The 48,939-nt window shown below is 61.2% G+C and carries 36 protein-coding genes and 2 pseudogenes; 26 read left to right on the top strand and 12 right to left on the bottom strand.

The window, feature by feature from the left end; all coding sequences use genetic code 11:
* Both tapW and BN1120_RS03050 read right to left on the bottom strand, forming a co-directional pair.
* Positions 1-618: pseudogene (gene tapW / locus BN1120_RS03055) on the bottom strand (type IVa pilus ATPase TapW); the annotation flags it as partial.
* A 56-nt stretch (positions 619-674) separates the two neighbouring features.
* A complete protein-coding gene (locus BN1120_RS03050) occupies positions 675-1,031 on the bottom strand; it encodes a DMT family protein (protein WP_010675200.1) in 357 nt (118 codons plus the stop codon).
* Positions 1,032-1,143: 112 nt separating this feature from the next.
* On the opposite strand from BN1120_RS03050, the gene BN1120_RS03045 reads away from it, so the two are divergent.
* From BN1120_RS03045 to BN1120_RS03035, 3 genes are all read left to right on the top strand, one after another.
* Positions 1,144-1,875, top strand: a complete 732-nt coding sequence (locus tag BN1120_RS03045) for a substrate-binding periplasmic protein (protein ID WP_042014691.1) — start codon at positions 1,144-1,146, stop codon at positions 1,873-1,875.
* A 75-nt stretch (positions 1,876-1,950) separates the two neighbouring features.
* Positions 1,951-2,958, top strand: coding sequence for a vitamin B12 ABC transporter permease BtuC (btuC, locus tag BN1120_RS03040; protein ID WP_039041213.1), 1,008 nt, complete (start codon positions 1,951-1,953; stop codon positions 2,956-2,958).
* Positions 2,945-3,718 carry an ATP-binding cassette domain-containing protein gene (locus BN1120_RS03035; RefSeq protein ID WP_042014689.1) on the top strand — a complete coding sequence of 258 codons (774 nt, stop codon included), beginning with the start codon at positions 2,945-2,947 and terminating at the stop codon, positions 3,716-3,718. Before btuC ends, BN1120_RS03035 begins: the two co-directional genes overlap by 14 nt.
* Positions 3,719-3,925: 207 nt before the next feature.
* On the opposite strand, the gene BN1120_RS03030 is transcribed toward BN1120_RS03035, so the two are convergent.
* Positions 3,926-4,990 (bottom strand): 3-deoxy-7-phosphoheptulonate synthase, encoded by a 1,065-nt coding sequence (locus tag BN1120_RS03030; RefSeq protein ID WP_042014687.1) that lies wholly within the window; start codon positions 4,988-4,990, stop codon positions 3,926-3,928.
* Between the two features lie 141 nt (positions 4,991-5,131).
* On the opposite strand from BN1120_RS03030, the gene BN1120_RS03025 reads away from it, so the two are divergent.
* Positions 5,132-5,512: a diacylglycerol kinase gene (locus tag BN1120_RS03025; protein WP_039040385.1), complete on the top strand. Its 381-nt coding sequence runs from the start codon at positions 5,132-5,134 to the stop codon at positions 5,510-5,512.
* A gap of 78 nt (positions 5,513-5,590) precedes the next feature.
* On the opposite strand, the gene serA is transcribed toward BN1120_RS03025, so the two are convergent.
* The 4 genes from serA to BN1120_RS03005 all read right to left on the bottom strand — a co-directional run bounded on the left by serA (position 5,591) and on the right by BN1120_RS03005 (position 9,933).
* Positions 5,591-6,823 (bottom strand): phosphoglycerate dehydrogenase, encoded by a 1,233-nt coding sequence (serA, locus tag BN1120_RS03020; RefSeq protein ID WP_039040384.1) that lies wholly within the window; start codon positions 6,821-6,823, stop codon positions 5,591-5,593.
* Positions 6,824-7,088: 265 nt separating this feature from the next.
* A complete protein-coding gene (gene rpiA, locus BN1120_RS03015) occupies positions 7,089-7,742 on the bottom strand; it encodes a ribose-5-phosphate isomerase RpiA (protein WP_039040383.1) in 654 nt (217 codons plus the stop codon).
* Between the two features lie 143 nt (positions 7,743-7,885).
* Positions 7,886-8,482, bottom strand: coding sequence for a 5-formyltetrahydrofolate cyclo-ligase (locus BN1120_RS03010; RefSeq protein ID WP_042014685.1), 597 nt, complete (start codon positions 8,480-8,482; stop codon positions 7,886-7,888).
* A 104-nt stretch (positions 8,483-8,586) separates the two neighbouring features.
* Positions 8,587-9,933: a Na+/H+ antiporter NhaC family protein gene (locus tag BN1120_RS03005; RefSeq protein ID WP_042014683.1), complete on the bottom strand. Its 1,347-nt coding sequence runs from the start codon at positions 9,931-9,933 to the stop codon at positions 8,587-8,589.
* A 316-nt stretch (positions 9,934-10,249) separates the two neighbouring features.
* Between BN1120_RS03005 and dapB the strand changes: the two genes are divergently transcribed.
* From dapB to BN1120_RS02975, 6 genes are all read left to right on the top strand, one after another.
* Entirely contained in the window at positions 10,250-11,062 is an 813-nt protein-coding gene (dapB, locus tag BN1120_RS03000) for a 4-hydroxy-tetrahydrodipicolinate reductase (RefSeq protein WP_041213393.1), read from the top strand.
* A gap of 659 nt (positions 11,063-11,721) precedes the next feature.
* Positions 11,722-12,858, top strand: a complete 1,137-nt coding sequence (carA, locus tag BN1120_RS02995) for a glutamine-hydrolyzing carbamoyl-phosphate synthase small subunit (protein ID WP_010675189.1) — start codon at positions 11,722-11,724, stop codon at positions 12,856-12,858.
* 16 nt (positions 12,859-12,874) lie between these two features.
* Positions 12,875-16,099 carry a carbamoyl-phosphate synthase large subunit gene (carB, locus tag BN1120_RS02990; protein WP_010675188.1) on the top strand — a complete coding sequence of 1,075 codons (3,225 nt, stop codon included), beginning with the start codon at positions 12,875-12,877 and terminating at the stop codon, positions 16,097-16,099.
* Between the two features lie 503 nt (positions 16,100-16,602).
* Positions 16,603-18,261, top strand: a complete 1,659-nt coding sequence (gene leuA, locus BN1120_RS02985; protein ID WP_042014680.1) for a 2-isopropylmalate synthase — start codon at positions 16,603-16,605, stop codon at positions 18,259-18,261.
* Positions 18,262-18,505: 244 nt separating this feature from the next.
* Positions 18,506-19,411 (top strand): GGDEF domain-containing protein, encoded by a 906-nt coding sequence (locus BN1120_RS02980; RefSeq protein WP_052455399.1) that lies wholly within the window; start codon positions 18,506-18,508, stop codon positions 19,409-19,411.
* Positions 19,412-19,556: 145 nt separating this feature from the next.
* Complete coding sequence (locus tag BN1120_RS02975) at positions 19,557-20,720, top strand: DUF1615 domain-containing protein (RefSeq protein WP_042014679.1); 1,164 nt, start codon at positions 19,557-19,559, stop codon at positions 20,718-20,720.
* A gap of 40 nt (positions 20,721-20,760) precedes the next feature.
* Here the strand turns inward: BN1120_RS02975 and BN1120_RS02970 are convergent, their stop codons facing one another.
* Positions 20,761-21,759, bottom strand: a complete 999-nt coding sequence (locus tag BN1120_RS02970; protein WP_042014678.1) for a DUF1176 domain-containing protein — start codon at positions 21,757-21,759, stop codon at positions 20,761-20,763.
* 111 nt (positions 21,760-21,870) lie between these two features.
* Positions 21,871-22,839, bottom strand: coding sequence for an autotransporter domain-containing protein (locus BN1120_RS02965; protein ID WP_042014677.1), 969 nt, complete (start codon positions 22,837-22,839; stop codon positions 21,871-21,873).
* A 332-nt stretch (positions 22,840-23,171) separates the two neighbouring features.
* On the opposite strand from BN1120_RS02965, the gene BN1120_RS02960 reads away from it, so the two are divergent.
* The 5 genes from BN1120_RS02960 to BN1120_RS02940 all read left to right on the top strand — a co-directional run bounded on the left by BN1120_RS02960 (position 23,172) and on the right by BN1120_RS02940 (position 27,884).
* Positions 23,172-23,822, top strand: coding sequence for a DedA family protein (locus BN1120_RS02960; RefSeq protein ID WP_042014676.1), 651 nt, complete (start codon positions 23,172-23,174; stop codon positions 23,820-23,822).
* A gap of 245 nt (positions 23,823-24,067) precedes the next feature.
* On the top strand, positions 24,068-25,363 hold the full coding sequence (locus BN1120_RS02955) for a DEAD/DEAH box helicase (protein WP_010675179.1): 1,296 nt from the start codon (positions 24,068-24,070) through the stop codon (positions 25,361-25,363).
* Between the two features lie 114 nt (positions 25,364-25,477).
* Positions 25,478-26,113, top strand: a complete 636-nt coding sequence (locus BN1120_RS02950; protein WP_042014673.1) for a DUF2913 family protein — start codon at positions 25,478-25,480, stop codon at positions 26,111-26,113.
* A gap of 254 nt (positions 26,114-26,367) precedes the next feature.
* Complete coding sequence (locus tag BN1120_RS02945) at positions 26,368-27,408, top strand: M35 family metalloendopeptidase (RefSeq protein WP_029314738.1); 1,041 nt, start codon at positions 26,368-26,370, stop codon at positions 27,406-27,408.
* A 44-nt stretch (positions 27,409-27,452) separates the two neighbouring features.
* Positions 27,453-27,884, top strand: a complete 432-nt coding sequence (locus tag BN1120_RS02940) for a hypothetical protein (RefSeq protein WP_042014671.1) — start codon at positions 27,453-27,455, stop codon at positions 27,882-27,884.
* On the opposite strand, the pseudogene BN1120_RS02935 reads toward BN1120_RS02940, so the two are convergent.
* Positions 27,881-28,009, bottom strand: a pseudogene (locus BN1120_RS02935) (questin oxidase family protein); the annotation flags it as partial. The gene BN1120_RS02940 and the pseudogene BN1120_RS02935 sit on opposite strands and share 4 nt — an antisense overlap.
* Before the next feature lie 127 nt (positions 28,010-28,136).
* On the opposite strand from BN1120_RS02935, the gene BN1120_RS02930 reads away from it, so the two are divergent.
* The 4 genes from BN1120_RS02930 (at position 28,137) to BN1120_RS02915 (ending at position 31,648) form a co-directional block, all read left to right on the top strand.
* A complete protein-coding gene (locus BN1120_RS02930; RefSeq protein WP_042014667.1) occupies positions 28,137-28,715 on the top strand; it encodes an O-methyltransferase in 579 nt (192 codons plus the stop codon).
* 687 nt (positions 28,716-29,402) lie between these two features.
* Positions 29,403-30,176, top strand: coding sequence for an amino acid ABC transporter substrate-binding protein (locus BN1120_RS02925; protein ID WP_041214961.1), 774 nt, complete (start codon positions 29,403-29,405; stop codon positions 30,174-30,176).
* A 57-nt stretch (positions 30,177-30,233) separates the two neighbouring features.
* Complete coding sequence (locus BN1120_RS02920; RefSeq protein WP_174217478.1) at positions 30,234-30,890, top strand: amino acid ABC transporter permease; 657 nt, start codon at positions 30,234-30,236, stop codon at positions 30,888-30,890.
* Positions 30,887-31,648, top strand: a complete 762-nt coding sequence (locus tag BN1120_RS02915) for an amino acid ABC transporter ATP-binding protein (protein WP_042014664.1) — start codon at positions 30,887-30,889, stop codon at positions 31,646-31,648. Before BN1120_RS02920 ends, BN1120_RS02915 begins: the two co-directional genes overlap by 4 nt.
* Positions 31,649-31,735: 87 nt before the next feature.
* Here BN1120_RS02915 and BN1120_RS02910 read toward each other — a convergent pair whose 3' ends face one another.
* Together BN1120_RS02910 and gltB are read right to left on the bottom strand one after the other, a co-directional pair.
* On the bottom strand, positions 31,736-33,151 hold the full coding sequence (locus BN1120_RS02910) for an FAD-dependent oxidoreductase (protein ID WP_042014661.1): 1,416 nt from the start codon (positions 33,149-33,151) through the stop codon (positions 31,736-31,738).
* Positions 33,152-33,163: 12 nt separating this feature from the next.
* Complete coding sequence (gene gltB, locus BN1120_RS02905) at positions 33,164-37,621, bottom strand: glutamate synthase large subunit (RefSeq protein WP_042014659.1); 4,458 nt, start codon at positions 37,619-37,621, stop codon at positions 33,164-33,166.
* A gap of 613 nt (positions 37,622-38,234) precedes the next feature.
* Here gltB and mnmL point away from each other — a divergent pair.
* The 7 genes from mnmL to BN1120_RS02870 form a co-directional block, all read left to right on the top strand.
* The gene (gene mnmL / locus BN1120_RS02900) at positions 38,235-39,179 is read left to right on the top strand and encodes a tRNA modification radical SAM protein MnmL/YtqA (RefSeq protein ID WP_042014656.1); all 945 of its coding nucleotides are present in this window, start codon (positions 38,235-38,237) and stop codon (positions 39,177-39,179) included.
* Positions 39,180-39,549: 370 nt separating this feature from the next.
* A complete protein-coding gene (locus tag BN1120_RS02895) occupies positions 39,550-41,694 on the top strand; it encodes a type I secretion system permease/ATPase (protein WP_039040368.1) in 2,145 nt (714 codons plus the stop codon).
* Entirely contained in the window at positions 41,687-43,102 is a 1,416-nt protein-coding gene (locus BN1120_RS02890; protein ID WP_010675165.1) for an HlyD family type I secretion periplasmic adaptor subunit, read from the top strand. Before BN1120_RS02895 ends, BN1120_RS02890 begins: the two co-directional genes overlap by 8 nt.
* A gap of 35 nt (positions 43,103-43,137) precedes the next feature.
* A complete protein-coding gene (locus BN1120_RS02885) occupies positions 43,138-44,469 on the top strand; it encodes a TolC family outer membrane protein (RefSeq protein WP_010675164.1) in 1,332 nt (443 codons plus the stop codon).
* Positions 44,470-44,568: 99 nt separating this feature from the next.
* Positions 44,569-45,327, top strand: coding sequence for a transglutaminase-like cysteine peptidase (locus BN1120_RS02880; protein ID WP_223952717.1), 759 nt, complete (start codon positions 44,569-44,571; stop codon positions 45,325-45,327).
* A gap of 3 nt (positions 45,328-45,330) precedes the next feature.
* Positions 45,331-47,256, top strand: coding sequence for an EAL domain-containing protein (locus BN1120_RS02875; RefSeq protein WP_042014654.1), 1,926 nt, complete (start codon positions 45,331-45,333; stop codon positions 47,254-47,256).
* Between the two features lie 267 nt (positions 47,257-47,523).
* A partial coding sequence (locus BN1120_RS02870) for a retention module-containing protein (protein ID WP_236727604.1) occupies positions 47,524-48,939 on the top strand: 1,416 nt, incomplete at its 3' end.

Raw genomic sequence — 48,939 nt, 5'->3', positions numbered from 1 at the left:
GCGGATTTCACCGATGAGGATGACGTCCGGCGCCTGGCGCAGGGTGTTCTTCAAGGCCGCGTGGAAGCTGCGGGTATCCACCCCCACCTCCCGCTGGTTGATGATGCTCTTCTGGTGGCGATGGACGAACTCCACCGGATCCTCGATGGTGATGATGTGGCCGCCGCTGTTGCGGTTGCGATGATCGATGAGGGCCGCGAGCGACGTGGACTTGCCGGACCCCGTGCCGCCGACGAAGAGCACCAGACCCCGCTTCTCCATGATGGTGTCGAGGAGCACCGGAGGGAGTTTGAGATCCTCGAAGCGGGGGATCTCGGTCTTGATGTTGCGCGCCACCAGGGAGACTTCATTGCGCTGCTTGAAGATGTTGACCCGAAAACGGCCTATCTGGGGCAGGGAGATGGCGAGGTTCATCTCCAGCTCTTTCTCGAACTGCTGTTTCTGCTCGAGATCCATGATGTCGTAGGCGATGCGGGCCACCTCGCCCGGCCCCAGGGGCTCCTGGGTGAGGGGGCGCAGGGCGCCGTTGAACTTGGCGCAGGGGGGGGCGCCGGTGGAGAGATAGAGATCGGAACCGTCCTGTTTGGCCAGGATCTGCAGCATGTCTCTCAATTCCATGAGGGGCCTCGTCGCTCAAAGGGCTGGGGGATGATGAATGGCTTGAGTGTACAGCCTCAGGCGCCGGTCAGTTTTTCGCGGAACACAAAAAAGACCGCGCCCAGGATGCACAGACCCGCCCAGAGGTAGTCCCACTTCAGGTCTTCTTTCAGATAGAAGATGGAGAAGGGAACGAACACGGTGAGGGTGATCACCTCCTGCAGGATCTTGAGTTGCCCGACGGAGAGCACGGTGTGGCCGATGCGGTTGGCGGGCACCTGCAACAGGTATTCGAACAGGGCTATCCCCCAGCTCACCAGGGCGGCGATGATCCAGGGTTTGTGATTCATGCTCTTGAGATGGGCGTACCAGGCAAACGTCATGAAGACGTTGCTGCAGATGAGCAGGCCGATACTGGTCATGATGGGGTTCATTAGGTTCTCCTTTTAAATCAATGCATTTTATCTCGACTCCATGGGTTTTCATAAGTGGTGCTTGAGGGTATTTTTAGCTCACAAGGATGTAACAAAAGAAGGCGAAAGCTGGATGGGCAAGACAAGCTGGGGTGCGCTTTGTCTGTTGTTTGCCTGCTGGGCGCAAGGTGCGCCGACCCTGACGGTGGCCACCGATGTCTGGCCGCCGTTTCGCATGCTGGCAGAGAACGACGACTTCCAGGGGCTGGATATCGACATTCTGCGCCAGTTGCAGGCACGCAGCGGCATTGTGCTCACCCTCAAACGGGTGCCCTGGGGACGGGCACTCAAACAGATGCAGACCGGTCAGGTGGATCTGATGATAGGGCTGGCTCACACCGAGGAGCGGGCCGCCTTCATCAACTACCTGCAGCCGTCCTATTACCAGTGCCGGCCTGCCTTCTATGGCAAGCCCGCCGCCGTGGCCGGCCTCAGGCGCTACGAGGATCTGAGGGGCCGCGAGATTGGCTATGTGCTCAACTCCGCCTACTTCCCCCCCTTCGATGGCGACACCCAGCTCGACAAGCACGGGGTCCCCACCGAAGACCAGTTGCAGCGCATGGTGGAGCGGGGCCACCTGCCCCTGATGATAGGGACCGACTGCCAGGTGGATTACGCCCTGAGCCAGCGCAACGACGCCGGCCTCGTCAAGGCGCCCTTCCAGCCCCCCAACCCGGTGGTGCTCTACCTCGGGATGAGCAAGCACTCACCCCACCACGAGCTGGGCCCCAAGCTGGCGCAGGCGTTGCAAGCCATGGTGGAGAGCGGCGAGATAGCGGCGCTGGCCAAGCCCTACCAGCCTTGACCTTGGGTGGTAACGCGCTGTTATCATGCAGCTTTCCTGCCTGCCCCCCGGCGGGCCTCGCTTCTTGGGGATCCCGTGTATCTCGCTCTCATCCGTCGCCAGCAGCGCTGGCAGCGCCGCTGGCTGCTCCTGCTGTCGCTGCTGACCCTGGCCCTGTTCCTGCTCTCCCTCGCCCTCGGGGAGTTCGTGCTGCTGCCCTGGCAGCCGCTGGGGGATCTGGAGCTGCGCATCCTGCTGGAGTTGCGCCTGCCCCGCGCCCTGCTGGCCCTGCTGGCGGGGGCCTCCCTTGCCTGCGGCGGTGCCGTGCTCCAGGTGATGCTGCACAACCCGGTGGCGGAACCCGGCCTGCTCGGCGTCTCGAGCGGCGCTGGGCTGGCCGCCATGGTGGCGATGGCGGTGGCCAAGGGGCTCGGGCTCTATCTGCCGGGCTGGGGGCTGTCGCTGGCGGCCTTTGGCGGCGCCCTGGTGGTGACCATGCTGCTCATCCGTCTCGCACGTCGGGCACGGCTCGGCCATGGGCGGCTGCTGCTGTTCGGGGTCGCCATCGGCATCCTCACCAATGCGGCCATGACCTGGCTGATGTATTTCGCCGACGACGGCGCCTTGCGGGAATTCATGTTCTGGATGATGGGCAGCCTCGCCTACGGCAGCCAGCAGCTCGCCTGGTGGTGGCTGGTGCTGCCCCTCACCCTCGGCTGGCTCTGCTGGCAGGGGCGGGCACTGCAACAACTGCTGCTGGGAGAGACCCAGGCCCGCCTCATGGGGCTGAACGTGGACAGCATGCGGGTACGCCTGGTGCTGGCGGTCTGCCTGCTCACCGGGGTGGCGGTCTCCCTGTGCGGCGTCATCGGCTTCGTCGGCCTGGTGGTGCCTCACCTGCTGCGCCTGTGCGGTGGCAGCGATCAGCGCTTCCTGCTGCCCGCCTCGGCGCTGGGGGGCGGCGCCCTGCTGCTCGGGGCCGATCTGGTGGCCCGCTCGGCGCTGCACGCCGGTGAACTGCCCATCGGGGTCATCACTGCCTCGGTGGGCGCCCCGCTCTTTATCTATCTGCTGCTGAGGCAAGATGCCGATGTGTCCCGCTGATCCCGCCCCTTGGCGGCTGGAGGCCCGCGCCCTGGCCATCCCCCATCGCCTCGCCCCCCTGGATCTGGCCTGGTCCGGTGGTCAGCTGGTGGCCCTGCTCGGCCCCAACGGCAGCGGCAAGTCCTCCCTGCTCGGGGCCCTGGCGGGCCTGCTGCCCGCCGATGGCGCCGTCTTGCTGGGAGGAGAGGTCATCACGACCCTGAGCTGGCCCGAGCTTGCAACGCGGCGCGCCATGCTGCCCCAGCGCCAGCCCCAGCTGTTCCACATCCCGGTGTTCCAGGTGCTGAGCCTGGGGCTGGAGGAGGGGGGGCCCGATGCCCAGGCGCAGGCGGTGGCGGATGTGTGCGACGCCCTGGAACTGGCGCCTCTGCTGGCTCGGGACTTCAGCCGATTGTCCGGGGGGGAGCAGCAGCGGGTGCTGATCGCCCGCACCCTGCTGCAACTGTGGCCAAGCCTCAACCCGACCGGGCGGGTGCTGCTGCTGGACGAACCCCTGGCGGGGCTGGATCTGCATCACCAGATGGCGTTGCTGCGGCTGCTCAAGCAACTGGCCGCGCAGGGATTGCTGGTGGTGGTGGCGATCCACGACATCAATCTGGCCATCGACTGGGCGGATCGCGTGCTCTGCCTGCAACAGGGCCGCGTGGTGGGGGAAGGGGACGTCGGGATCATCGACGAGGCGCTGCTGGAGCGGGTGTTCCAGATCCGCACCGATCGTATCGAGGCAGCCGGCCGCACCTGGTTTATGCCGAGCTTGTGAGGCGGGCTTCCCCCTCATCCCCAGCTCTTCTCCCATTCTTTTGAAACAAGCGGGAGAAGGGAGCCGCTCCGTCTACCACGGATACAGCATTGAAAACCTGCTTAGGCTGAGTGAAGCCAAGGGGGCGAGTGAATCACTGTGGAAATGAAAAGAGCCAGGCATCCGTGATGCCTGGCTCTTTTGGTAGAGAGAGCGTTGAGCGGTTGCTCAGGCTTTCTGCTTGTTCAGCCGCACCTGGGCGGCTTCTGCCAGCATGGCCAGCAGGGTTTCGGTGTCACTCCACGACAGACAGGCATCGGTGATGCTCTGGCCGAAGGTGGCGGCACAGCCGTTCTCCACGTCCTGACGCCCTTCCACCAGGAAGCTCTCGGCCATGATGCCGGCGATGCCGGTGCGGCCGCGGCGCAGCTGATCGCAGATATCCTGGGCCACCAGCAGTTGGCGGCGGTGATCCTTCATGCTGTTGCCGTGGCTGAAGTCCACCACCAGGCGCTCCGGCAGGCCCACCTGGGCCAGAGCCTCGCACGCCTCGTCGATGCTGGCGGTGTCGTAGTTGGGACGGTGGCCGCCGCGCAGGATCACGTGGCCGTAGGGGTTGCCGGCGGTGCGGTAGATGGTCATCTTGCCGTCCTTGTCCGGGGAGTAGAAGATGTGGCTGTGACGGGCGGCGCGCACCGCATCAATGGCGATGCGGGTGTTGCCGTCGGTGCCGTTCTTGAACCCCACCGGGCAGGAGAGGGCGGAGGCCATCTCCCGGTGAACCTGGGACTCGGTGGTGCGCGCCCCGATGGCGCCCCAGGTGATGAGATCGCTGATGTACTGGCCGGTCACCATGTCGAGGAACTCGGTGGCGGTGGGCATGCCGGTCTCGTTGATGTCCACCAGCAGCTTGCGGGCCAGTTTGAGCCCTTCATTGACGTCGAAACTGCCGTCCAGGCGCGGATCATTGATGAGCCCCTTCCAGCCGACGATGGTGCGCGGCTTCTCGAAGTAGGTGCGCATCACGATGCACAGGCTCTCTTTGTACTCTTCACGCAGGGTGTTCAGACGCAGAGCGTATTCGTGGGCGGCGGCGGGATCGTGGATGGAGCAGGGGCCGACGATGACCAGCAGGCGCTGATCCTCACCGGACAGAATGGCTTCCACTTGGCGGCGGGCATCCAGCAGGTTCTGGGCGATGGTGTCGGTTAACGGGAAGGCGTGCGCCAGCTCGCTGGGGGTGATCAGGGCCTCCAGGCGACGGGTGCGCAATTCATCGGTGTGAATGGACATACGACTCAATTCTCGAGTGGATAAGGTGGGCGGGATGCCAAAATGCAAGGGAATAAAATAAAGCAAAAGTCACCCGATGGAAACCTTGGGCGGCTCTGATAGGATGTGAACCCAAAAGCCATTTCAAATGAGGTAGTTATCGTGGCAAAGCCAGGCGCGACCGGGATCACCCGCATCATCAACGCAACCGGTTACAGCATGAAAGGTCTCAAATCGGCCTGGATCAACGAGGCCGCCTTCCGCCAGGAGCTGCTGCTCATCCTGCTGCTGATGCCGCTGGCATTCTGGATAGGTGACTCCCTCAACGAGATCCTGCTGCTCGTCTGTATCAGCTGGCTGGTGGTGATCGTCGAGGTACTCAACTCCGCCGTGGAGGCGGTGGTGGATCGCATCGGCTCCGAGCATCACGAACTCTCGGGCCGCGCCAAGGATCTGGGCTCCGCCGCCGTCTTCATCGCCCTGGCCCTCAATGCCCTGGTGTGGGGCGCCCTGGTGGGCCGCAACCTGCTGGGCTGGTGGTAGGTTGCGAGAGCAAGCTTTCTTCTGACATAAAAAAGCCCGTCATCACGACGGGCTTTTTACTGCGCAGATAAGGGCTTATCAGTGCAGGATCCGGGCACGGATGGTGCCATTGATCTCTTTGAGACGGGCCAGGGCCTTCTCGCTGTGCTCGGTTTCGACGTCGATGACCACGTAACCGATCTCGCTGCTGGTCTGCAGGTACTGACCGGCGATGTTGATCCCCTCGTCGGCGAAGATCTGGTTGATCTGGTTCATCACGCCGGGCTGGTTGCGGTGAATGTGCAGCAGGCGGCTGGAGCCCTTGTGGCCGGGCAGGGAGACTTCCGGGAAGTTGACCGCGGAGAGGGTGGAGCCGTTGTCGGAGTATTTGACCAGCTTGTTGGCCACTTCCAGACCGATGTTCTCCTGGGCTTCCTGGGTGGAGCCGCCGATGTGGGGGGTCAGGATCACGTTGTCCAGGCCGCGCAGGGGGGTGAGGAACTCCTCGTCGTTGGACTTGGGCTCCACCGGGAAGACGTCGATGGCGGCGCCGGAGAGGTGGCCGCTCTTGATGACGTCGGCCAGGGCGTCGATGTCCACCACGGTGCCGCGGGAGGCGTTGATGAAGATGGCGCCCGGTTTCATCATGCGCAGTTGCTCTGCACCGATGAGATCCTTGGTGGAGGCGGTTTCCGGTACGTGCAGGCTGATGACGTCAGACATGTTGAGCAGCTCCACCAGGTTCGGCACCTGGATGGCGTTGCCAAGGGAGAGCTTGTTCTCGATGTCGTAGTAGTAGACCTTCATGCCGATCATCTCGGCGATGATGCCAAGCTGGGTACCGATGTGGCCGTAGCCGATGATGCCGAGCTTCTTGCCGCGGGCTTCGACACTGCGGTTGGCCAGCTTCTCCCAGACGCCGCGATGGCACTTGGCGTTCTTCTCGGGAATGCCGCGCAGCAGCAGCAGGATCTCCCCCAGTACCAGTTCGGCCACGGAGCGGGTGTTGGAGAAGGGGGCGTTGAAGACGGGGATGCCGCGCACGTGGGCGGCGTCGAGGGAGACCTGGTTGGTGCCGATGCAGAAGCAGCCGATGGCCACCAGCTTGGTTGCAGCATCCAGCACCTTCTCGGTAATCTGAGTGCGTGAACGCAGGCCCACGAAATGCACGTCACGAATGCGCTCGATCAACTCCTCTTCCGACAGGGACGTCTTCAGATATTCCACATTGGTGTAGCCGGCTGCCCGAAAGGTCTCCACCGTGTTGGGATGGACTCCCTCCAGCAGCAGTACCTTGATCTTATCCTTGTCCAGCGAAAACTTGGCTGTCATGACGTTCCCTCTATTGTTTTGAAAAATGCGTTCAGGCTTGCAGTGTGAAGAAAACCGTAAAGTAGCAAAAACGTTTGGGAGAGGGAATATTTGTGACGAAAGTCAAATTCTTTGAAGTTATCAACGATTGTTGCAGATGTGCTGCTACAAGCCATTGAGGGATAACCAGAAACGGCGCCATGAGGCGCCGTTGTCCATTTGGGGCAGTCAGATTGACTGACCGGGGCGGGGGCTTGCCCGGAGGGAGAGGTCCGGGGAGCAGGCCTTAGTTGGTGATCACACCCTCGGGGGTGCCGATCAGCACAACGTCGGCGCCACGGTGGGCGAACAGGCCGTTGGTGACCACGCCCACGATGCTGTTGAGGCGGGTTTCCAGAGCCTTGGCATCGGTGATGGCCATGCCCTTGACGTCCAGGATGATGTTGCCGTTGTCGGTCACCACCCCTTCACGCCACACCGGGTTGCCGCCAAGGGCGCGGATCTCGCGGGCCACGTATTCGCGGGCCATGGGGATCACTTCCACCGGCAGGGGGAAGGTGCCCAGCACGTCGACGGTCTTGGTGTTGTCGATGATGCAGATGAACTGGTCGGCCACGGCGGCGACGATCTTCTCGCGGGTCAGGGCGGCGCCGCCCCCCTTGATCATGTCGCGGCTGGCGTTGATCTCGTCGGCACCATCCACGTAGACGGAGAGGGCATCGATGTCGTTGAGGTCAAACACCGGGATGCCGAGACCCTTGAGGCGCTCGGTGGAGGCGATGGAGCTCGACACCGCGCCCTTGATCTGGTCTTTCATGGTCGCCAGTGCGTCGATGAAGTGATTGACGGTAGAGCCGGTGCCCACCCCGACGATGGTGCCGGGTACCACGTATTTGAGCGCAGCCCAACCGGCCGCCTTCTTCATTTCATCTTGAGTCATGATGGATCCTTATGGAAAAAGCGGGCGCATTATATCCAAGCATCCCCCCCAGAGCGACCATGGTGCTCACGTTCCGGCGCAAAAATCCCCAAGATGTAAATCGTTTGCCTGTTTATTGAACCGAAGGGGGCGCCCCCGCCTCATCAGGCAAAGTGCCAGCTGCGGCTGGGGGTGATGATCTGGGGGAGCGGCACGTCCCACTGTTCCCGGGGGACGGCATCCACCTGCTGGCAATCGTGGGCGAGCCCCAGGGGTCTTGGGCCGAGCTGGTGCTCGTGCCAGCAGGCGAGGGTGCGATCGTAGTAGCCGCCCCCCATGCCGAGGCGGTTGCCAGCCTCATCGAAGGCCACCAGCGGGGTGCAGATGATGTCCAGCATGCTGTGGGGCAGTACCTGCTGCACGTCGAGCTCGGGCTCTGCGATGCCGTAGCGGTTGCGGGTCATGGGGGTGGTGGCGGTGTAGCGCAAGAAGAGCAGGTGGCCCGGGGTGAAGGGGTGCAGCACCGGCAGGTAGACCTCCTTTTGCCGGGCCCACAGCCAGTGGATGGCGGGCAGGGGATCGAGCTCCCCGTCGTTGGCCAGATAGAGGGCGATGCGCCTGGCCGCGAGGATGCCGAGGTGTTCCTGGAAGCGCTCGACCAGCTGCTGGGCCGCGGCCTGCTGCTCGGCCTGGCTCAGGCTTTTTCTGCGCTGGCGAATGAGCTGGCGCAGGTTCTGTCGTTCGGGTTGGGTATCCGGCATGGGGACTCCTGGGCAAAGGTGGGCTGGCGCTACCTTAGCAAGGGGCCGACGGGATGAAAAGCCGATGGCGGGGCCGCCAGCCGGGCGGCCCCTGAGGTCAGGCGTCAGGAACGGTGGGGGGCGGGAGCCACTGCACCCATCTGGTGCTTGAGGAAAACGGCCACGATGGCGGCCAGGGCCAGCGCCATGGGGTAGAAGCTCATGCTCACGACCAGGATCGGCGAGAGGGCGAAGATGGAACCCAGCAGCAGCGCCTGGGCGCCCCAGGGGATGAGCCCCTGTACCACGCAGGAGAAGATGTCCAGCATGGAGGCGGCGCGGCGCGGGGTGACCCCGTGATGGTCCGCCAGATCCCTGGCCACCTTGCTCGCGACTATGATGGCCACGGTGTTGTTGGCGGTGCACAGGTTGGTGAGGCTCACCACGCCGGCGATGCCGAGCTCGGCCGCCTTCTCGTTCTGCTCGCCATCGTGGTGGCGGGTGAAGCGGGCAATCAGGGCGGCGATGCGCTCATTTATCCAGGCGAGCCCCCCCTGGCGTTCCATCAGGGCACCCAGACCGCCGATGAGCATGGAGAGCAGGAAGATCTCCTGCATGCTGGTAAAGCCCTGATAGATGTCCTTGCTGAACTGGCCGAGGGAGTAGCTGCCAAGCAGCCCCACGCCACCGGCCGCCAGGATGCCGAGCCCCAGTACCATGAAGACGTTCATGCCAGAGAGGGCCAGCACCAGGATCAGCAGATAGGGGGCGACCTTGAGCAAGTCCGCCTCGGCGGTGGGGGCCGGCGCTTCACCGGTGGAGCCCAGCACCAGATAGAGCAGGATCACCAGCACGGCGGCGGGGGCGGCAATCTTGATGTTCTCGCGAAACTTGTCCTTCATCTCGCAGCCCTGGCTGCGGGTGGCAGCGATGGTGGTGTCTGAGATGATGGAGAGGTTGTCGCCGAACATGGCGCCGGAGAGGATGGTCCCCGCCATCAGCATCGGATCGATGCCGGCGGCCTGGGCGACGCCCAGCGCCACCGGTGCCACGGCGCCGATGGTGCCCATGGAGGTACCCATGGCGGTGGCAATGAAGGCAGAGATGAGGAAGAGCCCCGGCAGCAGGCACCAGCCCGGAATGAGGGAGAGGCCGAGGGCGACCGTGGCATCCACCCCGCCGGTGGCCTTGGCCACGGTGGCGAAGGCGCCCGCCAGCAAATAGATGAGGCACATGGCCATGATGTTGCTCTCGCCCACCCCCTTGAAGAAGGTCTCGAGGTTCTTGTTGAACCCCTCGCGTCCCATCAGCAGGGCCAGCATGACGGCAGGCAGGGCGGCAACGGGGGCGGGGAGCTGGTAGAAGGCAAACTCGACCCCCTGCAGGGTCAGCCAGGTACCGGTTCCGATGAAGAGGGCAAGAAAGACCAGAAGGGGCAGCAGGGCTCTGGCACGGGGTTGGGTCTGGATCATGTGTTCCTCGAAACTTGAACAATGACCTCCTGTCGTTGCCTGTGGCGCCTCCGGGGCGGGCACAGGGCGGGCATCCTGCCACCATGGGGGGCCAACAGTAGTGAGTCGGCCCGCCCGGGTCAAGATAGCCGTCCAGATGGATAGGGCTTTTTGCTTCGTGATTCTGACTTGTCTGGTTATTCCGTTATTTATTCTGTTTTTATTGAATTTATCGTTTAAATGTCGGGGTGGTTTGGCGGGCCAGATCGGGCTTTTCAAAGGGGACGCGGGCTGGTAAAACGGTCTCTTTCCATAATAAAGAGATGAGAGGGTGGAGATGGACAATCCGATCCGTGTGGCCGTGATGGGCTGTAATGGTCGTATGGGCAAGGTGCTGCTGGAGGCTATCGCCAACGCCGAGGGCGTGGTGGTGGGAGCGGCGCTGGAACGACCGGGCTCTGCCGTGATCGGTCTGGATGCGGGTGAACTCAACGGCCTGGGGCGCCTTGGCGTCATCATCAGCGACAGTCTGGAGAAGGTGAAGGACGAGTTCGATCTCATCATCGACTTCACCCGCCCCGAGGTGACTCTGGCGAACCTCGCCTTTGCACTGGCGCATGGCAAGCAGATGGTTATCGGCACCACCGGCTTTGACGAGGCGGGCAAGGCGGCCCTGCACGAGGCGGGCAAGCAGATCGGCATCGTCTTCGCCTCCAACTACTCGGTCGGGGTCAACCTGGTGTTCAAGCTGTTGGAGCAGGCGGCCAGGGTGATGGGGGAGTACACCGACATCGAGATCATCGAGGGGCACCACAGACACAAGGTGGATGCACCGTCCGGCACCGCGCTCTCCATGGGGGAAGTGGTGGCGAAAACCCTGGGCCGGGATCTGAAAGAGTGCGCCGTCTATGGCCGTGAGGGGATCACCGGTGAGCGGGATCGCAACACCATCGGCTTTGCCACCATCCGCGCCGGCGATCTGGTGGGGGAGCACACCGTTATGTTCGCCGACATCGGCGAGCGGGTCGAGATCAGCCACAAGGCTTCCAGCCGTTTGACCTTCGCCAACGGTGCAGTGCGGGCGGGCAAGTGGCTCGGCCAGCAAGAGGCCGGTCTCTATGACATGCAGGATGTGCTCGGTCTGAAATAAACCGTCTTCAGGGGGAGTGCAGACTCCCGTACTGGTTGCCAAACCCCGGTCCGCCGGGGTTTTTTGTCACTTTTTTGTAGAAATAAGCCTTAATCATCACTTTTTGAGTGAACCTCGCTAAATCCTGCCATTCTTACAAGCCTGCCACCCTCTTGCGACAAAAATGTCATCAAGGGGTAACGGGTTTGGGTCTCAATATTCCCCTGCGGGGGGCATTTCGCCCTGATGTGAAATAGACTAAAAATGCAACCAAAGAAAAACGTTTTCTATTTTTTGCGTTCACTTTTCTGGCTTCAAATGGTGTTTTTGATGTTGTGTTGTTTATTTTTTAATTTTCTATCTTGCTGTTTACTAAGTGGTAAATCTGGTTTTTTGTACGTTGCACGGCATCGGGTGTCGCTTTGTGGTCTGTGTTTGGCTTTTCTTTTTGAAGAGGGGGTTGCAAAGCAATCGAGTGCATAGATAATGGGTAATGTTGCTTGTTTATTGAATTTAGATGCATTTCAAACGAGAAAAGACGTTGAAATGAGATCGTTTTTAAGTAGAATGCGCCCAATTTGCCAGAAATCTGCCGGGTTCGAGTCCTGTCAAAGACCGGAACCGAGCCCGCAACACCCAGGTAAATTGCTGAATTTAAAGCTAAATAACTGGAGGTTGTCTTGAATCACACTGCATTGCTAGTGCTGGAAGATGGAACTGTGTTCAAAGGCGTGTCGATAGGCGCCGAGGGATGTTCCGTTGGTGAAGTGGTTTTCAACACGTCGATGACGGGTTATCAGGAAATCCTCACAGATCCCTCCTATTCCCGTCAGATCGTTACCCTCACTTACCCCCATATAGGCAACACCGGCACCAACAGCGAAGATGAAGAGTCCAGTCAGGTCCATGCTCAGGGCCTCATCATCCGGGACCTTCCGATACTGGCCTCCAACTTCCGCAATCAGCAATCCCTCTCCGATTACCTCAAGTCTCACAACATCGTTGGCATCGCCGACATCGACACCCGCAAGCTGACCCGCATCCTGCGTGAAAAAGGCGCACAGGCCGGTTGCATCCTGGCCGGCAAGCAGCTCGATGAAGCCCATGCCCTCGAACAGGCCCGCGCCTTCCCCGGTTTGAAGGGGATGGACCTGGCCAAGGAAGTGACCGTGAGCGAATCCTACAGCTGGACTGAAGGCAGCTGGCAGCTCGGCAAGGGTCACGTCACCCCGGCGGCCGATGAGCTGAAATACCATGTGGTGGCCTACGACTTTGGCGTGAAGCGCAACATCCTGCGCATGCTGGTGGACCGTGGCTGCCGCCTGACCGTGGTGCCGGCCAAGACCCCGGCCGCCGAGGTACTGGCGATGAACCCGGATGGCATCTTCCTCTCCAACGGCCCCGGCGACCCCGAGCCGTGCGACTACGCCATCGAAGCTATCAAGGCTTTCCTTGATACCAGCACCCCGGTGTTCGGTATCTGCCTGGGCCACCAGTTGCTGGGTCTGGCCTCCGGCGCCAAGACCATCAAGATGAAGTTCGGCCACCACGGTGCCAACCACCCGGTGAAGAGTCTGGACGACAACACCGTGATGATCACCGCCCAGAACCACGGCTTTGCGGTGGACGAGCAGACCCTGCCCGAGTGCCTGCGTGCCACCCACGTCTCCCTGTTCGATGGGTCGCTCCAGGGCATCCATCGCACCGACCGTCCGGCCTTCAGCTTCCAGGGTCACCCCGAAGCGAGCCCGGGCCCGCACGATTGTGCCGGTCTGTTCGACCACTTTATTGAATTGATTAAGCAGTATCGCGCCTAAGAGGATAAAGAGAGCCATGCCAAAACGTAACGACCTACAGAGCATCCTGATCCTCGGCGCCGGCCCCATCGTCATCGGTCAGGCCTGCGAATTCGACTACTCCGGCGCCCAGGCGTGCAAGGCCCTGAAAGAAGAGGGCTACCGCGTCATCCTGGTGAACTCCAACCCGGCCACCATCATGACCGACCCGGAGATGGCCGACGCCACCTACATCGAGCCCATCACCTGGGAAGTGGTGCGCGAGATCATCAAGAAAGAGCGCCCGGACGCCATCCTGCCCACCATGGGTGGTCAGACTGCGCTGAACTGCGCCCTGGCGCTGGAGCAGCATGGCGTGCTCAAGGAGTTCGGTGTCGAGATGATCGGCGCCACCGCCGACGCCATCGACAAGGCCGAGGATCGCTCCCGCTTTGACAAGGCCATGCGCAGCATCGGTCTCGAGTGCCCCCGTGCCGGCATCGCCCACAACATGGAAGAGGCCTGGGGCGTGCAGCAGATGGTAGGCTTCCCCTGCATCATCCGTCCCTCCTTTACCATGGGTGGCTCGGGCGGCGGCATCGCCTACAACACCGAAGAGTTCGTGGAGATCTGCGAGCGCGGTCTGGATCTCTCCCCGACCAAGGAGCTGCTCATCGACGAGTCGCTCATCGGCTGGAAAGAGTACGAGATGGAAGTGGTGCGGGATCGCAACGACAACTGCATCATCGTCTGCGCCATCGAAAACTTCGACCCCATGGGCATCCACACCGGTGACTCCATCACGGTCGCGCCAGCCCAGACGCTGACCGACAAGGAGTACCAGATCATGCGCAACGCCTCCATGGCGGTGCTGCGCGAGATCGGTGTCGAGACCGGCGGCTCCAACGTCCAGTTCGGCATCAACCCCAAAGACGGCCGCATGGTCATCATCGAGATGAACCCGCGGGTGTCGCGCTCCTCTGCGCTGGCCTCCAAGGCGACCGGCTTCCCCATCGCCAAGATCGCCGCCAAGCTCGCCATCGGTTACACCCTGGACGAGCTGATGAACGACATCACCGGCGGTCGTACCCCGGCCTCCTTCGAGCCGGCCATCGACTACGTGGTGACCAAGGTGCCGCGCTTCAACTTCGAGAAGTTCGCCGGTGCCAACGACCGTCTGACCACCCAGATGAAGTCCGTCGGTGAAGTGATGGCCATCGGCCGTAACTTCCAGGAGTCCCTGCACAAGGCCCTGCGTGGTCTCGAGACCGGCAAGACCGGCTTCGACCCCATGGTTGACCTGAACGCCCCCGACTCCCTGACCCGCATCCGTCACGAGCTGCAGGATGCTGGTGCCGAGCGCATCTTCTACATCGCCGACGCCTTCCGCGCCGGCCTCTCCATGGACGGCGTGTTCAAGCTGACCAAGATTGACCCCTGGTTCCTGGTCCAGATTGAAGAGCTGGTCAAGCTGGAAGAGCAGGTGAAAGAGCGCGGCATGGCCGGTCTCGACGCCGACTTCCTGCGCGCCCTCAAGCGCAAAGGCTTTGCCGACGCCCGTCTGGCCAAGATCCTCGGCGTGGCCGAAGGTGAAGTGCGTAAATTGCGTGCCCGCCACAACATCTTCCCGGTCTACAAGCGGGTCGATACCTGCGCGGCCGAGTTCGCCACCAACACAGCCTACATGTACTCCAGCTACGACGAGGAGTGCGAGGCCAACCCCACCAACCGCGACAAGATCATGGTCATCGGTGGCGGCCCGAACCGTATCGGTCAGGGCATCGAGTTCGACTATTGCTGTGTGCACGCGGCCCTGGCCCTGCGCGAAGACGGTTACGAGACCATCATGGTCAACTGCAACCCTGAGACCGTCTCCACCGACTACGATACCTCCGACCGTCTCTACTTCGAGCCGGTGACCCTGGAAGACGTGCTGGAAATCGTGCGGGTCGAGCAGCCCAAGGGCGTCATCGTCCAGTACGGCGGCCAGACTCCGCTGAAACTGGCGCGGGCATTGGAAGCGAACGGCGTGCCGGTCATCGGGACCAGCCCGGATGCCATCGACCGCGCGGAAGATCGCGAGCGCTTCCAGTCCGCCGTCGAGCGCCTGGGGCTCAAGCAGCCGGAAAACGGCACCGTCACCGCCCTGGAGCAGGCCGTGCAACTGGCCACGCGCATCACCTACCCGCTGGTGGTTCGCCCCTCCTACGTGCTGGGTGGCCGCGCCATGGAAATCGTCTATGACGAGCAGGACCTGCGCCGCTACTTCGCCGAGGCAGTGAGCGTCTCCAACGAGTCGCCGGTGCTGCTGGACCGCTTCCTGGACGACGCCACCGAGGTGGACGTGGACGCCATCTGCGACGGCGTTGACGTGGTCATCGGCGGCATCATGGAGCACATCGAACAGGCCGGTATCCACTCCGGTGACTCCGCCTGCTCCCTGCCGCCCTACACCCTGTCCAAGGCCATCCAGGACGAGATGCGCGAGCAGGTACGCAAGCTGGCGCTGGAACTCGGCGTGGTGGGCTTGATGAACGTGCAGTTCGCGGTGAAAGACAACGAGATCTACCTCATCGAGGTGAACCCCCGTGCCGCCCGTACCGTGCCCTTCGTCTCCAAGGCCACCGGCGCTCCGCTGGCGAAGATTGCCGCCCGCGTCATGGCCGGTCAGAGCCTGAAAGAACAGGGCTTCACCACCGAGATCATCCCGCCCTACTACTCGGTGAAGGAAGTGGTACTGCCGTTCGCCAAGTTCCCGGGTGTGGACCCGCTGCTGGGGCCGGAAATGCGCTCCACCGGTGAAGTCATGGGGGTGGGCAGCAGCTTCGCCGAGGCCTATGCCAAGGCGCAGCTGGGTGCCGGTCACCAGGTTCCGAGCGAAGGTCGCGCCCTCTTGTCCGTTCGCCACGGCGACAAGGAGCGGGTGGTCAACCTGGCCGCCAAGCTGCTGGAGCTGGGTTATGACCTCGACGCCACCCACGGCACCGCCGTGACCTTGGGCGAGGCGAGCATCAACCCGCGTCTGGTGAACAAGGTGCACGAGGGTCGTCCGCACATTCTGGATCGCATCAAGAATGGCGAGTACACCTACATCGTCAACACCGCCGAGGGTCGTCAGGCCATCGAGGACTCCAAGCAGCTGCGCCGTGGCGCCCTGCAGCACAAGGTGGCTTACACCACCACGCTGCACGCGGCCTTCGCCACCTGCATGGCCATCAGTGTCGATGCCACCGCAAATGTGAACTCAGTGCAGGAGCTGCATGAGAAGGTGAACAACCGCTAAGAGCTCCGGCAGCACGCTGCCCGCTCGATGCACGCAAACCCCGCCAGCGATGGCGGGGTTTTTTATTGCCTGCGCCCTGCCACTCCCGGGGAAACGCCTTCAAGGAAGATGGGTGAGATGGCGAATAATTCATCATGGGTGGTGATACTCACCCCATGAATGAACTTTCACTGCATCAATATTGCTGAATTGGCATGATGGGGTGCAATCTTCGCAATCTCTCGCCCCCACGACCTCCCTATACTGGGTGCTCATACAAACAAGGTCGTCTGCGCCGACACACCAAAAGGTGGCGTGCGAGAGGATCAGCGCCCGCAGCCCGATCCGGCTGCCGTGGCCGGCCCCGGTGACCGACGGGGGCCGCAGGAAAACCGGTCGCGGGGTTACCGCCGCGCGACTCGTCAGGGACGGTGTTACCGCACCAACCCGCTTCCCCTCCTTGCCCCACCCGCCTGTCGGCCCGGTCGTCCGGCGCCTCGCCCATCCGTCAAGGGAATCTGAATATGAGCTTCGATCATCGCAAATACCGCCGTGCCCCCGTGATCAACCTGGCGGATCGCCAGTGGCCCAACCGGGTACTGGAGCGGGCACCGCTCTGGTGCGCCGTGGACCTGCGCGATGGCAACCAGGCGCTGGTCGAGCCCATGACGGTGGCCCAGAAGCTGCAAATGTGGGCGCTGATGACCCACATCGGTTTCAAGCACATCGAGGTGGGCTTCCCGGCGGCCTCCCAGCCCGACTTCGATTTTGTGCGCGAACTCATCGAGCGCAACCTCATCCCCGATGACGTCACCATCCAGGTGCTGGTGCAGGCGCGCGAAGATCTGATCGCCCGCACCTTCGAGGCGCTCAAGGGGGCGAAGCGGGCCATCGTTCACGTCTACAACTCGGTCAACCCGACCCAGCGCAACTATGTGTTCAACTCAGGCAAGGACGGGGTCAAGGCCATCGCCGTGCAGGGGGCGCGCTGGGTGCGGGAGTATGCGGCCCGCAATCCGGACACCGAGTGGAGTTTCCAGTATTCCCCGGAGAGTTTCAGCAGTACCGAGGTGGAGTTCGCCGTCGAGGTGTGTGACGCCGTCATCGACGAGTGGCGCGCCGCTGCCCGCCCGATGATCCTGAACCTCCCCGCCACGGTGGAGGTGAGCACCCCCAACGTGTTTGCGGATCAGGTGGAGTGGTTCTGCCGACACCTCAAGGCGCGACCCGAGGTGAGCATCTCCATCCACACCCACAACGACAGAGGCTGCGGGGTGGCCGCCGCCGAGCTGGCGGTGCTGGCGGGGGCGGATCGCATCGAGGGCACCCTGCTCGGCAACGGGGAGCGCACCGGCAACATGGACATCGTCACCATGGCCATGAACCTCTACAGCCAGGGGATTGACCCCGAGCTGGACCTGTCCGACATGGATGCCATCGTCGCCACCGTGGGGGCCTGCACCCAGATTGCCCTGCACCCTCGCCACCCCTATGCCGGCGAGCTGGTCTACACGGCGTTTTCCGGCAGCCACCAGGACGCCATCCGCAAGTCTCTCGCGGCAGAAAAACCGGATCACTACTGGGATGTGGCTTACCTGCCCATCGATCCTGCCGATCTCGGTCGCAGCTACGAGGCGGTGATCCGCATCAACAGCCAGTCCGGCAAGGGAGGGGTGACCTATCTGCTGGAGCGTGACCTCGGTCTGCAACTGCCGCGCTGGCTGCAAATCGACTTCAGCCGCCGGGTGCAGGCCGAGGCTGAGGCGAGCAGCAGCGAAATCAGCCCGGAGCAGATCCGCACCCTGTTCGAGCAGCACTATCTTGAGCCTGCCCACGGCTATCGCATCGGGCGCTTCCAGCTCGGTCATGACAGTCAGGAGAGCCTGCGCCTGGAGTTGCAGACCCCCCACGGCACCCTGCAACTGTGCGGTGAAGGGGAGGGAGCCATCACAGCCCTGGTCAACGGCTGGCAGCGTCAGACCGGCATGCACATCGATGTGCTGGATTACTCCGAGCATGCGCTCACCGCCGGCACCGAATCCCGCGCCGCCGCCTATGTGCTGCTGAGCGTCGAGGGCACCCGGATGTGTGGCGTCGCCGTCGGTCGCGACGTGGTCAACGCCTCCCTGCAGGCGGTGATCAACGGCGCCGCCCAGCATCAGGCCCTGCGCCAGAGCGCCTGAGGCGGCACTGCCCGCCTGCCGTGAGGGGGAGCAGGGAAGGGCCGCCCACCCCGATGTCACGGCAGATCGCGCCGTCCCCGTTGCAGCAATCCCCTGACCCATATGGTGAGGGGATTGTTTTTTATGGAAAAATCGGCCCACAATATCAGTGATTTGCCACCAGGAATGCCGTCGGGGTTCGCTGGCGATGGCAGCCAACGGCTGCCATTCGGGATAGAAGACATGCGCGCTTGGAGCCCAAAACATGATGAAGACTCCCCTCAGGTTATCCGTTCACCCCGCCCGGTTCTTCTCGCTTCCTCCCTGCCGTCGTCTCGCGCTGGTGAGCCTGCCCTGTCTGCTGCTGCTGACGGGGATCCTGGCCGGGGTCAGCTTTGATCCCCTGGCAGAGCACAACCTCTATACCGTCGGGGCTCTGGCCGAAGCGCTCAACGTGCTGACCCTGATGTTCATGTTCTGGGTGGTGCAGTGTGCCCAGATCACCTTGAGAACCTATCTCTCCCTCACCGGCGGGCTGATCCTCTGGCTCGTTTCCGGCGTCATCGATCTGATGGATGAGGTCTATTTCCAGCCCTGGTGGCTCTCCACGGTGGAAGACAGCCTGCGCACGCTCGGCATGCTGGCCTCGGCCTGGGGTGTGCTGCTGATGGTGCAGCAGATGTATGGCACCCAGATGCGGCTCTCCTCCCTCGCCATGTCAGACGAGCTGACCGGGCTCTCCAATCGCCGGGCGTTTCGCGCCGTGCTGGAGGCGCACGGAGAGGAGGGGACGCCGCTCCTGCTGCTGGATCTCGATCACTTCAAGCTGATCAACGATCGCTATGGCCACGCGATTGGCGACAATGTACTGCGTGAATTCAGCACCCTGCTGCGCCAGCTCTGCCCATTGGATGGGGTGGTGGCACGCCTTGGGGGAGAGGAGTTTGCCATCTGGCTGCCCGGCATGACGGGCGACAAAGCCCGTGCGCTGGCGGAGCAGATAAGGTGCGCGACCGAAGAGCTGGTCTCAGGTGACGGGGTAAGATTCACCGTGAGCCTTGCCCTGGGTATCAGCCAGAGCGGGGAGGGAGTGGATGCCCTGCTCCAGCGCACCGATCTCGCCCTCTATCAGGCCAAGCATCTGGGACGAAACCGGGTGGAGCTGGCGTGATGGCGCCAGGGAATGCCGCAGCCAGCGGGCCAGCAGGTTCATCCGCCTTCATCTTGTCAGACTTGTTCCCTACAATGTCCGCCTCCATGCATTCGAGCCCTCTCATTCGCGATGAGGGGCAGGTCCCGCTCTTCAGGAAGCCTTCATGATCCCCTCTCACTCCTTGTTTGATGCCCATTGGCGCTGGCTGTCACTGCTTTCCCTTGCCCTGCTGTCGGGTTGTGCCAGCGAGCCTCCCGCCCCGACCAGCCCGGCGACGCCGGCGGGGCGCCCCATTCCCAAGGCGATGCAGCCGCAAAAACCGGCCGATATGAAGAGCCGTATCGTGCGCTTCCTGCCGCGCAACGTGGTGGACAAGCCGGGCTGGGCCAATGACGTGGTGACGGCGCTCACCACCCAGGGGCTGACGGTGAGCGATCACAACGTCTGCAGCGTGCTGGCGGTGGCGGAGCAGGAGGCGACCTGTCAGGCGGACCCCGTGGTGCCCAACCTCAACAAGATTGCCTGGAAGGAGATCAATGCCCGGGCCGGCAAGCTGCTCATCCCCGAGTTCATGGTGCGCACGGCCCTCTCCATCCAATCCCCCACTGGCAAGAGCTATGCCGAGCGCATCGACAAGCTTCGCACCGAGCGGGAGATGAGCGAGATCTTCGAAGACATGATAGGCAGCGTCCCCATGGGCAAGCAGCTCTTTGGCAACCTCAACCCGGTGCGCACCGGCGGCCCCATGCAGGTGAGCGTCGCCTTTGCCGAAGCCAACGCCCGTGGCTACCCCTATCCCGTGAAGGAGTCCATTCGCCACGAGGTGTTCACTCGTCGGGGAGGCATCTGGTTTGGCACCAAACACATCTTCGGCTATCCCGCCGACTACCCGGATACCCTCTATCGCTTCGCCGACTTCAATGCGGGCTGGTACGCGAGCCGCAATGCGGCCTTCCAGGCGGCGGTAAGCCGGGTGAGTGGCAAGCCCCTGGCCCTGGACGGGGATCTCATCCGTTACGACTCGGATTTGCCCGGCAAGACCGAACTCGCGGTCCACAGCATCGCCAGCCGCGTCAACATGAGCAAGCAGGCCATTCACCAGAGCCTGAAGCTCGGGGACAGCAGCGACTTTGCCAAAAGCGATCTCTACCACAGGGTCTTCGCCCTGGCCGACAAACAGGCCGGGACACGGCAACCCCGCGCCATCCTGCCCGGCATCCAGCTAAAGAGCCCCAAGATCACCCGCAACCTCACCACCGCCTGGTTTGCCAAGCGGGTGGATGACAGGGAGCAGGCCTGCGTCAGAAAGATGGCGACCATTCGCTGATAGCCAGAGACAACAAGGGCGGCCAATGGGCCGCCCTTGTTTATTGTGATTTGACCACCTGGCTGGTCATGGTCGGTAGCTCCCAGGTTCCCCCCAGAGTGATCATGCGACAGCTACCAGTGGTGCTTTTCTCACTCTGCACGAAGGTTTGGCCGTCCCATACCCAGCTTTCGAAAGAAAAACAATCTCCTATTCCTCTTCCTTTGTGCGAGGCACTCAGTTCGCCCTCTCCATAACCGTTTGCGTAAGTGCTGATGAGGGTTGCACTGCTGGTATCAAGGTCCGTATCAATCAGAATAAATGCCGAACCGTCGTTGTAAGCGGCGAGCCAGCAGGGTAGCCGGATCAAGGCTCGTTCCTGGTTCAGGGGATAGATCTGGCCATCTTCCTGATTCTCATATGCGCTGGGACAGACATCTTCATTGACGTGTTGTTTCAGCCAAGCCCTTATGCTCTGTAGCTCAGGCTTGGTGAGTGGGCGAGATAGGTTGTCTGCGGCAACGGCACCTGCATGGATCACGGGGGCCACCAAGGCCGGGGGAATAGTTGTGGTGGGTAACGAGCCCTGTTTGGTCAGGGCTGTACTGGTATTGAGACGGCCTTGGAACTCATCCATTTTGAGAAAAATGGCATAGGCACCGGCACCGGATAACGGTTCTTGGTGCTTGCTCCATTCAAATACCACCTTGCCAGTCCCTTTGATTGCTCGGACGAGCGCTGCAGTTTGGGGCTGGGTGAACGGAGTCCGCTCTTTTACGATGCCGAGCACCTCGCCATTGATGCGCAGTGTGATCAAACCATCAGCGGGGGCCGCCGGAGCCCGCTGATCAACCTCTGCGATGGCAAGCTCGGCATGCAGTGTGCCCTTGGCGCCAGCCTCTCGGGTGAGCAGAACCGAAAGTCCACCCAATTCCGCGCTGTAACCTGCCGCTCGGCATGTGCGCGTGTTGTCACAGGCCAGTTCCCAGTCCTTGTGTTGAAAAGAGAGCCCTTCAGTAAACGAGCCGAGTGCAGAGGCCAATAGTGTTGTGATGAACATTAGAGGTTTCCAGAAGCATTGGGACGGTCAGGATAGCATTCTGGAAGGTTCAAATTGAATCTTGTTTTGGGTTGACTGAGCTGTGCCGAGTGGCGTACCCCTTTGATCCGATTAGAAACTCATCGCCAATCCGATGGAGTAGCCGCTGGTACTGTTGCTGAACATATAGCGGGCCACCAGCCGGGTGCGGGTGATGAAAATGTCGTACTTGCTGCTGTCGAGTTCGAGGCCAAGTCCCAGGGAGTTGAGGCTGTTGAAACCGAGCAGCCCCCGTTGCTGCCCCAGGTATTCGGTTCTGGCCCCTTCCAGCACGTAGCGAAGGGGCCTGTCCAGCAGGGTCCAGTGCCACAGGGGGGCGCGGCGGCGCAGGTAAAGCCCGAGGTTTTCCGCATCGGCCTGACCGCTGACGCTCTCGGCGGTGCCGGTGAAGCTTTGCAGATGCTGGTAGGAGTAGCGCAGCTCGGCATCGATGTCCTGGGCGGCGGAGAAGAGCTCATAGTCCAGCATCAATGAGCCGCCGAGGCCGTAGACATTGAGGGTGCCGCCGTCGAGGAAGTCCAGATTCTGGCCGCTCCTGTGCTCGAGCAGGGCGGCCCCGATGCGAAGGTCGCTGGCCACCGTGCCCAGGGTGACATTGGCGATGGGCCGCAGCACCAGATTGCCACCAAAGCGATCCCGGTGGACGCCGACATCCCAGCCGATGCCGCCGGTGGCGCTCAGGCTGTTCCATTTGGTGGGAATGGTGCGGGTCTCGTTGCCATCGGTGAACACGAACTGGGGATCGTAGCGGCTGTAGCCCAGGGTGCCCTCCAGATAGAGGGGAACATCCTCGCTCAGGGTGGCGCCACCCCCGAGCTGGGTGATGGTGAGGGCGGAGGTGTCGTTGGTGCCGCTGCCGATATCAAGGTTGCTGGCGGTGATATCCGGCACCACGGCGTAGCTCATGAGGGAGACGACGGCGTTGGCGCGCTGTTGCACCAGGCTCTCGTCGCTGGCACGGGCCTTTGTCACAAGACCGGCAGAGACGCCGGCAAGCACCGCCAGCAAGGAAAGTGTGTGAGAAGAGAGCTGTCTTGCCATACCTGGCTCCATGAGTACCCCGTCCATCGGGGCATGTTCACACTGTAACGGGTTTCATCTGGCTTGGCAGCCTGGCAAGGGCCGACCCGTCCTGTTTTGGGGGCATGCACACTGGTCTGATGGGCCAGGTTGCCCTCGCTTTGGCAGGGGCAGGGGGGGCGAGAAGGGTGAACCGCTGGGCAGAAATCACAGACATTAATTTATTGTTCAGTTCCCCGGGTGTATAAGAGGCCTCCCATACGAACATTGGGGTGGTAGCAGGGATGGATTACCAGACGGGGCCTTCGGGTCATCATGACGAATGCGCATTACGTTGATGGGAGTCACACCAGATGCAGGACATGCTGCTTGCCATATGGCATCAGGATTTTGATCAGCTTATACAAATGCAGGCAATCGGTCTGCTCGTCACCTGTCTGGTGGTGATCCTCTTCCTTGAATCGAGCTTCGTCTTTCTGCCCCTGCCCGGTGACAGCCTGGTGCTGCTGGCGGGCGGTCTGGTGGGCATGGGGGTGCTGGGACCCGAGGTGACCTTGCTCTATCTGCCGCTCGCGGCCGGGATAGGGAGCGTGCTCGCCTACTGGCAGGGGCAGGCACTGCATGGCACCCGTTTCATGGGCCATGTGGAGCGAATGATCCCGGAAGGGAGCCTGCCCAGGGCCTCCCGACTGCTGGATCGTTACGGCTTCTGGGCCATGTTCGTGTCCCGTTTCATCCCCTTCGTGAGAGTGTTGACCCCCATGTTGATGGGAGTCTCCCGCCTGCACCTGCTGCGGGTGGCCGTGGCGAGTTTTGCCAGCGCCTTCCTCTGGTCCCTGGTATTGAGCATGGTGGGCAAGATGGTGATGGCGACCCCGGTCTTTGCCCATCATCAGGATCTGCTGACCAAGTGCCTGCTTGTCACCTCTTTCGGGCTGTTCGTCATCGCGGTGGCGGCCATCGGCATGCGTCTGCTCAAGCGTCCGAGCAAGCGGGTGCGCTGATCTCACTGCCCGGGCTGCGCCTGCTGCCGCGTGTGGCGGGCGCAGCCCCCGGAAAAATACAGGCCATTTGAGGCGGCATTCCTGTCGCCTATCTGTTACACTTCGCGCCCGCCATTTTCCGGCTCATCTTCTGATCTGATGTCAGACCCAGCCGTCCTTGGCTTCATGCCTCGCCGATGCCAGGCCACACGTCGGCCCAGGCCATCCACGCCAACTACAGCTCCGCTGGAACACAGGAACCCAACATGAGATTTGAATCGTTCGATTTTGCCCCCGAGATTTTGCGCGCCATCTCAGATTGCGGTTATCAGGAGATGACCCCTGTGCAGAGCCAGGCCATCCCGGCCATTCGCCGTGGCCGCGATGTGCTGGCCAGTGCCCAGACCGGTACCGGCAAGACAGCCGCCTTTGCGTTGCCCATCCTGCAACGCCTGGTAGACAACCCGGCGCCGGTGCAACCTTCCAATGCCCGCGTGCTGATCCTGACCCCGACCCGCGAGCTGGCAGCCCAGGTGGCGAGCAATATCAACGATTTCGCCAAGTATCTTGATATCACTACCCTCACCATCGTGGGTGGTGGCAAACAGGATGTGCAGGCCAAGAAGCTCAAAGCGGGCGCACACATCATAGTGGCCACCCCTGGCCGTCTGCTCGAGCACCTCACCGCCTGCAACCTGAGCCTCTCCGGGGTCGAGACTCTGGTGCTGGACGAGGCGGATCGCATCCTCGACATGGGCTTTAGCGCCGATGTGCAGCAGATCCTGCAGGCGGTCAACAAGACCCGCCAGAACCTGCTCTTCTCCGCCACCTTCTCCGAGGCGGTGAAAAAGCTGGCCAACCTCATGCTGGACAAACCCCAGGTGGTGGCCGTCGACAAGCAGAACTCCACTGCCGACACCGTGAGCCACACCGTTTATCCGGTGGAACAGAAGCGCAAGCGCGAGCTGCTCTCCGAGCTTATCGGCAAGCAGAACTGGCAGCAGGTGCTGGTGTTTGCCAGCACCCGCGAGAGCTGCGATGAACTGGTGGAGGAGCTCAACCTCGACGGCATCAAGTCTGCCGTGGTGCACGGTGACAAGGCCCAGGGGAGCCGTCGCCGTGCCTTGCGTGAATTCACCGAAGGCAAGCTGCGGGTGCTGGTGGCCACCGAGGTGGCCGCCCGCGGCCTGGACATTCCGAGCCTGGAATACGTGGTCAACTATGATCTGCCGTTCCTCGCGGAAGATTACGTGCACCGTATCGGCCGAACCGGTCGCGCTGGCAAGAGCGGCATGGCCATCTCCTTCGTCAGTCGCGAGGAGGAGCGCACCCTGCTGGAGATCGAGGCCCTCATCGGCCAGAAGATCCGCCGCATCATGGTGCCGGGTTACGAGGTGAGCAGCCGTGACGACCTCATCAAGCAGTTGCAGGAGCGCCGCCGCTTCGGCAAGCGCCCGCAGCGTGAAGACAATGCCGCCGCCCAGGCCATGGCCGAGGCGAAACTGCAAGGTCAGCGCCTCAAGCGTCTGGCGGCGGCCAAGAAGCCCCGTCAGCCGAAATAAGGCAACGTCGCACCCTCCCGGTCGGGGAGGGGCGTTTACTCTCCAAAGGCGCCACTGGCGCCTTTGTGCTGTCGATGACGCGGCCCCTGGCCGCCCCGTTTCAGAGGATCCGAGATGACCCTTCCTGCTTACAATCAGGCCCTGCTCGAGATGGCCCGCCAGAGCCTGGCGGAGCTGGAGCGCACCGCTGCCCAGAAGACGGGCAAACGCACCCCCGCCCAGGAGAGCCACTTTCTCTGTACCTGGATGGCGGATTCTCTCAAGGAGAAACGCTTCTCCCGGCTGGTGATGGAGGATCTCAAGGCCTGGGTGCAACTGGGGCGGACGCTGGGGGCGGGGGCCGATCTCAAGGGGCTGCTTGAGCGGGTGCAGCGCCAGTATGAGCGTGCCATGTATGAGCCGGTACAGCTGGGGGCGCGCCTGGCCGATCTGCTTTTGGCGCTGGAGGGGGCGGGCTGGCTGGTGTTCACCGACAGCGAACTGAACACCCGGCAGCGGCTGCTGAGCCAGGGGCAATCCAGCCTGATCATCTCGGCCAGCGAGTATCAGGGTCATATCGAGGGGGGTGAGCTGGTCAAGCCCCTCACCCTCTATGTGCGCGGGGACGAGCAGGTACTGGCCGAGGCGGCATTTGCCCGGGGCCTGCTGCTGAGCCAGGGCAACAAGAAAACCACCTTGGTCAAGCACCACAAGGCCTATCGGCTGATGCCGGGCAACGCGCAGCCGGCCCTGGCGCTGCTGGCCTCCTGATCCCGCCTTCTCATCCCGTCACCCGGCCCTGCGCCGGGTTTTTTTATGGCAAATGCACCCCACGGGGTTGCCTGCACGCCCGGGGCCGGGCGGGCAATCTTTGTCGCAGCCAAGGGGCTCCCCCTCTGATGGGGGGCGTCCCCCATATGGAGGGATGGTGGGGTGGTGCTTCTGCTCTAGGGTGGATGGGCCCCAAAGAGGGCCTTAAAGGAAGCAGACCGCCTGACAAGGCGACACTCAATGAATGAGGAAACATGATGAAAGCGACTCCAATTGCCCTGTTGCTGGCCGGCGTGCTGGCGTCCCCGCTCTGCGCCGCCGGACTCGATGCCCGGCTCACCCTGGTGGAGGGCAGCACAGACGATGTGCGCGTCAACCTGACCCTGACCAACACCGGGGAGAAGCCGGTTCGTCTGCTCAAATGGCAACTGCCGGGTAGCGAGGATGCTCCCCTGTTCCAGGTGGAGCGTGACGGCCAGCCGGTGGATTACGAAGGGGCCCTGATCAAACGGGCCGCACCGAGTGACAAGGACTACCAACTGCTCAAGGCGGGCCAGAGCCTGACAGTGCAGGCGGAGGTCTCCGGTCTCTACGACATGAGCGCCCAGGGCCAGTACAGCATCCGTTACCTGCTGCCGACCGTGGCGCAGGAGGGGAAAGCGGCCAAGGCCAAACAGGCCCAGGCGAGCGAGTCCAATGCCGTGACCCTCTGGGTGGACGGGGTGAGCGACGATCGGGTACTGGCCAAGGCTGCGGTGGCCGAGCCCCAGGCGGTGAGCGCCTCGGTCAGCTTCAGCGGCCGTTGCACCAACACCCAGAAGAGCGACATCCTGGCGGCGCTCGATGCCGCGAGTGGCATCGCCAACAACTCCAGCAGCTACCTCGCGGTGGACAAGCCGAATGGGCAGCGCTACCGCAGCTGGTTTGGCGCCTATGACGCCACCCGCTGGAACCAGGCCGAGACCAACTTCAGCAAGATCAAGGATGCCATCGACAACAAGCCGCTCACCTTCGACTGCGGTTGCAAGCAGAGCTACTTTGCCTATGTCTATCCGGACCAGCCCTACAAGGTCTATCTGTGCAAGAGCTTCTGGACTGCGCCGGTCACCGGGACCGATTCCCGCGCCGGCACCATTGTCCACGAGCTGAGCCACTTCAACGTGGTGGCGGGCACCGACGATCTGGGATACGGTCAGGCCAATGCGCGCAATCTGGCGAGCACGGATCCCCAGAAGGCCCTGAACAATGCCGACAACCACGAATATTTCGCCGAGAATACTCCGAGCGAAAATTGAGTTGCAAACAGGGGCCGGATGGCCCCTTTTTTGACGGAGGCACCATGATGACACTCTTGCTCACCACCCTGGCACTGGCGCCCTTGCAGTGCGAGCTGTCGGTCAGCGCAGAGAGCGGGGTGAACGAACCCCTGCCCCTGGTGATGACCCTGACCAACCGGGGGGAGACGCCCCTCGAGGTATTGACCTGGTTCACCCCCTTCGAGGGGTGGTTTGCCGATGCCATCGACCTGACCCGCGATGGGCAGCCGCTGGACTATCGAGGGCCGCTTGCCAAGCGAGGTACCCCCGGGGACGGCGACTTCCTGCACCTGGGGGCAGGGGAGCAGAGCCAGGCCGATGCGGATCTGGCGCAGGCCTACGATCTGTCCCAATCGGGCCGCTACCGGCTCAGCTATCGTGCCCAGCCCCTGACGCTGACCAAGGGCGTGGCGCCCAGCTGCCCCGCCGTCGACTTTACCCGGGTGGCCCCCTAGAAGAACTGCGGCTTGCCCTTGGTATCCAGCAGCCCGACGGCGCGGGGGGCCACCGCCAGACCGCGTGACGATTGGCTTTCCCGCCAGCAGCAGTGCACCAGCGTGATCACATGGTCATCCAGGGTATCGTCTTTATCCGGATGATACAGGGGATGGGCCACCGAGTGGGTCGATAGCAAAATGATGAACATGAGGGGCGGTCCAGCCATGCCATGCACCGGGCCGACTCGTTTACACCGTCAAGGAGGAGACATGGCACTGGAACAACTGAAACGGGAGCTGGAGCGCTTTGGCGAGCAGAATGACGGCGCGCAACACTCCCGTGGCAGCAAGATGCTCAACATTACCCGCGACACCGGCGAACTGCTGGCGGTGCTGGTGCAGACGAGGGGGGCGCAGGCTGTGCTGGAGATCGGCACCTCCAACGGTTACTCCACCCTCTGGCTGGCCGAGGCAGTGAAACGGCTGGGGGGCCGGGTGACCACCATCGAGCTGGACGAGGGCAAACGGACCATGGCGGCGACCAACTTTCAGCGGGCCGGGCTCACTCCCTGGATTGAGCAGCTGGCGGGGGAGGCCGGCAGCCTGTTGCCCTGCCTGCCGACGGCGGGCTATCAGCTCATTTTTCTGGACTCCGATCGCCTGCACTATCAGGCCTGGTGGCCCGAGATCCAGCGCCTGCTTGCCCCCCGCGGTCTGCTGGTGGTGGACAATGCCATCTCCCATGAAGACGAGATGAGGGAGTGGATGGCACAGGTGCGGCGTGACCCCGATTTCCTGACTTCCCTGGTGCCGGTGGGCAAGGGGGAGTGGCTGGTGGTGCGGTTGTAGGGGAAAGGCATGGAAAACAGGACCATGGAACCAAAAACCGTGGTGCAGACCACTGGCAGGCCATACAGAGCAGCGGTTTCGTCAGGGCCCCCAGGTGGCTGAGCGATGACTTCCTCTGTGATTGGCCAACGTCGGGGGAGCGGCGCGAGGGGCGGGTCAACTTCGTCGAGATCCATCGGCGCTACCCGGCGGCCGGGCCTTGGAATGTCGACATCGTCCGCCTGCTGGAGCAGGGCGGGAGGTGGTGACCGAAGGGGTGATCACCGACGGTGACGTCAAGGCGCGCGCCATCGCGCCTTTACCTCCCACGTGGTGCGTGGCAATCCCATTTGCCATCAGACCGAATGTTGGCCCGATTGATACGTTGTGTCGTGATTGGGCCACTGCCATCCCGCGGGAGCTGCAACCCGCCTGATATGGTTTCCGCTGACGGAGCGCCGCCAGCGGGGCAATTCCTCGGCCAGCCCGGCCATTATTTATTCGTTATCCATTATTTCGCTAAATATCCCCGTATTTCATGGTTGGGTCATGCCATGAGCCACGTTATGTTTCATCCATACCGTCAGCAAGCACTATGAAGGTTATCTCAGCCGATAATTAATTTAAATTAAACATGATAACCGGCTGGTTTTATTTTGTGGTGGTTGGCAAGCGCTCTGGATGTTCATAAATATAACGAGGTGAATAATGAAAAAACGGCACTCCCTGTTTTTAATGGCGGCACTTCCGCTGGCACTCATGACATCGGTACAGGCACAGTCAAGCCTGGCCGAGATCCAGCGGGCCGGAGTGATCAAGATCGGCACCGAAGGGACCTATCCTCCCTTCACCTACCACGACAAGAGCGGCAAGCTGGTGGGCTTTGACGTGGAGATCGGCGAGCTGATTGCAAGCGGTCTGGGTGTGAAGCCGCAGTTCGTCGAGGGCAAGTGGGACGGGCTTATCGCCGGGGTGGACGCCAAGCGCTACGACCTGGTGCTCAACGAAGTGGCCATCACCCCTGAACGGCTGAAAAAATATGATTTTTCAGACCCCTACATCATATCCAAGGCGGTGATCGTGGTGCACAGCGACAACCACAGCATCAAGAGTTTTGCCGATCTGAAGGGCAAGAAATCCTCCCAGTCCCTGACCAGCAACTTCGCCCAGCTGGCGAAATCATCGGGCGCCGAGGTGGTAGCCACCGAGGGATTCAACCAGTCACTCGAACTGGTGCTGACCGGGCGGGTGGATGCCACCATCAACGACAGCCTCTCCTTCCTCGACTTCAAGAAACAGAAGCCGGACGCCAAATTGAAGGTGGCGGCCAGCGAGGCCAAGGGGGATCAATCAGCCGCCCTGCTCGCCAAGGGGCAACCCGAGTTGCTGGCTGCCATCAATCAGGCGCTGCGCAATGCCAAGCAGGATGGCGCATATCAGAAAATATCGCAGAAATATTTCGGCACCGACGTCTCGCAATAATATCGTGGCAACATAATAACAACTGAGGATATTAACGTGCCGGCCTGGTTGCAGTTAATGATCGACTCTTTTTGGCCCCTGCTCAGTGCGGGGCTTATTTTTACCGTGCCACTCACTCTTATTACCTTCGTGTTGGGAATCGTGCTCGGCTTGTCGGTGGCGCTGGCCAGATTATATGGTCCGGCTCCGCTGGTGATGCTGGTCCGCTTCTATGTCTGGCTTATTCGGGGCACGCCCCTGCTGGTGCAGCTGTTTCTGATCTTTTACGGTCTGCCGAGCGCCGGCATCGTGCTGGACGCCTTCACCGCCGCCGTCATCGGTTTCACCCTCAACATCGGTGCCTACAGCTCGGAGATCATTCGTGCCACCCTGGCGGCCATCCCCAAGGGGCAGTGGGAGGCGGCCTACTCCATCGGCATGAACTGGCCCCAGGTGATGTGGCGGGTGATCCTGCCGCAGGCGGCGCGCATCGCGGTGCCACCGCTCTCCAACACCTTCATCTCCCTGGTCAAAGACACGTCGCTGGCGGCGGCGGTGACCGTGCCCGAGCTGTTTCAGGCGGCCCAGCGCCTCGCCTCCGTCACCTATGAGCCGCTCATTCTCTATATCGAGACGGCCCTCATCTACCTGATGTTCAGCTCGGTGCTCTCCACCCTGCAAGACAGGCTGGAGCAGCGACTGGCTCACAAAGAGACCCGGGAGGTCGCCCTATGATCCGCTTGAGTGGCATCGAGAAACAGTTTGCGGGGCAGCGCGTGTTGAAAGGGGTGGGGCTGGCGATGGCCGCGGGCAGCGTCACCGCCCTGATCGGTCCCTCCGGCAGCGGCAAGAGTACACTGCTGCGCTGCGTGAACCTGCTGGAGCGACCCGATGCAGGCCAGCTGGTGCTGGGGGGCAGCGAGCTCGACTTTACCCGGCATCTGTCACGGCAAAGCGTGCTGGCCCTGCGCCAGCAGACCGGCATGGTGTTCCAGAATTTCCAGCTGTTCCCGCACATGACGGTGCTGGAGAACGTGATGGAAGGGTTGGTGACCGTGTTGAAGTGGCCCAGGGAGAGGGCAGTGGCGCGCGCCCTGCAACTGCTCGACAAGGTGGGGCTCAGGCACAAGGCCGAGGCGGTGCCTGCCACCCTCTCCGGCGGTCAGCAGCAGCGGGTCGCCATTGCCCGGGCGCTGGCGCCATCCCCCAAGGTGCTGCTCTGTGACGAGCCTACCTCGGCGCTGGATCCCGAGCTTGCCCAGGAGGTGGTGACCGTGCTGCGCCAGCTGGCCAGTGAGGGGACCACCATGCTGATCGCCACCCATGACTTGCGCCTTGCAGCCCAGATTGCGCAGCAGGTGATCTTCCTGGAGGCCGGGGAGGTGGTGGAGGCGGGCAGTGCGCGCGAGATGTTCACCACCCCCAAGCGGGCACGTACCTTCGAATACATCTCCACCCTCACCGAACGGCTGCCGGAGAGCTGGAGTATCTAGCCGGTTCTGGCGGATTGAGAGCGAGATAAAAAAAACAGCCCCGCACGAGCGGGGCTGTTTGCATGACAGCGTGGTTGCGACAGCAGATCACACGGCCAGGTAGTCCATGATCCCTTCGGCCGCCTTGCGACCCTCGTAAATGGCGGTCACCACCAGATCCGAGCCGCGCACCGCGTCACCACCGGCGAACACCTTGGGGTTGCTGGTCTGGAAGGCGTACTCTGCCTTCTCGGGCGCCTTGATGCGATCCCGGCCGTCGAGCTCGACGCCGTGCTCTGCCATCCAGGGCTGGGGGTTGGGCTGGAAGCCGAACGCCATCACCACCGCATCGGCGGGCAGCACCTGCTCGGAGCCTTCAATGACCACAGGATTGCGGCGGCCATTGGCATCGGGGGCGCCGAGCTCTGTGCTCACCACCTTGATGCCGCAGGTGCGGCCGTGGGCGTCCAGCTCCACGCCGATGGGCTGGAGGTTGAACATGAATTCCACCCCTTCCTCCTGGGCGTTTTTCACCTCCCGCTTGGATCCTGGCATGTTCTCGGCATCCCGGCGGTAGGCGCAGATCACCCGATCGGCCCCCTGGCGGATGGCGGTGCGCACGCAGTCCATGGCGGTGTCGCCGCCCCCCAGCACCACTACCTGCTTGCCGGCGAAGTCGATGTAATCGGCTTGCGCCTTCTCGAAGCCCAGCAAGCGATTGGCGTTGGAGATGAGGTAGGGCAGGGCGTCGTAGACCCCCGGCGCCTCTTCGTTGGCAAAGCCGCCCTTCATGTACTTGTAGGTGCCGACCCCGAGGAAGACCGCATCGAACTCGCCGAGCAGGTCGGCGAAGGTGACGTCACGGCCCACTTCGGTCTCGAGGCGAAACTCCACCCCCATCCCCTCGAAGATCTCGCGGCGGCGCTGCATCACCTCTTTCTCCAGCTTGAAGGAGGGGATACCGAAGGTGAGCAGGCCGCCTATCTCCGGGTACTTGTCGAACACCACAGGGGTGACGCCATTGCGTGCCAGCACGTCGGCACAGGCAAGGCCCGCGGGGCCCGCGCCAATGACGGCGACCCGCTTGCCGGTCTTGACCACCTTGGAGAGATCCGGGCGCCAGCCCATCTCGAACGCCTTGTCGGTGATGTATTTTTCGATGTTGCCGATGGTCACGGCGCCGAATCTGTCGTTGAGGGTGCAGGCACCCTCACACAGTCTGTCTTGTGGGCAAACGCGGCCACACACCTCCGGCAGGCTGTTGGTCTGGTGGGAGAGCTCCACCGCCTCCAGGATGCGTCCCTCGTTGGCCAGCTTCAGCCAGTTGGGGATGTAGTTGTGTACCGGGCACTTCCACTCGCAATAGGGGTTGCCGCAGTCGAGGCAGCGATCCGCCTGCATGCCGACCTGGGCCTGGTTGAAGGGCTCGTAGATCTCCACGAACTGGATCTTGCGGATCTTGAGCGGCTTCTTGGGCGGGTCGACCCGCTGGACATCGATAAACTGGAATACGTTCTGGCTCATAGGGTTCCCTCCTTATTGCGCCTGGATTCTGAGTTCTGCACTGGAACGGCTGGTGTGGCCAAGCAGCGATTTGACGTCGCTGGACTTGGGTTTGATCAGCCTGAACTTGGGCACATAGGAGTCGAAGTTGGCCAGGATCTCCTCGGCACGCGAGCTGCCTGTCTCGTTGAGGTGCGCCGTGATGATACCGCGCAGGTGCTCCTGGTGGATGGCCAGATCCGCCACCTCCAGCAGTTCGACCAGCTCGGGGTTGGTGCGCTTGGCAAAGTTGCCGCACTCGTCGAGCACGTAGGCGAAACCGCCTGTCATGCCCGCCGCGAAGTTGACACCGGTCTTGCCGAGCACGGTGACGATGCCGCCTGTCATGTATTCACAGCCGTTGTCGCCAATCCCCTCGACCACCGCCAAGGCCCCTGAGTTGCGCACCGCGAACCGCTCGCCGGCGGTCCCTGCGGCATAGAGCTTGCCGCCGGTGGCGCCATAGAGGCAGGTGTTGCCGATGATGGCCGCCTCGTGGGATTTGAACGCCACGCCGACGTGGGGTTTGATCACCAGCTTGCCGCCGGTCATCCCCTTGCCCACGTAGTCGTTGGCATCCCCGGTGAGGATCATCTCAAGGCCACCGGCGTTCCAGACGCCGAAGCTCTGGCCGGCGGTGCCGTTGAAGTGCACCTTGACCGGATCGGCCGCCATGCCCTGGTTGCCGTGGCGCTTGACGATTTCGCCGGATAGACGCGCACCCACGGAGCGGTCGGTGTTGCGGATGTCGTAGCGGAACTCGCCGCCACTCATGTTTTCCACCGCGTCCAGCAGGTCTTCCACCATCTTGAGGTTCAAGGGCCCCTTGTCGAAGGTGGGGTTGTGCTGCTGGCTGAACAGACTGGAGCCTGCCGGTGCAACCGGGGCCGCCAGGATGCCGGACAAGTCCAGCTTGGCCTGACGGGCGGTGAGGCCGGGCAGGGCTTCCAGCAGGTCGGTACGACCGATGAGGTCGGTGAGCTGGGTGACGCCCAGCTCGGCCATCAGCTCGCGCGTCTCCTCGGCGATGAACTTGAAGTAGTTCATCACCATTTCCGGCAGGCCAGTGAAGTGTTCGCGGCGCAGCTTCTCATCCTGGGTGGCGACGCCGGTGGCGCAGTTGTTCAGGTGGCAGATACGCAGGTATTTGCAACCGAGTGCCACCATGGGGCCGGTACCGAAGCCAAAGCTCTCGGCGCCGAGGATGGCCGCCTTGATGATGTCCAGACCGGTCTTGAGACCGCCATCCACCTGCAGGCGCACCTTGTGGCGCAGGCCGTTGGCCACCAGCGCCTGCTGGGTTTCGGCCAGGCCCAGCTCCCAGGGGGAGCCGGCGTATTTGACCGAGGTGAGCGGGCTTGCGCCGGTGCCGCCGTCGTAGCCGGAGACGGTAATGAAGTCCGCATAGGCCTTGGCCACGCCACAGGCGATGGTGCCGACGCCAGGTTCGGACACCAGTTTCACCGACACCAGGCAGTTCGGGTTGATCTGCTTGATGTCGAAGATGAGCTGGGCCAGATCCTCGATGGAGTAGATGTCGTGGTGCGGCGGCGGTGAGATCAGGGTCACGCCGGGCACCGAGTAGCGCAGCTGGGCGATTTGCGCGGTGACCTTGTCACCGGGCAGCTGGCCCCCTTCACCGGGCTTGGCACCCTGGGCGACTTTTATCTGCACCACGTCCGCGTTCATCAGGTAGTGAGGGGTGACGCCAAAGCGACCGGACGCCACCTGCTTGATGCGAGAGTTCTTCTCGGTACCAAAACGCTTGGGATCTTCACCGCCTTCGCCGGAGTTGCTCTGACCGCCGAGGCGGTTCATGGCGATGGCCAGGGCCTCGTGGGCTTCAGGGCCGAGGGCGCCGATGGACATGGCCGCGGAGTCGAAGCGGGGGAACAGCCTGGCGGCTGGCTCCACCTGATCCAGCGCAACCGGGGTGGTGCCCTGTTTGAGCGACAGCAGATCCCGCAGGGTCGCCACCGGCCGCTCGTTCACCAGACGGGCATACTCCTTGTAATCGGCGTAGTTGCCGGAGCGCACCGCCACTTGCAGGGTCTGCACCACGTCCGGGTTGTAGGTGTGGTACTCGCCACCGTGGACGAATTTCAAGAGGCCGCCCTGGGTCAGCGGCTTGCGGCCGAGCCAGGCCAGACGGGACAGATTGATCTGATCCTGCTGGATGTCGGCAAAGTCGGCACCCTGGATGCGGCTCGATACGCCGCGGAAGCAGAGTTCGACCACAGCCTTGGAGAGGCCCACCGCCTCAAACAGCTGGGAGCAGCGGTAGCTTGCCACCGTGCTGATGCCCATCTTGGACATCACCTTGTAGAGGCCCTTGTTGATGCCGTTGCGGTAGTTGAGCATGGCCTGGCGCAGGCTCATCTTGAGCACGCCCTCTTCTACCTGCTTGGCGAGGGTCTCGTAGGCGAGGTAGGGGTAGATGGCGGTGGCGCCAAAGCCCAGCAGCACGGCGAAGTGGTGCGGGTCGCGCACGCTCGCGGTCTCCACCAGGATATTGGCGTCGCAGCGCAGGTTGTTGTCCACCAGGGTACGCTGCACCGCACCCACCGCCATGGCGGCCGGGATGGGCAGGGTATCAGGGCTGATGTCCCGGTCTGACAGTACCAGCAGGACGGCGCCGCTGCGGGCCGCTTCAGCTGCCTCGTGGCAGAGACGCTCAAGGGCAGCCTGCAGCCCCTCTTCGGGCAGGTAGTTGAGGCTCAGCACCGCATGGCGGTAGTGCTCCCCTTCCAGGGCCAGCAATTGATGGAAGTCGGAGTAGAGCAGGATCGGCGACTGGAACAGCACCCGGTGGGCGTGACCGAAGGTCTCGTTGAACACGTTCTGTTCGCGGCCGATACAGGTGGCCAGGGACATGACGTGATTTTCCCGCAGGGGATCGATGGGCGGGTTGGTCACCTGGGCGAACATCTGGCGGAAGTAGTCGTACAGGGTACGCTGGCTGGAGGAGAGCACCGCCATCGGGGTGTCATCCCCCATGGAGCCCACCGCCTCCTGGCCATTCTCGCCGAGCACGCGGATCACCTGATCCAGCTCTTCAAAGGAGTAGCCGAACAGCTTCTGGTAAGTCTTGAGCCGGTCATCCGGGAATTCCCGCGATCCCGTGCTGGCATCGTCCATCTGCTCGAAGGGCACCAGACGCTTGCAGTGCTTGTCCATCCACTGCTTGTAGGTGTGACGGCTCTTGAGATCGTCGTCAATTTCGAAGCTGGTCCAGATCTTGCCGTTGCTGGTATCGACCACGAACAGCTCCCCCGGGCCGACACGGCCCTTCTCCAGCACTTCGTCCGGGGTGTAGTCCCAGGTGCCCACTTCGGAGGCCAGCGTGATGAACTTGTCCTTGGTGATGACGTAACGTGCCGGACGCAGACCGTTTCTGTCGAGTGCGCAGGTAGCGTAGCGACCGTCGGTCATGACGATGCCGGCCGGGCCGTCCCAGGGCTCCATGTGCATGGAGTTGAAGTCGTAGAAGGCGCGCAGGTCGTCATCCATGTTCGGGTGCTTCTGCCACGCAGGCGGGATCAGCAGGCGCATGGCACGGAACAGGTCCATGCCGCCGGCCAGGAAGAGATCCAGCATGTTGTCGAGGCTGGAGGAGTCCGACCCCGTGGTGTTGACGAAGGGGGCGGCCTCTTGCAGATCCGGGATCAGCGGGGTGGCGAACTTGTAGCTGCGCGCCTTGGCCCACTGGCGGTTGCCGGCAATGGTGTTGATCTCGCCGTTGTGGGCGAGGTAGCGGAACGGCTGTGCCAGCGGCCAGCGTGGGCTGGTGTTGGTGGAGAAACGCTGGTGGAACACGCAGATGGCGGCCTGCATGCGGATGTCGGCCAGATCCAGATAGAAGCGCGGCAAATCCACCGGCATGCACAGTCCCTTGTAGACGGTGACCAGGTTGGAAAGGCTGACCACATAGAAGTAGTCGTCGCTGATGCGCTTCTCGATGCGGCGGCGCACGATATAGAGGCGGCGCTCGAGATCCTTGTCGACCCAGCCCGGGGGCGCGTTGACAAAGACCTGTTCAATACTGGGCAGGGACGCCTTGGCGATGGAACCGAGTACGTTGGTATCGATGGGCACCTTGCGCCAGCCGACCAGACTCAGGGTCTCTCTTTCCAGCTCCTCGTCGATGATGTCGCGAGTGGCCTGGGCCAGGATGGGATCGGGGTTGAGGAACAGCATGCCGACCGCGTAGTTGCGGCCCAGGTGCCATCCCTTCTCTTCGGCGACCGCTCTAAAGAAGCTGTCGGGTTTTTGCAGCAACAGGCCGCAGCCGTCGCCGGTCTTGCCATCGGCGGAGATACCGCCGCGGTGCTGCATGCGAGCCAAGGCTGACATCGCGAGACGGACAAGCTTGTGGCTGGCTTCCCCTTCCATGTGGGCCAACAGGCCGAAGCCACAGTTATCCCTCTCCAGCTTTGGATCATATAGTGACATTGCATTTCTCCCTTGCTCGGCCTTCCATCGCACTGTCATCAACAGACTGCATAAATTGCGATTGGCTCTTGTGGTTCCGTCCGCCTGAGGTGGCGAATCTCCAAACTAATGGGATTTTCGGGCAAGGTCAATTGGACATCCCGCTTGTTTGCAATGTTACACCGCCATAACAAAATGTGGGTTTTTGAGACTCAATCAGCATTTTTGTGTATTTATAACTGCTTTTTATTTATTTGTTGGTTTTATATTCTGGTTATGGACGGTTTAGTGGTTGACTGCATGGTGGCGGGAAACTGTAGTAATTTTACAATGTCATCTCTGGTGTGCTTGGCGGGGATCACATTTCAGGATCCTGCGTCTTGCATTTGTCCATAAGCAGACTAAACAGGATTTTTTCAGTAGTTACAGCCGGTTATGGGCGAGAGGTTATGGCACTTTTCTCCAGGTGGCAGGAGTGACAGGTTGTCAAAAGTGACCGTGAATGCTGACTGTTGGGTATTTATCGCATCTAACGTGAATATTTATATGATTTTTGGGTAGAGAGCGGGATTGATCCAGCGCAGCCTGCCCGCCGGGCTGCGTCGCTAGAATGACACCTCATTTCGGAGGTGTCATGCAGTTACACGAACTCATCAATACATTTGGCCAGGATCTCAAGCAGCGCCACGGCCAGAAGATCCACAAGCTCTCCATCCATGGGGCCTTTACCTGCCCCAACCGGGACGGCACCCTGGGGCGGGGTGGCTGCACTTTCTGCAATGTCTCCTCCTTTGCCGACGAGTCGGCCCAGCAACTCTCCGTGGTGCAGCAACTGCTGGCACGCCGGGACGAGGTGACCCGGGCCAGGCGCTATCTGGCCTACTTTCAGGCCTATACCAGCACCTATGCCGAAGTGGAGTACCTTCAGCGCATGTATGAAGAAGCCTTGTCGGTGAGCGACATGGTGGGGCTCTGCGTCGGAACTCGCCCTGATTGTGTACCCGATGCGGTGCTGGATCTGCTGGCAGGTTATCAGGCCCGCGGCTACGAGGTGTGGCTGGAGCTCGGGCTGCAGAGCGCCAACGACAAGACGTTGCAACGCATCAATCGGGGCCACGGCTATGCCGCCTATGTTGACGCTGTAACCAGAGCCCATCTGCGAGGCATCAAGGTGTGTGCCCACCTCATCGTTGGCCTGCCCGGCGAGGTGCCGATGGACAGCCTGGAAACCCTCCACCGTATCGTGGAGACCGGCGTCGAGGGGATCAAGCTTCACCCACTGCATGTGGTGGAGGGGAGCACTCTTGGCAAGGCGTGGCAGGCGGGACGGCTGGATGTGTTGACGATGGAGCAGTATGTGGCGGCGGCGGTCGCCATGATCCAGTACACGCCTCCCGAGGTGGTCTATCACAGGGTCTCGGCGTCGGCGCGCCGCCCGACCCTGCTGGCCCCCGCCTGGTGCGAGAATCGCTGGAGCGCCATGACCGCCATTGCCGCGGCGCTGGCACGCTCAGGCCCTCAGGGACACTGCCTGGGACGCCCTTTTTCTCTCCCTTCCACAGGCGAGTGCCAACTCTAATTTCGTCAAAAAAACAGTGGGTTATTAGATGAAATTCAGTCTTTGGAGTATAGTTTCGTTCAAGTCACCTTGATAAGATGGTCGGCTTGAAAAAAGATATAGTTATCAATAACTCTTTGCAGTTTGTATACCGGGCGGGCTTTCTTCATACCGGGTGGCATATTTCTTGGCAACATCAGGTGCCCGGCATGTCCCCTCCGTTTCCGGCATGAAAATCTGTGAGGGAGGCGAGACATGCAGTGTCCCGGCTCTGTGCGCTAATCGGGTTGTGGGTCTGGGTGGCGAGGTCTGTTCTGTTTTTCCGGATCGCCGCCGGGCTTTGGATATTCGGCCCCGAGACAACCTTCTGAATCATGTTTGATGGGATGCTATGCAAGCAGAAACCAGCCATATAGATGAACTGTTGGAGTGCCTGGTCTTTTTGACCCGCTTTTACGGGGTGCCCAACAGTCAGGATGCTCTCACCACCGGCTTGCCACTGGTCTCCGGGCGTCTCAGCACGGCGCTCTTCAGTCGTGCCGCCGAGCGGGGCGGTCTCTCTGCCCGCGAAGTGATCCAGCCCCTTGAACAGATCTCCTCCCTGCTGCTGCCCTGCGTCTTGCAGACGCGCAATGGCGGCGCCTGCATCTTGCTTGAATGGAATGAAGAACGGACCCAGGCGAGGGTCATCTTTCCCCAGGCCGGAGACGCGGCCCAATGGGTCAGTCTTGCCCAGCTTGGTGACGAGTACAATGGTCGTCTGTTCTACGTCAAGCGGCAGTTCAAGTTTGATGAGCGCTCGCCCAAAGTGCTGGAGACCCGTGATGGTCACTGGTTCTGGAGCACCTTGTTCGAGTCCCGCGGTATCTATCGGGATGTGCTGGTGGCCTCGATCCTCATCAACCTGTTTGCCATCGCCAGCCCCCTGTTCACCATGAACGTCTATGACAAGATTGTGCCCAACCTGGCATTCGACTCCCTCTGGGTGCTGGCGGTTGGAGCCATGGTGGTGTTCACCTTCGACTTCGTGATGCGCCAGCTGCGCAGCTACTTCATCGATATTGCAGGCAAGAAATCCGACGTGCTCTTGTCGGCCAAAATCTTTGCCAAGGTGATGGGCATGAAGATGGAGTCCAGGCCTGCGTCGACCGGTGCCTTTGCCAAGCACTTGCAGGAGTTTGAATCGGTGCGCGAGTTTTTCACGTCGGCCACCGTCTCCACCCTGATCGATCTGCCGTTTGCCATCTTCTTCCTCTTCATCATCTGGATTTTCGCCGGTGTGATGGTGGTGGTGCCCATCATCGCCATCCTGATCCTGGTGGCCTACAGCTTCTACATTCAGGCACCGCTGAAGCAATCCATCGAGGAGGGCTCCCGACTCGCCTCCCAGAAGAACGCCAATCTGATCGAAAGCATCTCGGGCCTTGAGACCGTGAAGATTTTCGGGGCCGAGAGCATGTTCCAGCACCGCTGGGAGCAGGCGGTGTCCCACATCTCGACCTGGGGCGTGCAGACCCGGCGCATCACCAACTCCATGTCTTCTCTGGCGAGCTACATCCAGCAGGTGGTGACAGTGGGACTGGTGATCGTCGGTGTTTACCAGATCTCGGAAGGATTGGTGACCATGGGGGGCATGATAGCGGCCGTGATGCTGTCGAGTCGGGCCATCGCCCCCATGGTGCAGCTCTCGGTGCTTTCCACCCGCTACAACCAGGCCAAGTCGGCGCTCGAAATCCTGGAGAAGATCATGATGACGCCGGGTGAGCAGGAGGAGGGCAGGCAGTACATCCACCATCCGGTCATCCAGGGGCGCATCGAGTTTGAAAATGTCTCCTTCAAGTATCCGGGCATGGAGAGCAGCACCCTGCACAACATCAACCTGCGCATCGAGCCGGGTGAGAAGGTGGCCATCATCGGGCGCATCGGTGCGGGTAAAACCACGCTGGAGAAATTGCTGATGGGCCTCTATCGCCCGACTGACGGCCTGGTGCGTCTGGACGGCTTTGAGCTGGACCAACTGCCGCCGACCATCATTCGCCGCAACATCGGCTGTGTGCCGCAAGATGTGACCCTCTTCTTTGGTTCAGTTCGAGACAACATCATGCTGGGCAATCCCCTGGTGGACGATGCCCGTGTCTTGCGCGCAGCCAAGCGGGCCGGGGTCACCAACTTTACCAACCGGGATCCCAACGGTCTCGACAGACAGATTGGCGAAGGGGGACGTCAGCTCTCCGGTGGCCAGCGTCAGTCCATCCTGCTGGCTCGCGCCCTGCTCAACGATCCCCCCATTCTGGTGATGGACGAGCCGACCTCCAACATGGACAACCAGTCAGAGATGCACGTGAAGCAGGAGCTGGCGCGGCTCGGCCCCGAAACCACCCTTATCCTCATCACCCACAAGACCTCCATGCTGGATGTCGCTTCCCGGGTCATCGTCGTGGAGCAGGGGAAGATAGTGGCGGACGGTCCCAAAGAGGTGGTGTTGCAGCAATTGAAGGAAGGCAAGGTGCGGGTGCAGGAGACGGCGAATGGCTAACCACTGGTTCAAGAAAACGCCCTCAGATACGGTCTTGCCTGCACCCGAGCATCTCGAGTACGTGGATGACGGCGCCGCCGCCGTGCTGCTGACGACACCCACCCGTGCCAGAGTCCTGCTGTGGGCCTGCTTCCTGTTTTTTGTCAGCGCCATCGTCTGGGCCGCCTGGGCAGAGCTGGATGAAGTGACCGTCGGCCAGGGCAAGGTGATACCGTCGCGCCAGTTGCAGGTGATCCAGAACCTGGAAGGGGGGATCGTCAAGGAGATCTTCGTCAAGGAGGGGGACATCGTCGAGAAGGGACAGCCACTGCTGCGCATCGACGATACCCGCTTCAAGTCGGATTTTCGCGAACGGGAGCAGGAGCTGGTCACCCTCAAGGGGGATATTGCCCGCCTGCGCGCCGAAATTCGCAGCGTGGTGGTCAAGAACGAGCCCAATCTGGGGTGGCGTGAACAGGTAGCCATCGACAAACAGGCCATCGAGTTCCCCGAAGGGTACGAGAATGTATTTGCGGAATATGCCGCCCGTGAAAGATCGGTGCAGGAGGCGCGGTTAAACAACCTCAAGAACCAGCTCTACATCCTGGGACAGCAGATCGAGCAGAAAGAGCAGGAGACCATAGAGCTCAATGCCAAGATCCGGACCGTGGGCCGCAGCGTTGATCTGGCTCGTCAGGAGCTGAACATCAGCCGTCCTCTCGCAAAAGAGGGTATAGTTCCTCAAGTGGAGCTAATTAAACTGGAGCGGCAGGTCAACGAAATGCAAGGGGAGCTGGAGGCGAACCGCCTGCTGGTGCCCAAGCTCAACTCGGTACTGCGGGAGACCATCTCGAAGCGAAATGATATCGCCCTGAAATTCCGGGCGGACTCCCAGACCGAGCTGAACGAACGTCAAGGCAAGTTGAGCCAGTTGTCAGAGGGTCAGGTCGGCCTCAGGGACAGAGTCGATCGTACCAGTGTGATTGCGCCTCTCAAGGGGACCATCAAAAAGCTCAAGATTAATACGCTGGGTGGGGTCGTTCAGCCGGGCATGGACCTGATGGAGATAGTGCCGCTGGAAGACACCCTGCTGGTTGAAGCCAAGGTGTCGCCCAAGGACATCGCGTTCCTCAGACCCGGACTGGAGGCCGTGGTCAAGATAACTGCCTATGATTTCACTATTTATGGAGGTTTACATGGCAAGGTTGAACAGATAAGTGCCGACTCAATCCAGGATGAGGAGGGCAATTCCTTCTATCTGGTGCGAGTACGAACCGAGAAGAGTTATCTGGGCGATGAGCTTAACGCACTTCCCATCATCCCCGGTATGTTAGCCAGTGCAGATATTATTACTGGTAAAAAAAGTGTCCTAGACTACTTGCTGAAACCCATCTTGAGGGCTAAGCAGTCGGCACTGAGAGAACGATAAGCCAACAATCTAAAAACAACATGACTGGAGATACCATGAAGAAGACGATTGTTGCCATGCTGGTTAGTGGCACCATACTGTTCCCGGGCCTGAGCCAGGCACAGACGCTGGAACAGTCAGTGGCGCAGTCACTGGCTACCCATCCGAAAATCAAGGAAGCTTTTGATCTCTATCAGGCACGACTGTATCAGCATGATGGAGCCAAGGGCGGCTATTACCCCACCATTGATCTGCGTGGTGGCGTCGGTTACGAGAAGACTGACAGTCCCTCGACCCGTGCCGCAGGTCCGAATTCACAGACGATCGATGACTCCATGACGCGCAAGGAGGCCGGGATCAGCCTTCGCCAGATGCTGTTTGACGGCTTTGATGTCAGCAGCAACGTGGCACGGACCGATGCCGCCGCCCAGGCCCAGCGCCTGGCGATGATCTCCGAGGCGGAGAACACGGCCCTGCGCGTGGCCGAGGTCTATCTCAACATGCTGCGTCAGCAGGAGATCCTGGAGCTGTCCAAGCAGAACCTTGAAACCCACGAGCAGATCCGCAGTGACATCCAGAAACGGACCGACTCCGGTCTGGGGTCGACCGCTGACCAGACCCAGATCGACGGTCGTGTGGCTCGGGCTTACTCCAATCAGGCGGCGGCGGAGAACAACTATCGGGATGCCGAGAGCGAGTTCATCCGTGTCGTCAATGAAGTGCCCAAGGATCTCGTTCAGCCCGTACCGAATACCCAACTCCTGCCCGCAACACTGGAAGATGCGCTGAAGACGGCAACAGAGGTTCACCCGACCCTGCTGTCATCCCTGCAGGACATCGAAGAGGCGAAGTACCAGCATGAAGGCTCCAAGTCCGGGTTCTACCCGAACGTAGCCTTTGAAGTGGATCAGAACTGGAACGAGGACATCGATGCGGTCAAAGGCCGTAACGACGATCTCACCGCCATGGTCCGGATGCGTTACAACCTGTTCCGCGGTGGGTCCGATCTGGCAGAAAGCAAGGCAACCTCAGCGCTCTATTCCCAGGCCAAAGACATTCACATGAATGCCTTCCGTCAGGTGGAAGAGGGGACCCGCCTCGCCTGGAACGCCAAAGAGTCGCTGGCCAAGCAAAAAGTCTTCCTCAAAGAGCACGTGGACGCCAGCTATGACACCGTACAGGCCTACAAGAAGCAATTCGGCCTGGGCCAACGGACCTTGCTGGACGTGCTGAACACGGAGAACGAACTGTTCGAGGCTCGCCGCAGCTACATCACGGCCGAGTACGACTCCCTGTTGGCAGATTATCGTATCCTCAATGCCACCGGTGGTCTGCTCAATGCCCTGAATGTGCAGCAACCGGCTGAATGGCAGGCCAACAACAACTGATGGCCCTGCCACTGATGTCATATCAGGCAAGGGGAATGGCTGCAGCGTGCTGCAGTCATTCTTTTATGCGTCCGGCGGTCAGGGGATGATGGCGGCGTCATGACCCAGAAAGAAGTGGCATCGACAGGCTGCAGCCGACGTGATGGGTATCGAGCTGTCGCAGGTGCACGTGCGCCCTGGCGGGTTCGCCTGCTGTGGCTGGCCCTGCTGGCGATCCCCCTGCTGCTCAGCGCCAGCCAGCCTCTCTCACCGGAGGATATGAAACTGGTCAAGCGCGCGGAGGAGACCTATGGCCCCAGGGCCGGCAAACGGGTCACCAGCTGGCGCACTTTGGCAATGCAGAACAAGGCGGCGGGGCTGACGGATCGGCAGAAGCTGGAGAAGGTGAACCAGTTCTTCAACCAGATGCGTTTCATCGATGACATCAAGTTGTGGCACAAGAAGGATTATTGGGCGACACCGCTGGAATTTCTGGGCGCAGCGGGGGGAGATTGTGAAGACTTCAGCATTTCCAAGTATTTTACCTTGCTGGAACTTGGCATCCCTGATGAAAAAATGCGAATGGTATATGTCAAGGCATTGGATTATAACCAGTTTCATATGGTCGTTGCCTACTATGAGACGCCTGCGGCAGTACCCCTGATTCTGGACAATCTTGTCGGCTCAATTCGCCCGGCGACCCAACGGGCGGATTTGTTGCCAATTTACAGTTTTAACGGTAGTCACTTGTGGCTGATGAAGGCGCGTGGTCAAGGGGAACTGGCCGGGCAATCATCCCGCTTGGGATTATGGACAGACTTACGCAATCGCATGACATCGGGGCGATTGGCTCGGCCTGCGGTCAATTTGGATGATTAACCTATGACGCTCTACAGACAACTATTGGCAACCATGCTGCTGCTGTTCGGATTGCTGTTTGCCGCCACCTACTGGGTGCAATTCAATTCGACCCGCAACTACCTGGCGCAGCAGCAGGAGACCACCGTCATCAATACGTCCACCGCACTCGGTCTGGCGCTGACCCCCTATCTGGAGAACGGCGACAAGGTCAGTGCCGAATCCGTGATCAAGGCGGTGTTCGACGGAGGTTACTACAAGCTGGTTCGTCTCGATCTGCTGGCCTCCAAGGATGTCATCGAGCTGGAGAACAGCAGCCATATCGAAGGGGTCCCACAGTGGTTCATTGGGCTGGATCTGTTCCCTGAAGTGGCCAATGAATCGATTTTGACGTCGGGTTGGCTGCAACTGGGCAAGCTGAAGGTCGTCGGCCACCCTGGACAAGCCTACTACGAGCTTTGGAAAGGAATGAGCGAACTGGCCACCTGGTTCCTGGTTGGCTTTCTCGTCACCACTCTCTTGCTGATGCGGGCGCTCAATTATCTGCTCAAACCGCTCAAGCTGATTTGCGATCAGGCGGTTGAAATCGAGCTGCACCATTTCGGCCACGCCATTCCCGAGCCCAAGACCCGCGAGCTGCGGCAAGTGGTACAGGCCATCAATACCCTTTCCAGCAAGCTTGCCGTGCAGTTCAAAGAGCAGGCCGACGAGGCCGAGAACCTGCGAGCCCGCGTCTATGTGGATGCCGTCTCCGGGCTTGGCAACCGCTCTTACTTCGTCGGGCAGGTCAATGCCTGGATTGCGGAGGCCGGGCAGGGCGGGGTCATGCTGGTGGCCGTCGACATGCTGGACGATCTCTATCGGGAAGAGGGCTTTGCTGCAAGGGACAACATGGTGAAGTCCATTGCACAGGTGCTCAGGGAACTGCTGGATGGCTGGGATGGCGCGGCACTGGCCCGGATCTCGGCGACGGAGTATGCCTTGCTCTGCCCCACCGATGATTTCTCTCAGCTCAAGGAGCTGGCGGAGCTCATCAACAGCCGTATCGCCGATCTGGTTGTCAATCCCATGGGGGAAAGCGGTGCGCTGTCCGTCGTCGGCATCGCCGGCCGTGATGGCAATGACGATCTCTCGGCCCTGCTGACGAAGGCGGATAACGCCCTTGGCAAAGCGCGCAATGAGCGGCGCGGTGCCGTCGTGATGGAAGGCGGCAATGAGCAGGGACTGATGGGACGCCTTGCCTGGCGAGACCTGGTGCAGGATGCCATTGCCAGACATCTCTGGCGCTTCAAGGCACAGCCTGCATGTCGCTTCGATGATGGTACCCGCCTGCATGCCGAGTTGTTCGCGGCCATCTCGCGAGATGGAACGGATTACTTCGCAGGGCAGTTCTTGCCTGCGATCGAGCAGTTCAAGATGGGGGCCGAGTTTGACAAGGCGGTGCTGGAAGCCTGCGTCCCCTTGTTCAAGCAGCAACCGGAATTGGTGTTGGCAGTCAATATCACGGCGGGTTCTCTCTGTTCGGATGAGTTCCTGACATGGCTCAGAGGCTATCTGTCGCTGAACGTGGAGCTGAAGGAGCGACTGCTGTTCGAGATCCCGGAAGCGGCCATCATGAAACACAAAGAGTATGTGACTCATCTGGTTGAGCTGTTGCGAGAGCACGGCTTCTTGTGGGGGGTCGATCACTATGGCCGGCACTTCCAGTCCCTCGGCTATCTGGAAGAGCTGGCCCCCGCTTATGTCAAGGTGGACCACGGGTATACCAGCCAGGTCATGGAACCAGGCGCCGATACCTCCTTCCTGGCGGCTGTCTGTCGGGCTGCCCACAATGCGGGTGTCACGACCATCGCCACCCGGGTGGAAGATAAACGGCAGGTTGAATTGTTGTCCGGTTTGCATATCGATGGTTATCAGGGGTTCGTTCACCCTGCATTTCCACTGGCATAAGCGGTACAACTCGATAGAAAGGGGCCCATTAAGGGCCCTTTTTTATATCTGTTTAGAATATGTACATCATTTTTACGCGACATATAGGTAATATCACTAAAACTCGCGCTGTTACTTAATTGATTTTTATATGTAAAAAATGTTCGTTCGATTCGCTGCATCGGATGAAGTCAAAGAGACTCAACCCTGTACATTTTTGCAACGGAAGCAGGACGGGGGCGTATCTAGAGTGTAGGCATCAAGATCTGTCACCCTGGAGCAATGGATATGCGCACCCAAATCATCGACAAAACCGTGGTCGTCTCTTCCGTAGAAGGCAACGTTCAGATCCTGCTTGCCGATGGCAGCAGTCGTCCTCTCCAGCCTGGCGAGATACTGCAGCCTGGCGCCAGACTAAATATCGCTGATGATGCCAAATTGATGCTGGCGCCCTACGATGACAAACCTGCAGCGGACAATGGTGTTCCGGCAGGGGCAGAGATGCCTCCAGAGGGGCAATCTTCCTCATCGGTTGCTAATCATCAGCAAGGCTCGCCTGAAGTGTCGCCAGAAATTGCTGCGTTGCAACAATCCATCCTGCAAGGGGTTGACCCGACCAAGAACTTCGAAGCCTCTGCTGCCGGTGGGGCACCTGCCGCCGGTGGTGGTGGCGGTATCGGCGGGGTCGCTGGGGCCAGTGGCAATGGTGGTTTTGTTGTCATAGACCGCATCGGAGATGCGACCATAGCCGAGGCCGGATTCGATACCGGCTATGACACGTTGATCGATCAGAATGTGCTGCAGGAAGACGATCTTCTGCCCGAGAATCAGCTCGATGATCAGGATGAGTCTGCTGTTACCCAGGAAGATCAGGCCATCAGTGGCAATGTGCTCGACAACAGCAACAATCCGGATGGTCCCCTTGATTCGTCTGTCATTTCCTATAGCTGGGGCAGCAATCAGGGAATTGCTGCTGGCGTTGAGAGCACGCTGGATGGGATTGGTACGCTGATCATCAATGCGGACGGCTCCTATACCTTTACCCCCGCGCTGAACTACACAGGCCCCGTACCTGCGGTCAATTACACCGTAACGGATGGGGATGATACCAACGACTCCACTCTGACCATCACCATCACCCCTGTAGATGAGCCTGTCTCGCTGAATGGATTGCAGGTCGAGGGTGGTGAGCTTGTCCTTGATGAAGCCGCATTGCCGGATGGCTCAGCCCCCGATGGCGCCGCCTTGACCAAGAGCAGTACCTTTACATTCAATGCGGCAGATGGAGTACAAAGCCTGACGCTGGGAGGTGTGACGCTGATCAGCAATGGCCAGGTCTTGACCACCTTCCCCCAGGGGATCCCCAGTCCTTTGGGAAATCAACTGCTGGTGACCGGCGTCAGCTACAACCCGGTGACAGGGGTTGGCAGCGTGACCTACAGCTACACCCTGAACGATAACGAAACACATAACAAACCTGCAAATGATGGGGCTCTGACGGAGAGCTTCAACGTCGTGTTGACGGACCTCGATGGCGACACGACCAGTGCAGGGCTGGATGTCGTGGTGCTGGATGACGTGCCGACGGCGGTGAGCGACGTCAACCTGACGGTGGCGAGCGAGAACAACCTGGTCCTCAATGGCAACGTCATCACCAACGACGTGCAGGGGGCGGATGGCGCGGCGGTGACTGCGGGCACCCTG

Origin of the sequence: Aeromonas caviae, assembly GCF_000819785.1 — a bacterium.
GTDB lineage: Bacteria > Pseudomonadota > Gammaproteobacteria > Enterobacterales > Aeromonadaceae > Aeromonas > Aeromonas caviae.
The sequence above is the reverse complement of the archived record's forward strand: the minus strand, read 5'-3'. Positions and strand labels throughout refer to the sequence as shown.

Coding starts and splice junctions, on each gene's coding strand:
- BN1120_RS03050 (WP_010675200.1), bottom strand. CDS start 1,031: ATGAACCCCATCATGACCAGTATCGGCCTGCTCATCTGCAGCAACGTC.
- BN1120_RS03045 (WP_042014691.1), top strand. CDS start 1,144: ATGGGCAAGACAAGCTGGGGTGCGCTTTGTCTGTTGTTTGCCTGCTGG.
- BN1120_RS03035 (WP_042014689.1), top strand. CDS start 2,945: ATGTGTCCCGCTGATCCCGCCCCTTGGCGGCTGGAGGCCCGCGCCCTG.
- BN1120_RS03030 (WP_042014687.1), bottom strand. CDS start 4,990: ATGTCCATTCACACCGATGAATTGCGCACCCGTCGCCTGGAGGCCCTG.
- serA (WP_039040384.1), bottom strand. CDS start 6,823: ATGACAGCCAAGTTTTCGCTGGACAAGGATAAGATCAAGGTACTGCTG.
- rpiA (WP_039040383.1), bottom strand. CDS start 7,742: ATGACTCAAGATGAAATGAAGAAGGCGGCCGGTTGGGCTGCGCTCAAA.
- BN1120_RS03010 (WP_042014685.1), bottom strand. CDS start 8,482: ATGCCGGATACCCAACCCGAACGACAGAACCTGCGCCAGCTCATTCGC.
- BN1120_RS03005 (WP_042014683.1), bottom strand. CDS start 9,933: ATGATCCAGACCCAACCCCGTGCCAGAGCCCTGCTGCCCCTTCTGGTC.
- dapB (WP_041213393.1), top strand. CDS start 10,250: ATGGACAATCCGATCCGTGTGGCCGTGATGGGCTGTAATGGTCGTATG.
- carB (WP_010675188.1), top strand. CDS start 12,875: ATGCCAAAACGTAACGACCTACAGAGCATCCTGATCCTCGGCGCCGGC.
- leuA (WP_042014680.1), top strand. CDS start 16,603: ATGAGCTTCGATCATCGCAAATACCGCCGTGCCCCCGTGATCAACCTG.
- BN1120_RS02980 (WP_052455399.1), top strand. CDS start 18,506: ATGATGAAGACTCCCCTCAGGTTATCCGTTCACCCCGCCCGGTTCTTC.
- BN1120_RS02975 (WP_042014679.1), top strand. CDS start 19,557: ATGATCCCCTCTCACTCCTTGTTTGATGCCCATTGGCGCTGGCTGTCA.
- BN1120_RS02970 (WP_042014678.1), bottom strand. CDS start 21,759: ATGTTCATCACAACACTATTGGCCTCTGCACTCGGCTCGTTTACTGAA.
- BN1120_RS02965 (WP_042014677.1), bottom strand. CDS start 22,839: ATGGCAAGACAGCTCTCTTCTCACACACTTTCCTTGCTGGCGGTGCTT.
- BN1120_RS02960 (WP_042014676.1), top strand. CDS start 23,172: ATGCAGGACATGCTGCTTGCCATATGGCATCAGGATTTTGATCAGCTT.
- BN1120_RS02955 (WP_010675179.1), top strand. CDS start 24,068: ATGAGATTTGAATCGTTCGATTTTGCCCCCGAGATTTTGCGCGCCATC.
- BN1120_RS02950 (WP_042014673.1), top strand. CDS start 25,478: ATGACCCTTCCTGCTTACAATCAGGCCCTGCTCGAGATGGCCCGCCAG.
- BN1120_RS02945 (WP_029314738.1), top strand. CDS start 26,368: ATGATGAAAGCGACTCCAATTGCCCTGTTGCTGGCCGGCGTGCTGGCG.
- BN1120_RS02940 (WP_042014671.1), top strand. CDS start 27,453: ATGATGACACTCTTGCTCACCACCCTGGCACTGGCGCCCTTGCAGTGC.
- BN1120_RS02930 (WP_042014667.1), top strand. CDS start 28,137: ATGGCACTGGAACAACTGAAACGGGAGCTGGAGCGCTTTGGCGAGCAG.
- BN1120_RS02925 (WP_041214961.1), top strand. CDS start 29,403: ATGAAAAAACGGCACTCCCTGTTTTTAATGGCGGCACTTCCGCTGGCA.
- BN1120_RS02920 (WP_174217478.1), top strand. CDS start 30,234: ATGATCGACTCTTTTTGGCCCCTGCTCAGTGCGGGGCTTATTTTTACC.
- BN1120_RS02915 (WP_042014664.1), top strand. CDS start 30,887: ATGATCCGCTTGAGTGGCATCGAGAAACAGTTTGCGGGGCAGCGCGTG.
- BN1120_RS02910 (WP_042014661.1), bottom strand. CDS start 33,151: ATGAGCCAGAACGTATTCCAGTTTATCGATGTCCAGCGGGTCGACCCG.
- gltB (WP_042014659.1), bottom strand. CDS start 37,621: ATGTCACTATATGATCCAAAGCTGGAGAGGGATAACTGTGGCTTCGGC.
- mnmL (WP_042014656.1), top strand. CDS start 38,235: ATGCAGTTACACGAACTCATCAATACATTTGGCCAGGATCTCAAGCAG.
- BN1120_RS02895 (WP_039040368.1), top strand. CDS start 39,550: ATGCAAGCAGAAACCAGCCATATAGATGAACTGTTGGAGTGCCTGGTC.
- BN1120_RS02890 (WP_010675165.1), top strand. CDS start 41,687: ATGGCTAACCACTGGTTCAAGAAAACGCCCTCAGATACGGTCTTGCCT.
- BN1120_RS02885 (WP_010675164.1), top strand. CDS start 43,138: ATGAAGAAGACGATTGTTGCCATGCTGGTTAGTGGCACCATACTGTTC.
- BN1120_RS02880 (WP_223952717.1), top strand. CDS start 44,569: ATGACCCAGAAAGAAGTGGCATCGACAGGCTGCAGCCGACGTGATGGG.
- BN1120_RS02875 (WP_042014654.1), top strand. CDS start 45,331: ATGACGCTCTACAGACAACTATTGGCAACCATGCTGCTGCTGTTCGGA.